Source organism: Thermodesulfatator atlanticus DSM 21156 (genome assembly GCF_000421585.1).
Lineage (GTDB): Bacteria > Desulfobacterota > Thermodesulfobacteria > Thermodesulfobacteriales > Thermodesulfatatoraceae > Thermodesulfatator > Thermodesulfatator atlanticus.
On record NZ_ATXH01000009.1, the window covers coordinates 1 to 56,781 of the forward strand.

General features: G+C 44.6%; 54 protein-coding genes, 2 tRNA genes, 1 pseudogene and 1 riboswitch. Of the genes and pseudogenes, 17 read left to right on the forward strand and 40 right to left on the reverse strand.

Annotated elements, in window-relative coordinates; all coding sequences use genetic code 11:
- Window positions 1–545: 545 nt before the first annotated feature.
- The 13 genes from H528_RS0104900 to H528_RS0104960 form a co-directional block, all read right to left on the reverse strand.
- The gene (locus tag H528_RS0104900; protein WP_157608132.1) at window positions 546–890 is read right to left on the reverse strand and encodes a hypothetical protein; all 345 of its coding nucleotides are present in this window, start codon (window positions 888–890) and stop codon (window positions 546–548) included.
- Window positions 891–1,242: 352 nt separating this feature from the next.
- Entirely contained in the window at window positions 1,243–1,938 is a 696-nt protein-coding gene (locus tag H528_RS0104905; protein ID WP_022853224.1) for an energy-coupling factor ABC transporter ATP-binding protein, read from the reverse strand.
- A gap of 31 nt (window positions 1,939–1,969) precedes the next feature.
- Window positions 1,970–2,692: a cobalt ECF transporter T component CbiQ gene (cbiQ, locus tag H528_RS0104910; RefSeq protein WP_022853225.1), complete on the reverse strand. Its 723-nt coding sequence runs from the start codon at window positions 2,690–2,692 to the stop codon at window positions 1,970–1,972.
- The gene (locus tag H528_RS13995) at window positions 2,689–3,267 is read right to left on the reverse strand and encodes a hypothetical protein (RefSeq protein ID WP_022853226.1); all 579 of its coding nucleotides are present in this window, start codon (window positions 3,265–3,267) and stop codon (window positions 2,689–2,691) included. Before H528_RS13995 ends, cbiQ begins: the two co-directional genes overlap by 4 nt.
- A gap of 2 nt (window positions 3,268–3,269) precedes the next feature.
- Entirely contained in the window at window positions 3,270–3,896 is a 627-nt protein-coding gene (gene cbiM, locus H528_RS0104920; RefSeq protein ID WP_022853227.1) for a cobalt transporter CbiM, read from the reverse strand.
- On the reverse strand, window positions 3,896–4,714 hold the full coding sequence (locus H528_RS0104925; protein WP_022853228.1) for a DUF4198 domain-containing protein: 819 nt from the start codon (window positions 4,712–4,714) through the stop codon (window positions 3,896–3,898). The genes cbiM and H528_RS0104925 overlap by 1 nt, the downstream gene beginning before the upstream one ends.
- 99 nt (window positions 4,715–4,813) lie before the next feature.
- Window positions 4,814–6,574 carry a RiPP maturation radical SAM C-methyltransferase gene (locus H528_RS0104930; RefSeq protein WP_084677647.1) on the reverse strand — a complete coding sequence of 587 codons (1,761 nt, stop codon included), beginning with the start codon at window positions 6,572–6,574 and terminating at the stop codon, window positions 4,814–4,816.
- Between the two features lie 36 nt (window positions 6,575–6,610).
- Window positions 6,611–7,111: a 5-(carboxyamino)imidazole ribonucleotide mutase gene (purE, locus tag H528_RS0104935; RefSeq protein WP_084677651.1), complete on the reverse strand. Its 501-nt coding sequence runs from the start codon at window positions 7,109–7,111 to the stop codon at window positions 6,611–6,613.
- Between the two features lie 28 nt (window positions 7,112–7,139).
- Entirely contained in the window at window positions 7,140–8,270 is a 1,131-nt protein-coding gene (gene purK / locus H528_RS0104940) for a 5-(carboxyamino)imidazole ribonucleotide synthase (RefSeq protein WP_022853231.1), read from the reverse strand.
- A 170-nt stretch (window positions 8,271–8,440) separates the two neighbouring features.
- Window positions 8,441–10,321: an ASKHA domain-containing protein gene (locus tag H528_RS0104945; RefSeq protein WP_022853232.1), complete on the reverse strand. Its 1,881-nt coding sequence runs from the start codon at window positions 10,319–10,321 to the stop codon at window positions 8,441–8,443.
- Between the two features lie 9 nt (window positions 10,322–10,330).
- Window positions 10,331–11,227: a dihydropteroate synthase gene (locus H528_RS0104950; protein ID WP_022853233.1), complete on the reverse strand. Its 897-nt coding sequence runs from the start codon at window positions 11,225–11,227 to the stop codon at window positions 10,331–10,333.
- 92 nt (window positions 11,228–11,319) lie between these two features.
- Window positions 11,320–11,524, reverse strand: a riboswitch (cobalamin riboswitch).
- A 568-nt stretch (window positions 11,525–12,092) separates the two neighbouring features.
- Complete coding sequence (fbp, locus tag H528_RS0104955) at window positions 12,093–13,238, reverse strand: fructose-1,6-bisphosphate aldolase/phosphatase (RefSeq protein WP_022853234.1); 1,146 nt, start codon at window positions 13,236–13,238, stop codon at window positions 12,093–12,095.
- A gap of 113 nt (window positions 13,239–13,351) precedes the next feature.
- A tRNA-Leu gene (locus H528_RS0104960) sits at window positions 13,352–13,439 on the reverse strand.
- Between the two features lie 89 nt (window positions 13,440–13,528).
- Here H528_RS0104960 and smc point away from each other — a divergent pair.
- A complete protein-coding gene (gene smc / locus H528_RS0104965) occupies window positions 13,529–16,942 on the forward strand; it encodes a chromosome segregation protein SMC (RefSeq protein ID WP_022853235.1) in 3,414 nt (1,137 codons plus the stop codon).
- Here the strand turns inward: smc and H528_RS0104970 are convergent.
- Entirely contained in the window at window positions 16,939–17,310 is a 372-nt protein-coding gene (locus H528_RS0104970; RefSeq protein ID WP_022853236.1) for a hypothetical protein, read from the reverse strand. The two genes, smc and H528_RS0104970, sit on opposite strands and share 4 nt — an antisense overlap.
- 221 nt (window positions 17,311–17,531) lie before the next feature.
- Here H528_RS0104970 and H528_RS0104975 point away from each other — a divergent pair, with 221 nt between their 5' ends.
- Genes H528_RS0104975 through H528_RS12755 form a run of 4 tightly spaced genes read left to right on the forward strand, consistent with a single transcriptional unit; the run spans window position 17,532 to window position 22,314 of the window.
- Complete coding sequence (locus H528_RS0104975; protein WP_022853237.1) at window positions 17,532–18,446, forward strand: TIGR01777 family oxidoreductase; 915 nt, start codon at window positions 17,532–17,534, stop codon at window positions 18,444–18,446.
- A gap of 20 nt (window positions 18,447–18,466) precedes the next feature.
- Window positions 18,467–19,804 (forward strand): ATP-dependent 6-phosphofructokinase, encoded by a 1,338-nt coding sequence (locus H528_RS0104980; RefSeq protein WP_022853238.1) that lies wholly within the window; start codon window positions 18,467–18,469, stop codon window positions 19,802–19,804.
- Window positions 19,805–19,823: 19 nt separating this feature from the next.
- Window positions 19,824–21,221 (forward strand): mannose-1-phosphate guanylyltransferase/mannose-6-phosphate isomerase, encoded by a 1,398-nt coding sequence (locus tag H528_RS0104985; RefSeq protein WP_022853239.1) that lies wholly within the window; start codon window positions 19,824–19,826, stop codon window positions 21,219–21,221.
- A gap of 52 nt (window positions 21,222–21,273) precedes the next feature.
- Window positions 21,274–22,314 carry a permease gene (locus tag H528_RS12755; RefSeq protein ID WP_022853240.1) on the forward strand — a complete coding sequence of 347 codons (1,041 nt, stop codon included), beginning with the start codon at window positions 21,274–21,276 and terminating at the stop codon, window positions 22,312–22,314.
- Here H528_RS12755 and H528_RS12760 read toward each other — a convergent pair.
- From H528_RS12760 to H528_RS0105015, 5 genes are all read right to left on the reverse strand, one after another.
- Entirely contained in the window at window positions 22,311–23,483 is a 1,173-nt protein-coding gene (locus tag H528_RS12760) for an RNA ligase (protein WP_022853241.1), read from the reverse strand. The genes H528_RS12755 and H528_RS12760 overlap by 4 nt on opposite strands.
- Window positions 23,484–23,753: 270 nt before the next feature.
- Complete coding sequence (locus H528_RS0105000) at window positions 23,754–24,059, reverse strand: nucleotidyltransferase family protein (RefSeq protein ID WP_022853242.1); 306 nt, start codon at window positions 24,057–24,059, stop codon at window positions 23,754–23,756.
- A gap of 550 nt (window positions 24,060–24,609) precedes the next feature.
- Entirely contained in the window at window positions 24,610–25,659 is a 1,050-nt protein-coding gene (gene rtcA, locus H528_RS0105005; RefSeq protein WP_157608135.1) for an RNA 3'-terminal phosphate cyclase, read from the reverse strand.
- Window positions 25,644–26,606, reverse strand: coding sequence for an oligopeptide/dipeptide ABC transporter ATP-binding protein (locus H528_RS0105010; RefSeq protein WP_022853244.1), 963 nt, complete (start codon window positions 26,604–26,606; stop codon window positions 25,644–25,646). Before H528_RS0105010 ends, rtcA begins: the two co-directional genes overlap by 16 nt.
- A complete protein-coding gene (locus H528_RS0105015) occupies window positions 26,599–27,552 on the reverse strand; it encodes an ABC transporter ATP-binding protein (RefSeq protein WP_022853245.1) in 954 nt (317 codons plus the stop codon). Before H528_RS0105015 ends, H528_RS0105010 begins: the two co-directional genes overlap by 8 nt.
- A 44-nt stretch (window positions 27,553–27,596) precedes the next feature.
- On the opposite strand from H528_RS0105015, the gene H528_RS0105020 reads away from it, so the two are divergent.
- On the forward strand, window positions 27,597–28,340 hold the full coding sequence (locus H528_RS0105020; RefSeq protein ID WP_022853246.1) for a rhomboid family intramembrane serine protease: 744 nt from the start codon (window positions 27,597–27,599) through the stop codon (window positions 28,338–28,340).
- 11 nt (window positions 28,341–28,351) lie between these two features.
- Window positions 28,352–29,203: an SDH family Clp fold serine proteinase gene (locus H528_RS0105025; protein WP_022853247.1), complete on the forward strand. Its 852-nt coding sequence runs from the start codon at window positions 28,352–28,354 to the stop codon at window positions 29,201–29,203.
- A 74-nt stretch (window positions 29,204–29,277) separates the two neighbouring features.
- On the opposite strand, the gene H528_RS0105030 is transcribed toward H528_RS0105025, so the two are convergent.
- Window positions 29,278–29,766, reverse strand: coding sequence for an FKBP-type peptidyl-prolyl cis-trans isomerase (locus H528_RS0105030; RefSeq protein WP_022853248.1), 489 nt, complete (start codon window positions 29,764–29,766; stop codon window positions 29,278–29,280).
- A 142-nt stretch (window positions 29,767–29,908) separates the two neighbouring features.
- Between H528_RS0105030 and H528_RS0105035 the strand changes: the two genes are divergently transcribed.
- On the forward strand, window positions 29,909–30,979 hold the full coding sequence (locus H528_RS0105035; RefSeq protein ID WP_022853249.1) for a hypothetical protein: 1,071 nt from the start codon (window positions 29,909–29,911) through the stop codon (window positions 30,977–30,979).
- A gap of 372 nt (window positions 30,980–31,351) precedes the next feature.
- Window positions 31,352–32,386: an NAD(P)-dependent oxidoreductase gene (locus H528_RS0105040; protein WP_022853250.1), complete on the forward strand. Its 1,035-nt coding sequence runs from the start codon at window positions 31,352–31,354 to the stop codon at window positions 32,384–32,386.
- 179 nt (window positions 32,387–32,565) lie between these two features.
- Here the strand turns inward: H528_RS0105040 and H528_RS0105045 are convergent, their stop codons facing one another.
- Genes H528_RS0105045 through trmD form a run of 6 tightly spaced genes read right to left on the reverse strand, consistent with a single transcriptional unit; the run spans window position 32,566 to window position 37,032 of the window.
- The gene (locus H528_RS0105045; protein ID WP_022853251.1) at window positions 32,566–34,404 is read right to left on the reverse strand and encodes a DUF6178 family protein; all 1,839 of its coding nucleotides are present in this window, start codon (window positions 34,402–34,404) and stop codon (window positions 32,566–32,568) included.
- Window positions 34,388–34,741 carry a YraN family protein gene (locus tag H528_RS0105050; RefSeq protein WP_028845791.1) on the reverse strand — a complete coding sequence of 118 codons (354 nt, stop codon included), beginning with the start codon at window positions 34,739–34,741 and terminating at the stop codon, window positions 34,388–34,390. The genes H528_RS0105045 and H528_RS0105050 overlap by 17 nt, the downstream gene beginning before the upstream one ends.
- Window positions 34,695–35,363, reverse strand: a complete 669-nt coding sequence (locus H528_RS0105055) for a ribonuclease HII (protein ID WP_022853253.1) — start codon at window positions 35,361–35,363, stop codon at window positions 34,695–34,697. The genes H528_RS0105050 and H528_RS0105055 overlap by 47 nt, the downstream gene beginning before the upstream one ends.
- 1 nt (window position 35,364) lies before the next feature.
- Window positions 35,365–35,712: a 50S ribosomal protein L19 gene (rplS, locus tag H528_RS0105060; RefSeq protein ID WP_022853254.1), complete on the reverse strand. Its 348-nt coding sequence runs from the start codon at window positions 35,710–35,712 to the stop codon at window positions 35,365–35,367.
- A gap of 11 nt (window positions 35,713–35,723) precedes the next feature.
- Window positions 35,724–36,305 (reverse strand): RNA methyltransferase, encoded by a 582-nt coding sequence (locus tag H528_RS0105065; protein ID WP_022853255.1) that lies wholly within the window; start codon window positions 36,303–36,305, stop codon window positions 35,724–35,726.
- Window positions 36,298–37,032 carry a tRNA (guanosine(37)-N1)-methyltransferase TrmD gene (trmD, locus tag H528_RS0105070; RefSeq protein ID WP_028845793.1) on the reverse strand — a complete coding sequence of 245 codons (735 nt, stop codon included), beginning with the start codon at window positions 37,030–37,032 and terminating at the stop codon, window positions 36,298–36,300. Before trmD ends, H528_RS0105065 begins: the two co-directional genes overlap by 8 nt.
- 135 nt (window positions 37,033–37,167) lie before the next feature.
- Between trmD and H528_RS0105075 the strand changes: the two genes are divergently transcribed.
- From H528_RS0105075 to H528_RS0105095, 4 genes are all read left to right on the forward strand, one after another.
- A complete protein-coding gene (locus H528_RS0105075; protein WP_022853257.1) occupies window positions 37,168–38,106 on the forward strand; it encodes a magnesium transporter CorA family protein in 939 nt (312 codons plus the stop codon).
- Between the two features lie 206 nt (window positions 38,107–38,312).
- On the forward strand, window positions 38,313–39,098 hold the full coding sequence (uppP, locus tag H528_RS0105085; protein WP_022853258.1) for an undecaprenyl-diphosphatase UppP: 786 nt from the start codon (window positions 38,313–38,315) through the stop codon (window positions 39,096–39,098).
- Entirely contained in the window at window positions 39,091–40,119 is a 1,029-nt protein-coding gene (locus tag H528_RS0105090) for a S1C family serine protease (protein ID WP_022853259.1), read from the forward strand. The genes uppP and H528_RS0105090 overlap by 8 nt, the downstream gene beginning before the upstream one ends.
- Window positions 40,116–40,826, forward strand: a complete 711-nt coding sequence (locus H528_RS0105095) for a class I SAM-dependent methyltransferase (RefSeq protein WP_022853260.1) — start codon at window positions 40,116–40,118, stop codon at window positions 40,824–40,826. Before H528_RS0105090 ends, H528_RS0105095 begins: the two co-directional genes overlap by 4 nt.
- On the opposite strand, the gene H528_RS0105100 is transcribed toward H528_RS0105095, so the two are convergent.
- On the reverse strand, window positions 40,827–41,726 hold the full coding sequence (locus H528_RS0105100) for a selenium metabolism-associated LysR family transcriptional regulator (RefSeq protein WP_022853261.1): 900 nt from the start codon (window positions 41,724–41,726) through the stop codon (window positions 40,827–40,829).
- Between the two features lie 335 nt (window positions 41,727–42,061).
- Here H528_RS0105100 and H528_RS14875 point away from each other — a divergent pair.
- A pseudogene (locus tag H528_RS14875) lies at window positions 42,062–42,736 on the forward strand (EAL domain-containing protein); the annotation flags it as partial.
- A 44-nt stretch (window positions 42,737–42,780) separates the two neighbouring features.
- On the opposite strand, the gene H528_RS14610 reads toward H528_RS14875, so the two are convergent.
- On the reverse strand, window positions 42,781–42,936 hold the full coding sequence (locus tag H528_RS14610) for a hypothetical protein (protein ID WP_157608139.1): 156 nt from the start codon (window positions 42,934–42,936) through the stop codon (window positions 42,781–42,783).
- 184 nt (window positions 42,937–43,120) lie between these two features.
- Between H528_RS14610 and H528_RS14880 the strand changes: the two genes are divergently transcribed.
- Window positions 43,121–43,927: a GGDEF domain-containing protein gene (locus H528_RS14880; RefSeq protein ID WP_425426187.1), complete on the forward strand. Its 807-nt coding sequence runs from the start codon at window positions 43,121–43,123 to the stop codon at window positions 43,925–43,927.
- Here the strand turns inward: H528_RS14880 and H528_RS0105105 are convergent.
- Both H528_RS0105105 and H528_RS0105110 read right to left on the reverse strand, forming a co-directional pair.
- Window positions 43,884–43,960 (reverse strand) — tRNA-Met (locus tag H528_RS0105105). The genes H528_RS14880 and H528_RS0105105 overlap by 44 nt on opposite strands.
- A gap of 74 nt (window positions 43,961–44,034) precedes the next feature.
- A complete protein-coding gene (locus H528_RS0105110) occupies window positions 44,035–44,430 on the reverse strand; it encodes an arsenate reductase ArsC (protein WP_022853262.1) in 396 nt (131 codons plus the stop codon).
- A gap of 90 nt (window positions 44,431–44,520) precedes the next feature.
- On the opposite strand from H528_RS0105110, the gene H528_RS0105115 reads away from it, so the two are divergent.
- The gene (locus H528_RS0105115) at window positions 44,521–45,570 is read left to right on the forward strand and encodes a glycosyltransferase family 4 protein (RefSeq protein WP_022853263.1); all 1,050 of its coding nucleotides are present in this window, start codon (window positions 44,521–44,523) and stop codon (window positions 45,568–45,570) included.
- On the forward strand, window positions 45,567–47,726 hold the full coding sequence (locus H528_RS0105120) for an amylo-alpha-1,6-glucosidase (protein ID WP_022853264.1): 2,160 nt from the start codon (window positions 45,567–45,569) through the stop codon (window positions 47,724–47,726). Before H528_RS0105115 ends, H528_RS0105120 begins: the two co-directional genes overlap by 4 nt.
- On the opposite strand, the gene lpxB is transcribed toward H528_RS0105120, so the two are convergent.
- The 10 genes from lpxB to H528_RS14835 all read right to left on the reverse strand — a co-directional run bounded on the left by lpxB (window position 47,710) and on the right by H528_RS14835 (window position 56,672).
- On the reverse strand, window positions 47,710–48,876 hold the full coding sequence (lpxB, locus tag H528_RS0105125; protein ID WP_022853265.1) for a lipid-A-disaccharide synthase: 1,167 nt from the start codon (window positions 48,874–48,876) through the stop codon (window positions 47,710–47,712). The genes H528_RS0105120 and lpxB overlap by 17 nt on opposite strands.
- Complete coding sequence (locus tag H528_RS12765) at window positions 48,837–49,826, reverse strand: Gfo/Idh/MocA family protein (RefSeq protein ID WP_022853266.1); 990 nt, start codon at window positions 49,824–49,826, stop codon at window positions 48,837–48,839. The genes lpxB and H528_RS12765 overlap by 40 nt, the downstream gene beginning before the upstream one ends.
- Window positions 49,819–50,619: an LpxI family protein gene (locus H528_RS0105135; RefSeq protein ID WP_022853267.1), complete on the reverse strand. Its 801-nt coding sequence runs from the start codon at window positions 50,617–50,619 to the stop codon at window positions 49,819–49,821. The genes H528_RS12765 and H528_RS0105135 overlap by 8 nt, the downstream gene beginning before the upstream one ends.
- A 15-nt stretch (window positions 50,620–50,634) precedes the next feature.
- The gene (gene lpxA, locus H528_RS0105140) at window positions 50,635–51,426 is read right to left on the reverse strand and encodes an acyl-ACP--UDP-N-acetylglucosamine O-acyltransferase (protein WP_022853268.1); all 792 of its coding nucleotides are present in this window, start codon (window positions 51,424–51,426) and stop codon (window positions 50,635–50,637) included.
- A complete protein-coding gene (fabZ, locus tag H528_RS0105145) occupies window positions 51,426–51,860 on the reverse strand; it encodes a 3-hydroxyacyl-ACP dehydratase FabZ (RefSeq protein WP_022853269.1) in 435 nt (144 codons plus the stop codon). The genes lpxA and fabZ overlap by 1 nt, the downstream gene beginning before the upstream one ends.
- Window positions 51,847–52,881, reverse strand: a complete 1,035-nt coding sequence (gene lpxD / locus H528_RS0105150; protein ID WP_022853270.1) for a UDP-3-O-(3-hydroxymyristoyl)glucosamine N-acyltransferase — start codon at window positions 52,879–52,881, stop codon at window positions 51,847–51,849. The genes fabZ and lpxD overlap by 14 nt, the downstream gene beginning before the upstream one ends.
- A 61-nt stretch (window positions 52,882–52,942) precedes the next feature.
- Entirely contained in the window at window positions 52,943–53,905 is a 963-nt protein-coding gene (locus H528_RS12770; protein WP_022853271.1) for a thiamine biosynthesis protein, read from the reverse strand.
- Entirely contained in the window at window positions 53,902–55,521 is a 1,620-nt protein-coding gene (recN, locus tag H528_RS0105160; RefSeq protein WP_022853272.1) for a DNA repair protein RecN, read from the reverse strand. Before recN ends, H528_RS12770 begins: the two co-directional genes overlap by 4 nt.
- Window positions 55,522–56,544, reverse strand: coding sequence for an aspartate-semialdehyde dehydrogenase (locus tag H528_RS0105165; protein ID WP_022853273.1), 1,023 nt, complete (start codon window positions 56,542–56,544; stop codon window positions 55,522–55,524).
- 11 nt (window positions 56,545–56,555) lie between these two features.
- A complete protein-coding gene (locus H528_RS14835; protein ID WP_342664970.1) occupies window positions 56,556–56,672 on the reverse strand; it encodes a hypothetical protein in 117 nt (38 codons plus the stop codon).
- Between the last annotated feature and the right edge of the window lie 109 nt (window positions 56,673–56,781).

Below are 56,781 nucleotides of genomic sequence, written 5' to 3' on the forward strand. Positions count from 1 at the left end.
AAGTTTCCATTCCTTTTAGTTAGGCTGCAAACCCATCTTTCAAAGATCGCTTTAAAGCTCTTATATCAAGAGATTTCAAGGAAGTCAAATTCCCGGAAAAGGTCTTTTTTGCCGTCGGACCTTCAGTAGTGCAAAAACCCCCAGGGGTCCAACGGCGGTGAAGTATTTCACATAGGTTCAGTAGTTTTTGAGAAAATCCTATTTCTCTCAGGGATACATTGCTATGAAAATTGAAATTGTTCTTAGGGGGACAGGCCTCCTAAGTCTCTTCCCTCGACACAGCTAGCAACGTTCCTATTTTTCGCCACGGAAAATGGAAACGGATCCCCTTACGTTGTATTACCGAGCCCTGCAATTTTGCAAAGGTCTCTTTCATATTTTTCGTTGTGAGCGTTATAACTCGGGTTTGAGTTCATGGATACACGAAAAGGCTGTATCTGTTGATAATAAAGCTTTTGCGGGCATCGCCCAAAATCAGGCGTGAGTACTAGAGCTATACTTCTCGTTTGACCAGCTCTTTGAATTACTTAGATCTCGCGGAAAGTTTAAACTCGTAGGCCTGTGGAAGGTTTATTCCTAACTTCTTGAAAATCCCTTTGACCCGGGGGTTCTATCTCTGTCCACCTGTAGACCTTCTTCTTTTGCTCTTCTCTCCTGTACTCAAGCTCCACTACACCCCGCTTCCTTAAGCTATCTTCTGCCTCCGTCTCAAAATACACACTTGTGGTGTCAAAAAAGATCAAATCCACTATCTCAAAACACCTCTCTTTAAGCTTCTTCTCGAAAAATTCCTTAAGCCCGAAGGAGTTCCAGAGCTTGCGAAGAAAATAAATTCCACCTAAAGACTTAGCCCAATTCAGCTTGAAGGGCACCCCTGAAGCCTCAATCAAGGCCTTTATTTCAGCGGCCTCACTGGCAGGAAGGAGTTTTGAAAGCGCCCGGATCATGTCACGGATACGATCAAGATCCAGGCGGTCTTTGCGGCCGAGGTTGGCAATGACCTTGGGGCGGGAAAATAAACACCCTCCATCCTCTGAAACCCTTGAAAATAAAGGGATGTTCTTTTAGGCAAGGCCTAAATTTGCCTATTAACTGTCAAACTCGGGTAATGATCTCGACAATTTTGCAAAGGTCTTTTTCATATTTTTCATTGTGAGCGTTATAAATCGGCACTCTTATTAGAGAAAAAGAATACCATGCGATGACGTTGTTCGCGTGCTGCCTGTTTTGCGCTCTTGGTGACTATTTGATTAGCCCAGCACCTTCCAAGGTGAGTTCGTCTTGCGTGAGATAAGGCCTTAGGTGGCCATCTTCAAGCCAGTAAATTTCATCCACTATGGCACAGAGAAAATCTAAGTCGTGTGAAACTATTAGCTGGGAAGAGTTAAGCTCCCTCAAGATCCTGATAAGACGTTCAATGTTGCGTGGGTCAAGGTCCCCGGTGGGTTCGTCAAGGAGAAGCACCTCGGGTTCCATGGCAAGCACGGTTCCTAGGGCCACGAGACGTTTTTCACCGCCTGAGAGACGATAAGTAACCCTATCTTCAAAGCCTTCAAGACCAAGAGTTTTCAAAACTTCTGCCACAAGGGCTGGTATCTTTTCACGTGGGACCCCAAGATTTAACGGACCAAAGGCTATGTCTTCTGCAACCGTAGGGCAAAAAAGCTGGTCGTCTGGATCCTGGAAAACTAGCCCCACGTGGCGTCTCAACAGGCGGAAGTCTTTTTCTGTTGCGCAAGGGTGGCCTTTAAAAATTATCTGGCCGCTATCTGGTTTATTTAGGCCAACAATGGTGCGCAAAAGGGTGGTCTTTCCCGCACCGTTTGGCCCCATGATGCCTATCTTGGCCCCTTGGCTAATGCTAAGTGAGAGCCCATCAAAAATAATGCGGTCATTGTATGAGAAGCTTAAGTTTTTTATCTCTAAAATTGGTTGCATGGTTTTAAATCAAAAAAGTTTGGCGGCCAATTTAACCTAAAATAGCCATGAGAGCGAGATAGGTAGCACCTAAAAGCCCCAACATAATGTCCAAGCGCTCTAACTGAAAATGACGGTAAATCGGGAAAGTGCCTTCAAAACCGCGACAGAGCATGGCTTCATAAACACGCTGAGAACGATCATAGCTTCGCACAATAAGACTTCCCACAAGATAAGCAGTGGTGCGATAGGTGAATAGATTGGTGTGCGGATAAAACCCCCTGAGAAGCGCTGCTTCGCGTAAGCGTCGGTATTCTTTTTCAACAACGTTCAGATAGCGAAAAGTGAAAAAAAGAAGCTGAACTAGCTTGGAGGGAAGGTATAAGTGGTGGAGGGCGTGGGCAAGCTCAAACACTGTGGAAGTAGAAAGAAGAGCCATAGTGGTTAAAACGATAAGGTTTGATTTGAGAAAAATCATAAGGGCCAAAAGCGTCCCTTCATGTGAGGCGGAAAAAGGCCCAATCTTGAAAAGAAGCTCTCCTTGAGTGGTAAAGGGAAGAGTTAAGACCACTAGCACAAGAAAAAGATTGACCAGGCCTAAGCGGCGTAAAACGTAGCCTACTGCAAAACCACTCAGGCCCAGGCAGATAACTGAAAAAATTCCTGCCAAGAAAAGAAGCTTAAAACTATTGCTGACCGCCACAATGATGGCAAAGTCAAGAGCAAGAAGCAGTTTAACCCGCGGATCTCTTCGCCTTAAAAAAGATTCTTTCATTTGTTTTTGCGTGCCTGCAAAAGTGCCCAGAGTCCAAATAAACCAAAGATGTAACCTATACCACCGAAAATTTCAGCAAGAGAGGGTTTATCAAGCTTGCGGGCGAGCTCGTTTAGCATCTGGTAAAAGGGAGAGATTTCTTTTTTGACCTCTTCACGGACGATTTTTCTGAGCTCAGCTTCGTTAATAGTGGACGCAGGTATTGCTTGAGGTGTTTGCGGCTGAGTGGAAACGGTTTCCTGAGACGGAGGTTCTTCAGTCGTCCCTTTTAAAGATAGTTTCATTTCTGCCCGATGCCCCATTTCTGCCCAGGCGATAATCTTTACCTGGCTAAGCCCTTTGGGAAGAGGAAGCTCAAAACTTCCTTCCTGGTTGGTCTTGGTTTCAGCCAAAATTTTTTCTTCACCGACAGGGCAAAGGGTGACTCTAGTGCCCTTAGCAGGGGAGCCGTCGTTAAAGTAAACCTCTCCTTTGATAGCATTTCCTTCCACATACGCGAAAACGCTGATCTTATGGGCATAAACATTAGCTGACAAGAGTACTAGAAAAAGCACTCCTAAAATAATTTTTTTCACGATTATTCCTCCTTGAGAAAAATTTCAGGACGGACTTTTTTGAGAAAGCTCACCAGCAAGACGGTAATGATTCCTTCGATGAGCATAACGGGTAGATGGGCTGCAAGAATTAATTTGGCTGAGGTGTAAAAACTTTCACCGGTAAAAACGAGCTCTAATGCCACCAATATGCCACTTATCAAAATGGCCAAGGCCCCGGACAAAAACGCCCCTATACCAACTAGAAGAGGTTTTTGACTCTTTATAAGGGGTCTAAAAAGATATATAAGGGGTCTAAAAAGATAATAGACCACCACACCCCCAAAGGCCATGTTAAAGGTGTTTACCCCAAGGGTTGTTAGACCACCGAATTGGAAAAGAATTGCTTGTAAAAAAAGCGCTACCAGAAGTGCCGGAAAAGTAGCAAGCCCAAGGATTATGCCTACTAGACCGTTTAACACCAGATGGACCGAGCTTGGCCCAAGAGGCACATGAACCAACGAAGCCACAAAAAAAGCCGCAGAAAGAAGCGCCACCTGCGGAATCCTTTCCGGGCTAAGTTTACGCAAACCTAAAAAAGTTCCCACGGTTGTGGCTGCTGCTCCGGCAATCAAGACCGGAGCAGCAAGCACTCCTTCTGAAATATGCATTAACGCACTCCTTCAGGGCGAGGATAGGCCTTAATCCAGATGACGGCATCAAGTTCAACAGGATATTCTTTGCCGCCTTTTTTGATTGTTCCTCCGTCTCCAAGGGCAGAAAATCCCCACCAGCCAGCCCAGGGCACTGTGTAAACAAAAATGCCATTTTCGTCTGTTTTTACCACCTGGGTAACAAAGGGATCTTTGGGCGCATGGGCACGGCCGTCTTTGTTGTAGTATTCGACTTCGACTTCGATATTCGGAGCAGGCTTTCCGTTGATCACCACCAAGCCGCGAAAGGTGTTTCCTTCCCAAAAACCATAAGGCCTGGTAAGCGGGATAATCTCTGCCTTAAGCCCTACGGGTTGATCCCAGCCTTCTTCCGCCCCAAAGGCGTTAACAACTACTTTGGTAATCTGCTTGATGTACTTTTCTTCTGCGGGTTCAAAATATGGCTTGGGAACAACATAGAAGATGTGGTCTCCAGGGCGACGCAGCTGATAAGTTGCCTTCCAGGCCGTGGCGGTGCCTTTTTCTTTTTGAGCTTCAGAATGCCAGGCAGGATAAAAAGGCAGCTTAATGGGCTTAAGAGAACTCATGAGATCTATCTTCTTGCCACGAATCATCACGCCAAAGGCTTCCGGGCGAGCCATTTCCATATTGGGGCCGCCTTCCATAGGATGGGTAAAGCATAAGAAAAGACTAACACTGCGGTTGTCATTTACGCTAACAATATCATCTGAAGGGATTAGGAGCTGGAAGTGAGCCCAGGCAGGCATAGCAAAAACTAAAAGAAGCAAAGAAATAACTGAAAATAGCCTTTTCATTTTAACCTCCTTTGTGCCAAAATTTTTAATTTAGTGCTACGTTAGCTTTTATAATACGCTTTTTGTTAGTGTCAATGAAAGGGTGGGAATTCTTAGTATTTATTCTTTTAGGCGCCGGTGAATGGCCAGGGCAAGATAGCTTTCATTTTCCTGAAATAGAAGCCTTTTTGCCACCAGATCATCCAGAAAGCCTTTTAGTTTTGTTTCAGGTATATTGGGGAACTTTTCTTTCAACTCTTTGAGAGACCTGATGTCCATTAAGAAAAGATAAATGTCCCGCGAAGGGCCTTTTAGTCTGTGATGGAGGACATTGCCGTTAGGCAGAACCTGGCGAATGATAAGAAAACTTTTTCCATCACGATAGCTAAGAAGAGGGCCTTTTTCTTTAGTAAGCTTATGATAAAGCTTTTGCCAGCGTTTTACTTTCTGCCTCACAGGCTGCCACAGGCGCCTTTGAAAGGCCCTGTCGCCTCGATAAGACCATCCAAGAGGGACAAAGTCTTTTAGGATTTTTTCTGGAAAAAAATAGCGATAATAAGGATGTGGCCAGATGGCCTTGATACCGTAATTTTGGTAATTCTTAAAGACATGGCTTTCGTAGCCCAGCCAGAACGAAACCGTAGTAAGCGGCCGATAGGGAAATACAAAATCGAGATTCCGAAGGGTTTCAGCGACTTCTTCTACGCAGCAGCCTGGAAATTCCAAAATAAGGTTTCCCTCAAGGATAAGGCCTGCTTCTTCGCAATGTCTCATAGCTGCTATGTTTTCAATGGCGGTAGTCCCTTTGTTCAGTTTTTTGAGAACTCCCGTGCTCAGGGCTTCTATTCCTATTTGTACCCAGGTAAGACCACCCTGGCGCATAAGATGGTAATCAGTGCGTTTATAAACTGCGCGTAGCTCTGCAAAAAAACGATAGTCGATTTTGTCTTTGGCAAGCTCAGCAAAAAGAAGAAGGGAATCTTTTACTGGCAGACAATTATCCATGAAGGCAAAATCCAAGAGCCCTGCTTGTGCGTGGGCCCTAATTTCTTTTAAAACCTGGGGAAGGGCCTTTTTACGAAAGCCATGCCATTGAAGATTTAGATTGCAAAAGCTGCACTTGAACCACCAACATCCCCGGGACATTTCCAAGGGGATTGTCGGGAAAAAGCGCTTCTCCGCAGGAAGAGACATAACCTCCTTTAGGTAGTCGTCATAGATAGGCGAGGGAAGTTCTTCTGGGTTAAGCTCTAAAAAACCTTCTCCTTCCACGGTGCCGTTTTTGCGAAAGAAAAGACCTTTGTGAGGCTTTGGAGCCCCTTCGATCAAATGTTTGAGCAAGGCTAAAAGAGGTTTTTCTCCTTCGCCGTTTATTATGAAATCAACCTCGGGAAAAAGCCGCAAAATACTTTTTCCTAAGTCTTTCGCGCAGCTTGAGCCGCCAAAGATAACAGGCTTTTCAGGAAAACGCCTTTTAAGCCATTTTGCCCCCCAAAGAGAAGTGCAAAGCTGATTAAGGCATACCGAAAAACCTATGGCGGAAAAAGGCTTCCAATCTATCTCTGCAAAACAGGCTTCAAGGTTGCTTTCCAAAGTGGCTAAATTTTTTTCGAAATCAAAGTTTGGGATTTTTCCTTTGGTCTTTTTTTGACAAAAGTTTTTAATTTCAGGGCACCTTTCAGGAAAAAGAAGTGCTGCTCCCAGGGCTTCTGCTATCCAGAATGTTTCACTTAATTTTTGATACAGGTCGTAGCCAAGGGCTGAGGCCACTTTGAGATAGGGATGAAATGATTTGACTTCTAATTCAGGCCAGTTTTTTTGTAAAAACCCCTTTAGCACCCCTACTTGCACAGAGGGTCTGCTAAAGAGGGGCCACGGCATAGCGATAAGAGCAAAAGATCTTGGGTTCACTTTGGCTTAATAAGATTGCATTTGCGCGAGATAGGCCTTCCAGCCTTCGTATTCTAATTTAGCGGCCTTTTCTTCTACCATTTCTTTCATGTCTTTCATGAATTCTTTTACGCGCTTGCGGATTTCTGGGTACTTGGCGCCGAGCATTTTGGCCGCAAGGATCCCCGCATTTTTAGCGTTGTTTATGGCAACAGTGGCCACAGGCACCCCTGCTGGCATTTGCACAATGGAAAGAAGCGAATCCATCCCGGAAAGAGAACGTGTTTTGACAGGCACTCCAATTACAGGAAGCGCGGTAAGAGAGGCTACCATGCCTGGAAGATGCGCTGCTCCTCCTGCGCCAGCTATGATTATCTCTATGCCGCGTTCTTCGGCTTTTTGGGCATAATCAAACATGCGCTCAGGGGTACGGTGTGCGGAAACAATGCTTATTTCATAAGGTACTTGGAATTTTTCGAGCATTTCCGCGGCGTCTTTCATGACGGGTAAATCTGAGTCACTTCCCATGATGATGGCAACTAGTGGTTTGTCCACGTTACTCCCCCTTTACGTGTAGGATTTCTTTTACTTTCATGGCCTTTTTAACGACTTGGTCAATGTTGCGGTCAACTATATTCACATGCCCCATTTTACGAAAAGGCCTAACTTCCTTTTTGCCATAAAGATGTATGTGCACGCCTTCCAGGGAAAGCGCCTCTTCGAAGCCTTCTATCACAGGCGTTCCCTGGCCTTCGCCCAAAAGGTTTATCATCATGGTGGGGATCAAAAGATCAGTAGCGCCTAGAGGGAGTCCGGCTATGGCCCTGATGTGTTGTTCAAACTGAGAAGTAATACAACCATCAAGGGTAAAATGGCCAGAATTGTGTGGCCTTGGGGCAATCTCGTTTACCAGGATATCGCCCTCTTTACTCAAAAACATTTCCACGGCAAAAATTCCAACAGCACCTTCTCCTAAGGCCTCAATCACCTGAAAAGCTATTTCCTGGGCCTTTGCGGCCAAAGATTCATCTATGCGTGCGGGGCAAAGGACTTCATCGCAGATATTAGCACGAACGTCAAATAGCATTTCCACTACGGGATAAACTTTTATCTCGCCTTGCGGAGATCTTGCCACCAAAACGGCAATTTCTTTTTCAATGGCGATGGCTTCTTCTACGTAGAAATTCTCTTTAAAAGCGTCTTTTAGATCTTCTTCGCTCTTAATGACCAGGACTCCCTGGCCGTCGTATCCCCCGTGTCTCAATTTTTGTACAAAGGGATACCCCAACAGTTTGGCCGCCTGAGTTAAGTCTTCTTGGTTTAAGAATCGGGGTATGGGAATCCCGGCTTCTTTGAGTAACATTTTCTGTTTGAGTTTGTCCTGGATGATATCGAGAATCTTGGGAGACGGCCTTATTACAACACCTTGCTGTTCGAGTTCATTAAGCTTTTGCGTATTTACGTGTTCAATATCAAAGGTTATCACATCTACTTTTTCCGCGAGGAGAGCTATTTTCTCAGGGTCTTTAAAGCTTCCGATTATTTGCTTGGCTCCTACTTGAGCCGCGGGGCATGCTGGGGTGGGATCAAGGACTAAAAAATCAAAACCAAGTCTTTTGGTCTCAAGGACCATCATACGTGCAAGTTGTCCCCCACCGAGTATTCCAATTGTTTTAATATTTTTCATGTAGCTCCTTTTATTTTTCCCAAGTTGGTAACAATTTCGGATTCTTGCCTAAACTTTATACAACCTTCTTAAAAAAACCAAAAGAGAACTTTGAAAGATCGTCGGTATCAGCGTTGTAAGCACCACCGCACTTACAAAACAGGCCAGGGTGTTCTCCCTGGCCTGTTTAGCTATTCTTTTTGCAAAAGTTCTTTGACGCTTGGGAAAAGGTCGAGATTGGTATGAGGCAAAAACAGAGCTGAAACGTAGTAGTCCATGTAACCAGGATGGGCAGAAAGCTCAAAGTGGGTCATCATCTGGGCAACTTGTTCCATCTCCGCTAGAGCCTCCTGAGAAAGGGCTGCCATGCGGGCCCCAAGAAGCGAGCTGTTGCCCACAAAATAAAAGTTTTCCCTGGGAAGGTCCGGCAAAAGCCCGATAATAATAGCCTGCTCAAGATCAAGAAAACTGCCAAAGTTTCCCGCAAGAATAACCCGCTCAACCATGCCTATTTCAAGGCCAACGGACTCAAGAAGCGTTTGGTACCCTGAAAACATGGCCCCTTTGGCGCGGATGAGATTATCAATATCTGCTTCGGTAAAAACAATGTCTTCGCCTGTGGCAGACTCTTCTGCCCAAACAAGCACGTATTCATAGCCTTCGCGGCCTTCTCTTATGCGCGGGTTGTCAAGGTCGCGACGGTATTTGCCAGACTGGTCAATAATGCCTTCGATAAAAAGGCTTGCCAGAAGCGAAATAATACCCGAGCCGCAAATCCCTTTTGGCTTTTTATTGCCAATAGTAAGGATCATGGGCTCAAGGGTCTCTGGATCAATGTGCACGGCCTCTATGGCCCCGGTGGTTGCGCGCATGCCGTGCTTAATCCCCCCGCCCTCAAAGGCAGGCCCAGCAGAACACGCTGCGCAGGCTAGAAAGTCCTGGTTCCCCACCACGATTTCGCCATTGGTGCCGATATCGATAAAAAGCGTTAAAGGGCTCTCCTTGGCCATGCCTGTGGCCACCACCCCTGCGGTAATGTCTCCACCCACGTAGCTTGCCACGCACGGAGCAAGGGTTGTAATGGTCTGGTCTCCGGCTGGAAGGCCAAGCTCTTTAGCAGGAACCACGGGAAATTTGGCAGCTACCGGCACATAAGGGCTTTCGCGCAAGAATCGTGGCTCAAGCATGAGCAGAAAATGGCTCATAACTGTGTTGCCTGCAAAGGAATAATGGGCAATTTCTTCGGGCTTAACCCCGTGTTTACCGCAAAGTTCCTGAGAAAGCTTGGCAATGCATTCCACCACCCGCTCATGAAGTATCTTTAATCCGTCTTTTTTACGGGCAAATTCAATGCGGCTGATTACGTCTTCACCATAGCTGATTTGTGGGTTGTAATCTGAAGTAGAGCCAATAACGTTTCCTGAATTCAAATCAACCAGTTCTGCGCAAATCGTGGTGGTGCCTATGTCAACGGCTATGGCGAAATGACGCGAGGTGGTATCACCTGGCACAACATCAAGGAGTCGTGGCGTATTTTTTTTGAAAACGCAAGCGGTGACATCAAAGTTTTTTTCACGAAGAACGTAAGGCAGCTTTCTTAGGAGCTTCCAGTTTATGTCTATTTCTTCTGCAGAGAGTTCTTTGAGAATTCCTGTTTCAAGTCGAGCCAGATCAGGCATATTGTTTTCAATGCTTGGGGGCTCAAGAGAAAGATGAATCTTTTGCATTACAGGGGATATGCTCACTTTGGCAGGCCCGCGAGCTTCAAGCCAGGAACTTGCCACTTTCTTTGCCGGGCGCAAAAGGGCTCTTCGGTCAACCTCACTTTCAACTGGTACGCGAATTACCAAATCGCTTTTGGGAATTAACGTGCAGGCCTTATACCCGCCTTCGGGGAGAGGCTCCCCTTCCACCTCTCCTCCTTCTAAAAACACACGGCATTTGCCGCAGACTCCTGCGCCACCACAGGAAGCGTTAATATGAATACCCGCCTTCATGGCTGCGCGGATAACAGTTTCACCTTCAGGGATTTCAACTGTTACCCCCGCAGGAAGAAACGTAATCTTTGGCATGCTTACCTCCTAAAGCTCAAGCCAGGATTCAGAAAAGATGGTCTTTCCTGTGAGCACACGAGTGGTTTTGTAAATTTCGAGCTCTTTAGGAGAAAGCGAAGCCGGGTCTGGCTCATCTCCGTCCATGATGTCATGGACAAGTTTTACCCACTCAGGGTGTTTTCCTTTGGCAATTTCAACGAGCTCTTTGTCATATACGTTCAAAATAGCCGAGTAAATGTTGTATTTCATGAGCATCATGAGATAAACCCGGTCAAGATAGCCCCTCAGGTGATGGGGCACCCCGTTTGATACGTTTGAAAGGCCAACCGTGCTTTTACATCCCGGCGCAATATCTGGCAGCATGGCCAGAAAATTGAGCCCTTCAAGTATCTGATCAGCTCCCAGGGTAATGGGTGTGCCAATGGGGTCCACCCAGATTTTTTCATTAGGAATACCTGCTTCATTCATGGCCATGATAAGGTCCACAGCCATAGCTGCCCGCTCATTGGCATCGCGGGGCATACCCTCTGGCCCCCAGAGAAGAGCGATCACGTCGCAACCCACTTCCGCAGCAAAAGGGATGAGCTTTTCCATGCGTTCAGGTTGGGCTGAGATGGAATTCATCAGCATGCCAGCAGGATTTTTCGAGGCCTTAATCCCGGCAATCAAGGCGTCAGGGTTAGTGGTATCAAGGGAAAGAGGAGTATCAACCACTTCTTCTACGACTTTTACGATCCAGGCAGCAAGGTCCGGACCGTCTTTTTTGGCCGGGCCTATGTTTAGGTCAAGATAATCTGCCCCAAGCTCTGTTTCTTCCTTGGCCATTTCCTGGATGGGAACGGGATTGCGCTCCTTCATAGCAGCGCCTGTTCTTTTGCCCATAATGTTAATGGATTCTGCAATGCAAACGACTTTTTGAGACATAAAACCCTCCTTAAAAGTATTTTTTGGGAGGGCATTCGAGGAGGCACAAAGGGAAGAAATCCCCTTTGCAGGGCCTTAAGCCTCGAAGCCCTACAAAACTCAAACCCTGGGCCGGTCTCCCGGCTTCCAGATCATCCTACTTGCCGCGCCTTCCCAGGGCCTGCTGTGGGCCCCAGTGGCTTGTCCCCAAGGGTGGGTAGCGGCTTTCGTCCCCGGTTACGGTTGCGGGCCAGCGCCGGACTTCCACCGGACTTCCCGATTATCTCCAATAGGAGCACCCAGGGCCCTGTTGTTCAACTTAATTTTTACTGAAAACCATTTTAAGTCAATACGATTTGTTAACGGTCATAAGCGATTGCCACAACAAAACATGAAAAAGCGCTGCGGGGACCGGCCAGGGACCTGCTCTTTTTCTCAAGCCCCGTTGTGGGGATCCGTTCCTATTTTTCTTTCCGAAAAATGGGAACGGATCCTGAACTCCGAAAGCACAAAACAGATGGCACTTGAACATGTCATTGCAATCGAGGCGAGGCAATCTAGCTCCCTCACTGTGCTCGGTAGAGAGATCGCTTCGTCGGCCTTAACAGCCCTCCTCGCGCTGACATTTTAGCGGTTATTGCTAGGGCCTCTTTTTCTGTCATTGCGAGGGAGCGTAAGCGACCAAAGCAATCTCATGGGATCACTTCGGCGTACGAATCGCACGCCTTGTGATGATGGTGTAGCCGGGATCGCGCGGGAGTACAAGCCTCGCGAAGATGCTTTGTGGGATAAATTTGCTACCAATAATATTGTCAAAGGCACTCGCAATGCATGATAAGGGGGTTGGGAGTGACGGAAAAAGAAAAGGGGGCCAAGCCCCCTTCCTTTATTCGTGGATTTCGCCGGTGCCTGTTCCAGGAGCCTTGGCTTCAGGCTCACCAATGTCAACAAAGCGATCCTTAAGTTTCTCAAGGACTTTGGGAAGGGTGGTGTATTCCATTTCTTCAGGCGGAAGACGGTGTGGTTCAAAAATACCCTGGCGACGAAGCTGATTAGCAAGAATTGCGCAGCGATTACGAGCATCATCAAAGGCAGGATCATCAAAAAGATCATTAGGACCTACCAGTTTTCCATTACACAACTGATAACCAGCAGCAACAACACGAGGAGGACCATCGAAACGAGTGGGTTTGGCCTCTTTAAAGGAGACTGGCATAAGAGGGCCTGTGTGTGAACCGCGCATCCAACCTTCTACTAGCCAAGGTCTTGCAAAAGGCTCAAGGGCTTCACCCACTGCGGGAAAGCCACTTTGACAACGAACGATCAATACGGGATCGTCTTTACCTACGTAACGCCCAGCCATTAAAGAAAGTTTTTGGGTTGAAGCCACCGCAGCGATTTCTTGGTCTCTATTGCGGTAAACAGCCCTTACGACATAGCGGCTCGTAGCTCCGATGAACACCAAGAGGTCATAAAGCTCTCTCGGGGTTTCTAGCTTTACTGCTTTGCCGGAATAAACATCCATTACTTCAAAGGTAAAGCCATCATGCATGGAAGGGTCGATTACCAAACCGGCAGTGTTCATGGGATCAGCAAACATTTCATAAAGAGCTAGGTTCCAGGCACTTGGAGAAGTTTTATCCGCAAAATATACGATGATTGGTTCGCTTTTCCTTTCTTCAAATTCCATTTCAGCTACACCAGGGCCCATGCCTTTTACGTTTCCAGAAAAGGCATCAGCAAGGAGATCCTGGCCTGCTCCATAAAGTTTGAGACTTTTTGCAACTTCTGTCCCTGCAACAAAGGCATCCCAGGCGAGTTTGTGGACCTCTTCGTTATCTTTGCCTTTGGTATGGGTCATTACTATGGCAATGTCATCACCACAGGTAATAACAGAAGCATCGATCAAGATTCCTTTGGAAACAGCCTCTGCGACGTATTCTTTTACCTTTGCTACTACGTCAGGGTGTGTAGAGGAATGTCCTACATAGCCGCCAATATCGGCCTTAATCACTGAAAGAGTGAGCTTCATATTGCCCTCCTTTGGTATAGTTTTTCTGGGAAACCCCTCGCCTATTTAATACCAATTTTTATTAAGAAAAAGAAGAAATTTTTGAAAACAATGTGGAAGGCAAAGAAAAGAGATGGTGCCGAGGGCGGGAGTCGAACCCGCACGGGGGTGAACCCCAGTGGATTTTGAGTCCACCGCGTCTGCCAGTTCCGCCACCTCGGCGTGCTCTAATCAATTACCACGAAGCCTTGGTTCTTGCAACGTGCAAGGCATCTTGTCGCTTATTAGATTTCCGTTAAATTTTCCTTGCCATGCAAATAAAACGGTTAGAAATTTTTGGCTTTAAATCCTTCCCGCGCAAGATTTCTATCAGCTTCCCCCCTGGGATCTCAGCCATTGTGGGGCCAAATGGCTCAGGGAAAAGCAACCTGGTAGATGCCTTAAGGTGGATCCTTGGAGAACAAAACCCACGCCTTTTACGTGTGCGGGAAATGTCAGATCTCATATATGCTGGTGAAAACGGCTTTCGTCCGGAATTTGCCGAAGTAAGGCTTGTCCTTGATAATGAAAAAAAAGACGGTCCTAAAGAGCTTGCTAACCTTTCTGAGATTTCTGTGGTGCGGCGGCTTTATCGCGACGGTGAAAGCGAATTCTTCCTTAATAATAAACCCTGCCGCCTGAAAGACATTGTCTATCTTTTTATTGATAGCGGTGTTTACGCTCGGGGATACGGCATCATAGACCAGGGCCAGGTAAGTCAATTTATCGACCAATCTCCTAAAGAAAGGCGCAAACACCTTGAACAACTGGCTGGGATTAGCCGCTACAAAATCCGCCGTGATGAAACAGAAAAACAAATAACAAAAACCCTGGAAAACTTAAGACGTATAAAAGATATTTTGAGCGAAGTAGAGGGAAGATTAGAAGAACTCAGTAAACAAGCCGCTGAAGCTAAAAAATATCTTTCTTTGCAGGAAGAGCTGAGAAATCTCGAAATACATAAGTTAAACCAGGAATATAAAAAACAAACAGAAAAGAAAGAAAAAATTCTCGAAAAAAGAAAACAATTAGAAGTAAAGGTTAAATCATTAAAAAAAGAGATTGAACAGCTTGAACCAGAAATCCTAGAATGTGAAGGCAAAATAGGAATCCTTGAGGAAGAACTGCAAAACTTAGAAAAGAAATTAAGAGACTTAGAAGAACAGCACCAGGTAAAAAGAAAAGAAATAAACGTTTTGTTTAGAGAAGAATCGAACTTTGCCAAAGAAATTTCGCAAATAGAAGGGAAGATTTCGGCAAATAAGGAAAGACAACAAAAAATCAGGTTAAGAATATCTGGAATTAAAAAAGAAATAGACGAGATCAAAAAAAATCTCCCAGAAAAGGAAAAAACATATTTTTTCTTAAAAGAAGAAAATAAAACAATTACTGAAAATATAAAAAACGAAGAAAGAGAATTAAAAGAGCTAGAAGAAGCAACAAGAGCGCTGCAAATAAAACTTGATCAAATTAGTAGTGAAATAGAAAGATTGGACAGGGAGCTGGCCTTAGTTACAAAAGAAAAAGAGAAATTCATAAAAGAAGTTGAAGAGCTAAATAATAAAAAAACTATTATAGTACAAAGACTTGAAAATCTAGCAAAAGAAAAAGAAAATTATGAAAAAAAGATAAAAGCAATAGAAGACGAATTGAAAGAAAAGGTTAAAATAGAAGAAAATACTGAAAACGATATAAGAATCATTGAAGAAGAACTTCATGAGCTGTATTTGAGAAGAAAAGAGCTTGAAAGGGAAGTTTCATGGTTATCTTCTTTTATAAGTCAATCCACCAAAGGAATAACAGAAGTTTTAAGCAAAAACAAAATAAAATTTGAACTGGCACTAAATCAAGTAGACCTAACTGAAGAAGAGGAAAAGATTATTGATCACGTATATCAAGACCTAACAAAAGCTATTATCTTAAAGAATAGAAAAGACTTGCCGAAAGCGATTGAGGTTTTGTCAAATACAAATAAAAAAGCGGTGCTTTTTATTGGAAATGACATTAACAGCGTCCTTAAAGAAAAAACTAAAAATATTCAAATTGTTAAAAGCCTGGAAGAAGCAAACATTGAAGAAGAAAAGAAATATCTGATTCCAGAAAAAAATATATTAGTTACCCCTGATGGTTTTGTCTTTGTTTCTTCATCAAAAAGCGAAGAGTTACTAAAAAAGAAAAAAAGGCTTGAAACATTAGTGAAAGAAAAAGAGCAAATACTGCTCAAGATAAAAGAAAAAGAAAGCAAAAACAAAATCTTAAAAGAAAGGCAGGAAAAGCTCAAAAAAGAAATAAGTCAACTAGCTGCTCAAAAAGAAGAATCTGTTAAAAAAATTAAAAACTACACTAAAGAAATGCAGCAAAATCAAATAAACCTAGAAAAAATCGAAAACAATTTAGAAATATTGCAAAAAAATATCTTCTTCCTGGAAGAAAAAATAAATAGTATCAAGAATGAAATCGAAGAAAAAGCTAGCAAAAAAGAACCACTAAAAAAAGAATTTAAAACGTTCGAAGAAAAACTGTTTGAACTGAAGGAAAAATATGAAAGAGAAAAACGACATAAGCTAGAAATAAGTAAAAAACTAAGAGAGATAGAAATAGAACTCATAAGAAAAAAAGAAAAAAAAGAAACTCTTACAAAAGAACTTCAAAAGCAAATCGAAGAAGAAAGCATTTTAGCGCAACAAATAGAGAAATTTGTTTACAAAAAAGATAAAATAAACACTAATTGGCAGCAAATTAAGAAGAAAATTAAAGAGCTAAAAAGTATTCTTAATAGCCAACAAGAAGAAATAAATTCGATTAAAGGAGTAATCGAAGAAAAGAAAAAGAAATTAGACCATTTAAGAAAAAGAGAAAAAGAACTAAGAAATATTGTTTATGAAAAAACCAAAGAGCTAGAAAATGAAGAAAAAGCTCTAAACAGGATATCAGTTGATTTGGCTCAGACTGAGCTCACTTTGGCGCATTTAGCCGAACAAGCTTACCAAAATTTTAAAATCTTCCTTCCTTTAAATGAGGAAAACGAAGAAAAGATACGCATTAAAGACATAAATAAAAGAATATTGGAAGTAAAAGAAGAATTAGACAAGTTTGGGCTGATAAATCTTGCAGCTATCGAAGAATTAGAAAAAACAAAAGAAAGAAAAAACTTCTTGATTTCTCAAAAAGAGGACCTGGAAAAGGCGTTGGATGACTTAAAGGCAGCGGTAAAACAAATTAACCAAACCTGCCGCAAACGTCTGAAACGAGCCCTTGCCGCTGCCAATGAAAAACTTGCTCAGATTTTTCCGGTACTTTTCCCTGAAGCATCGGCAGAGTTGCGTTTTACTGAATCAGAAGACCCACTTGAGGCCGGACTTGATCTTATCGTCAAGCTCCCCGGGAAGCCGATCCGCCATCTGGCTATGCTTTCAGGTGGGGAAAAAGCCCTTACCGCCCTTGCTGTTCTTTGTGCCTTTTATCTGGTCAAACCAGGGCCTTTTTGTGTCTTAGACGAGGTAGATGCCCCGCTAGATGAAGCCAATACCGAAAAATTCGTTAATCTTTTACGAGAACTTACCAAACACTCCCAAGTGATCTTGGTAACCCATAACAAACGCGTCATGGAAAACGCAGATCTCCTCATAGGGGTAACGATGGAAGAAAAGGGCATATCGAAAATTGTAAGCGTAAGCCTCAATTAGCACCCATAGTCATTCAGGAAATAGCCATGGCGCTCAAAACTCTCACGTAGACGGATTTTTTTTGCTGGTTCAAGGGCATAGTATTTTTGCAAAAATTTCACTGCCGAAGCTCCTTCACCACAGGCTGCTTCAAATAGGTCTCTAGTTTCTTTTTCGTCTAAATGGGCTTCTTCAAGTATTTGCTTAAGCTCTTTTTTTCCACAAAGGCGTTTTTCTATAACGGAAGAACCGACATTTTTTTGGCCAATTATTACCCACGGGCAGTCTAGCTCACCACTGCCATCCTTTCCGTAATACAAATAAAACCCCTTTCCGCTACAACTCACAAAAAAAACTGAAGAAACAATAAGCAGCAACAAAATCTTCATTTAATACACCCTCCTTTTCATAGAACTTTAGTATGAATAAAGGTCAAAAGCAATCTCTGAGTTAACAAATCCGGAAAGCAAATTTCCTTTGCAAAAAATGGGAGAGGACTCCTTGCAGTTGGGCTTACAATTTTAGATCTCAGCAGTTTTGCAAAGTTTCGAAATTTTATAACTTGTCTTTTTAAACAGTTTTGATGTTTAATTAGGCCAGGAGGTGAATATTGGAAGTTTTCATTGCAGGTGGAACCGGATTTGTAGGGCCATATCTTGCGCGCGCCTTATTAGAAAGGGGCTTTAAAGTTAAGGTTTTGGTAAGGCGTCCTGAAAAAGCCTTGGTAGTTCCCCAGGGAGTTTCTCTTTCTTATGGTAATCCCACTGTTGCAGGAGATTGGCTTCATGATTGTGCTAAAGCAGACGTTGTTATCAATCTTGTAGGCACCAATATTTTTGCTCGCTGGACTAAAGCTTATAAAGAACTCATTCGGGAAAGCCGCTTAAGCGCTACCAAAAACATAGTTTCGGTACTTTCCAAAGGGCAAACTTTATTGAACGCTTCTGCAGTGGGATACTATGGCGCAGATCGCGGGGAAGAAGAAATCACCGAGGAAAGCGCTCCTGGAAAAGACTTTTTAGCAAAGGTATGCCAGGAATGGGAAGAAATGGCTTTTTCAGCCACTCAAAAAGGCGTTCGCGTCTGCACCTTGCGTTTTGGGATAATACTTGGCCAAAAAGGTGGGGCCTTATCAAAAATGCTGCTCCCCTTTAAATTGGGCTTAGGTGGACCCATTGGAAAAGGCAACCAGTGGTTTCCTTGGATACATATCGAAGACGTAGCCCGTGGAAGCATTTTTCTCATAAAAGATAAAAAACTATCTGGGCCTTTTAATTTCGTTGCGCCTCAAATAGTAAGAAACAAGGAATTTGCCAAAACCCTTGCCCGGGTGCTTAAGCGTCCTGCTGTTATGTCGGTCCCCCCAAAGATGCTTGAGATGATTTTTGGAGAACTTGCAATGCTTCTCACAGGAGGAGTTAAAGCTCGGCCTAAAAGGCTTCTTGATGCAGGATACAAATTTTCGTTTCCTGAACTTTACCCTGCTTTACAGGACCTTTTAAAGAAAAAGCTTTTCAGGCGATAAGAACTAAAGGGGGTAGAAATATGGAATGTCAATTTGAAATGTTAGAGGAAATGATAGAAGACGACACAGAGTTTACGATAGAAACACTTGGGCCCTGTAAGGTTGACAATCCCCTTAAAAAAGAACCGATATGCTACGTCACAGATGATATGAAAGTGGCCCTCAAAATTTCAGAGGGCTATCTTAAAAAATGCCTGGAAGAGGGAAAACTTCCGCCAACAGTAGAGCTTGCCGGACCAAGGCCTAAAATCTATTTTGATCCCGCTAAAACCAGAGCCGCTATAGTAACCTGCGGAGGGCTTTGCCCAGGAATTAACGACGTAATTCGCTCTATTGTGTTGACCCTTTATTTTTCCTATGGCGTAAGACACATTTTCGGCATTCGTTATGGCTTACAGGGCTTTATCCCTAAATACGGCCACGATGTGATGTATCTTACCCCTGACGTAGTGTCCAACATCCACGAACTAGGCGGGACTATCTTAGGCACTTCGCGGGGGCATCAGCCCATTGACGAGATTGTTGATGCCCTTGAGCGGCTAAACGTACAAATACTTTTCATGATTGGTGGAGACGGTACTTTCAGGGCGGCAAGTCTCATCAAAGAAGAAATAGACCGGCGCGGTCTTAAAATAGCCGTAGTTGCTGTGCCCAAAACCATCGACAACGACATTTACCTCACGTCTAAAACATTTGGCTTTGATACTGCGGTAGAAATGGCCTGTCAGGCCATAAGATGTGCCCACACCGAGGCCATTGCCGTGCCAAACGGAGTAGGCCTTGTGAAAGTGATGGGACGCTATGCTGGATTTATTGCTGCTGCGGCTACCCTTGCGCGCAAAGAAGTTAATTTCTGTCTGATTCCAGAAGATGACTTTGACCTTGAGCCCCCAAACGGTCTTCTCTCCGCGCTAGAGGCGCGCCTTGAAGCCCGCAAACATGCGGTCATCGTGGTAGCTGAAGGTGCCGGGCAAAAATATGTCCGCCCTGATCCACCAGAATACGACGCCTCAGGCAATCTAAAGCTAGGGGATATAGGCAAATTCTTAAAAGATAAAATCAAAGAACACTTCACCCAAAAAGGTCAGGAGATTTATATCCGGTATATTGATCCCAGCTATATTGTCCGTAGTGTACCTGCCATTGTAGATGATCGTATTTATTGTGGCTTTTTGGGGCAATATGCCACCCATGCAGCCATGGCAGGGAAAACCGGTTTGATGGTAAGCTACTTAAACGACCGTTATATCCATGTTCCCCTTTCTGCTGCAGTTAAAAAACGCAAACAAGTAGACCTCAGAAGCCGTTTCTGGCAATCTGTGCTGGAGTCCACCGGACAACCACCTCTTAAAAACTAAAAGAAAAGGCGGAGGAGAAATGAAGGCTATTATCCTTGCTGGAGGATCAGGTACAAGGCTTTGGCCGCTTTCCCGTAAAGACTATCCCAAACAATTTCTCAAGCTAAATGGCGAACGCTCCCTTTTACGACAAACCTTTGACCGCTTGCTTACCTTTTTAAGACCAGAAGACATTCTTATCCTTACCTGTGAGGACTATAAATTTCACGTAAAAGAACACCTTTCAGACACAAACGGCTATCATCTCCTCTGTGAGCCTTTGGGGCGCAATACCGGCCCTGCGATTGCCTATGGTTTCAAATACGCCTGTGAAGTATTGGGGTTTGACCCGCAAGAGGCGTTTTTGATTTGCCCCTCTGACCACCTCATCGAACCAGTAGAGACTTTTGCAAGCACAGTTCAAGCCGCAGAAAAAATCGCCCAAGAAAACTACCTAGTTACTTTTGGCATCTCTCCAAAACGCCCAGAGACAGGTTATGGCTATATCAAGCAAGGGGAGCCGCTTTGCAAAAACAAAGAGTGTTTCGCTTATAAAGTAGCCCGTTTTACCGAAAAACCAGACCTAGAGACCGCAAAATCTTATCTTGCTGAAGGTGGTTATTACTGGAATGCCGGTATTTTTCTCTTCACCCCAGAAACCTTCGCAAAAGAACTTTCTAAATGCGCCCCTGATATTTACGGGCTTTACGAAAAAGGCTTTGCCGCCATGGGCAAAGAATTCGCCCAAATGCCGGATATCTCCATTGACTACGCGCTCATGGAAAAATCAACTCAGGTAGCGGTTGTTCCACTTGACGTTTACTGGAACGACATCGGCTCCTGGGACGCCTTATTTGACGTGCTTCAAAAAGACGAACACGGAAACGCCAAAACAGGTCGCGTGATTAGCATTGAGACCCAAAATAGCATGATCCTTGGGCAAAAACGCCTCATAGCTACCATTGGGATTGAAGACCATTTGGTTGTAGAAACCCCTGACGCCATTTTGATAGTGAAGCGGGGAGACGCCCAAAAGGTTAGCCAGCTTGTAAAAAGCTTACGAGAAGAAGGCTACCCTGAGGCTCTAGAACACGTTACCACCTATCGTCCCTGGGGAAGTTACACCGTTCTAGAAGCAGGACCGCGCTACAAAATAAAGCGTATTGTGGTCAAACCAGGCGAACGCCTAAGTCTTCAGATGCATTATCACCGCTCTGAACACTGGGTAGTGGTGAGAGGTACGGCTAAAGTTCAAATAGGCGATGAAGAAATGTTTTTGCACGAAAACGAATCGATATTCGTGCCCAAATCCACCAAACATCGCCTGGAAAACCCGGGAAAAATCCCTTTGGAAATTATCGAAGTCCAGAACGGAGAATACCTTGGCGAAGATGATATCGTAAGATTCGACGACATTTACGGACGCTCTAAAAAGTAAAAACACTTTATCGCCAGTTTCTTTTCCTAATAGTTTGGTATAGAATAAATGTATGACCATAACGGAATTTGTGGCAACTTTTGCCACTAATTTTTTCCATATCCTGGCAAGTATTGCCCCTTATTTTCTGGTTGGGCTTTTAATAGCAGGTCTTATAAAGGCGCTCATTCCTCAGGAAAAACTGGCCACCCATCTGGGGGCAAGCAAAGTCTCAGCCATCTTTAAGGCTGCTGCCTTAGGGGTTCCCCTTCCTCTGTGTTCGTGTAGTGTTTTGCCCGTGGCACTTTCATTAGCACGTCACGGTGCCGGGCTTCCGGCCACGGTGGCCTTTTTGGTAGCCACCCCACAAACGAGCATTGACGCCCTTTTTATTACTTTTGGGCTTTTTGGCTTGCCCTTTGCCGTAAGCTACGCCCTTGCGGCCTTAACCGCAGGCATTGCCGCGGGATTCATTAGCTTTTTGGTGATAAGAGACAAAAAGATTTCATTGGTCCCTGAAGACTTATCTCCTTGTTGCGCCCAAAATCGTTCAAGTCCTCTAAGAGAAGCCCTTCATTACAGTTTTGGGGACCTGATGGCAGAGCTTGCCAGACCGCTGGCCATAGGCCTTATTCTGGCAGCGCTTTTGGTTACCATTCTGCCTCCAGGGTACCTTGGGCAAAAAGTTAGCCCTGGATTTTGGCAATACCTGGCGATGCTGCTTACCGGTGTCCCCCTTTACATGTGTTCTACGGGTTCTCTGCCTTTGGCCTATTCTTTTTATTTGCAAGGATTTTCGCCAGGAAGTCTCCTGGTTTTTCTAATGAGCGGGCCAGCAACCAATGTCGCTTCCTTGGTTATCATTCGAAAGATTTTCGGCACAAAGACCTTTGCTGTTTACGCCTTATCTCTTATTGGGTTTTCTATCATCGCAGGCATAATACTTGATTTTTTGTGGCAAGAGGGAAGCTTTGTCTTCAAGCCTCCGGTGGATAGGGGCGCACATTTATCAGTTTTAAACGTCCTGGCAGCAGCTGTTTTGGGAACGCTAATTATCATGCATTTGCTGAAGTCTTATTTCAGGCGCGCCAAAACCTGTACGTGTAAAAGCTAGTCTATCTGAGCAAGGCCTTGGAGTTTCCCCGCCCAAAAAGAAGTTGCTCTGGGGTAAATCTTTGCAAATTCAACATGCAAATAGCCATCTTTCCATTCTTCCCTGCGAATTTCTATACGCACCTGGGCGGTACGGAAATGGGCCAAAAGGGCATGTAGGGCTTCTTTATGTTTGAGCCTGACCCTGAAGACTTCTTCTACCGGCTCACCCTGCGATACACCATCAAGGAGCTTTTTTATTTCGCCAAAAAGGGCACTTCCAAGCTCTTTGGAAAAGGCTTCGTCAAAGGGCTGGCCAAGCTCCCAACGAGTAATGGCTATACGCACCAGCCGATGCACAATGTAGCTGGCATCAAGCTCACCAATGTAAGGAAAGGCCACGCGCAGGTCGGACACATTTGACGCTGAAGTAACGTATTTGATAACCCGGCCGTAGCGCAAAGACGCAGGCTTAATAACTATCCCTTCCCTTCCTTCTTCATCGTAGTGCAAAATGAGTTTTTTAAGGGAAGAAATATCATCAGGTTGATAGGGCCCGTTAATCTCTGGTGTTCTGAATTCATAAGCTTGCAAAAGCTTATACTTTTCTTCAGGAGGCAAAAAAGTCTCTTTTTCAAGGTCAAACAAATCAAACACAAAGAATAAAACGTCTTCTTTTACGTAAGGCGGCCATTCTGAGACAAAAGGATTTTCCGGGCCTGCTACCTCACAACACACCACCAGCTGCGGATACTTTTCAAAAAATTCCGGAAGCCTTGGCAAAAAATCCAGATAGCGATCCGTAGCAAATGGGCATACGTAGCCCCTTCGGGTAAAGGCCTTTATCTCGCCAAATACTTTGGCCAACCTGACGTTATAGCCTTCGATTTTTTCTTCCGCATAAAAGGGCCCACGTAGGTAGCGGGGAATGCCTGTTTCAAGTACAAATACCCTGGGGATACTAGGAAAGCCCGGCATAAAAAAGTGTGGCCCTACTACTGTGCCAGCGAGAAAACCGCGGAACTCACGCTTGAAACGAAACGCGGGTTTTTTAAGACCCTCTATGAAAAGGAGCTTTCCCTGCTCGTGGGCCTTTGCCAAGTCTTCAAAGGGAACTTTGCGCAACCTGCGATTGGCCTTATAAACTTCTTCAAGTAGCTTTTTTTGCCTTTCCAGCTCTTCAACCAGCATAATTCATTTTAACCCGTGTTTTAATTTTTATTCTACTTATTTGTGAATCAGGTTAAAGGATACCCTCTGTCCATCTTATATATCAATTTATTTGGCTGTTCTTAAGGTCTGGGATCCGTTCCCATTTGTCGAAACGAAAAATAGGAATGATTCTTCTTGTCTTAACAAGACTGATCTCGGTTATTTTTGCAAAGGTGTCGATTTATTGAGAATCTTCTATAAGAAATTCGCACTCTTGCAAAATATGTCTGAGATATGGTTCTACTTTTTTCACGTTACCACCTCAACTTTTCTTATGTGGGGTTTTATGAAGGGACTTATGCTTTTTTCTGTTAAAAGGTCAACCTTTACGCCAAGAAGTTCACTCAGTTCTTCCTCAATTTTTACAAGCTCAATAAGAGTAGGTGTTTCATAAAATTGCACAACTAGATCCAGATCACTTTTTTCTGTTTGTTTGCCTTCAACATAAGAACCAAAAATTTTCAATTTCTTTATGCGATATCTATTTTTCAATTCTTTTTTATGCTGTGAAAGGATTTGAATGAGTTCATTTAGTGTTTTTGAATTTTTTTTCATCTTATCCTCATCTTCTCATTTTTTGGGCCGGTATAATAAAGCTATTTTATTATTGTCGGGGTTATGAAATTTTACCGAGGTGTGCATGAGGCGCCAAATTTTACGGGTAAGTGGATCGCGGCCCTGGTGTGCGGGAATAGCAGTCCAGGTGCCAATGCAGGGGATTTTCGGCGATTTATTAGCGGATGATGTTCAATGTGCATTCTTTGGGGACAGTTTGTTCCCAATAATTGCGTTGCCATACCTGTGCGTCCGGTCTTTCCCATAGGTCGCTGATGTGGCGGGTGACAGCGGATTTGAATGAACCCTAGCACGGCCCCTAACGACCCAATGCGGCGCCACGCAGGACATTTTTTGGTAGGGGCAACGCATGCGTCGCCCCTACATGGTTTACAATTCAAATAATACCACGTACATGGCTAGACATCAGCACGGATGCGTCCAATCCCACACGGGAGAAGTGGTCTGTGGTTTCCCCAAGATGCCTGGCATGATTTCCATTAACTTAATTTCCCCTTTCTGAGGTGTCCGGATTTTTAGGTGGCCGTAATTAAACCGTTCCCAAAAAAGAAACAATCCCTGGGGTATCAAGGTCTCCCCTTACTTCTGGAGAAAAGTCAGGGATAAAATGTTTGATCACCCACAAGTTTGTAAAAAAATGTCTGGTTAATCTTGAAGTATCAAAGCAAAAAGGCATCCTGGTGATAGCAAGGGGCAAAAGGAGCTGGTCTGCCAGGTAGGGGTCAACTGCTTTTTGCGTCTTATAAAACTCGAAAAAAGCAAAAACTGCCTCTTCGGCCACTTTTTCCGCAGGCTTTCCCTTTTTACCTAGGGAAAAAAATCCTGCCCGCTTTGCCCCTTCAGAAATGGCCACAAAAACAACTGTCCCCGGGCTCTTGGCCCAGGCTTTTTCAAGTTTTACTTCGGGCTCAAATCCCTTTTCGGCTAATATTTCCGAGGCTGCCTTAGCCTGTCTCGTGCGAATATGGGAAGGCAAATCTTCGGTTACCACAGAAAGAACTTTTACTTTTTTCGTTTTATACGGGCCGCATAATTCAAAAGGTTCGCTGATTTCTTTTTGAGGGGCAATTTTTACGCTTACTTCTCCGCCTCCTGCAGGGTAAAAACCATATCTTCTCAGCTCAAAGGCAAAAGAAAATCCAAGCTGTTCAAGAATGGGAGCATAGACTTCTGCAAGATAGTGATAACAAGGGGCGTAAGGCACATGGGTGCCACCTTTTAAAAGGAGCTTAGAGGCCCCGGCACACGCCAGCGCAAGGCCTACGGTTTGAAAGACCAATGCCGTGGCCCCGGCTGTCCCAATATCAAAATGATAGGAACCAGGTTTTACCTTTTTCGGATGAAAGGAAAGATAAAGAGAACCTACCCGTGCGCCTTCTACTTCTGCGCCTGAGATTTTCTGGGCAGCCTTAACGCAGGTAAGGTGTTGAGGGCGAAGGCCTGGTTTTGGTCTTTTGGCGCGGATATTAACCAGCTCAAAAGACTTTTGAGTAAGCATAGAAAGCGTAAGCGCGGTACGGAGGATCTGGCCCCCACCTTCACCATATGAGCCGTCTATTCTTATCATCTCCTGAAACACGCTATTAGGTGCCCTTGCGAAACTTCTCTTAATGCTGGGGTCTCTTCTTTACAGGAAGATAATGCTTCCTGACAACGATGGAAGAACGGACAGCCCTTTTCTACTTTGGTGGGATCAAGGGGCTCCCCTTGAATAAGACGTCTTTGCTTACGAAGCGTAGGATCAGGCTCAGGCACCGCTTCAAGTAGCATTTCAGTATAAGGATGATGCGGAAGGGCATAAAAATTCGTAACCGGTGAGACTTCTACCACCCGGCCAAGATACATAACCGCCACCCGATGACTTAAGAAAAGCACCAGGGGAAGATCATGAGAGATAAAAAAGTAAGTAAGGCACCTTTCTTGTTTTAGTTTTAAGAGCAACTCGAGCATTTGTGCCTGTACAGAAACATCAAGGGCAGAGGTGGGTTCATCAAGAATCAAAAGTTCAGGCGAAAGGATAAGGGCCCTTGCAAGGGCTATGCGCTGACGCTGACCGCCGCTAAACTGATGGGGATAACGTTTCATGTCTTCCTCGCTAAGCCTTACCAGCGCAAGCATCTGAGCAACCCTTTCTCGAAGGGCTTTTTTCTCAGTGCAAAGTTTGTGGATGACCAAAGGCTCTGCAAGCAGATCAAAAATCTTTTTACGGGGGTTTAGCGAAGAATAAGGATCCTGAAAGACAATCTGGACCTTGCGCCTTATCTGGCGGCGCTCTTTTTCTGAAAGAGAAGAAAGGATTTTCCCCTCAAAAAGGACCTCGCCTTTTTCCGGAAGTTCAAGCCCCAAAGCAAGCCTTGCCAGGGTGCTTTTGCCACAGCCAGACTCTCCAAGCACCCCTAAGATTTCTTCGCGCCCTACCGCAAGGTTCACCTCTCGCACCGCATAAAAGGCCCTTTTCGGTGCGAAAAAGCCCCGCCTTAAATGATAAATCTTCGAGACGTTTCTAAACGTAAGGATCTCAGACATAAAAACACCTTACCAAATGGCCATCTCCGCTGGCTCTTAAAGAAGGTTCTTCTTCAAAACAGCGTTTTTGTGCGATGGGGCAGCGCTCAGAAAACTTACATCCCTTGGGTCTTGCGCCAGGCGGGGGAACATGGCCGGAAAGTGCCTTAAGGCTTTTTTTGCCAGGCTGAGGCAACGCTTCAAGTAAAGCCTTGGTGTAAGGGTGTAGTGGATTTTTAAAAAGCTCCACGCAACTTGCTTGCTCAACTAAGCGCCCTGCATACATAACCGCCACCCTATCAGCTAATTCAGCCACCACTCCGAGATCGTGTGAGATAAGAAGAATGGCAAGGTCGCGGGTTTCGCGAAGTTTGCGCAAAAGCTCAAGGATCTGAGCCTGGATAGTGACATCAAGGGCGGTGGTTGGTTCATCTGCAATGAGAAGGGAAGGGTTTCCCGCAAGGGCCATGGCAATCATTACCCGCTGGCGCATACCCCCTGAAAGTTCGTGAGGATAAGACTTAAGGCGCTCTTTTGGCGCAGGAATTCCAACTTCTGCCAAAAGCGAAGCTGCTTGCTCCAGGGCTTTTTTAAAAGAAATTTTTTGGTGCAAAACAAGGACCTCTGCCACCTGGTAACCCACGGTAAAGACGGGGTTAAGGCTAACCATAGGGTCTTGAAAAATCATGGCAATACGCCCGCCACGAATAGCCCGCATTTCCTCTTGAGAAAGCTCAAAGAGATTCTTGCCTTGGAAAAAGAGCTTCCCCCTGGCCTCAACACCTGAAGGCAAAAGGCGCATTATAGCAAGGCCGGTAAGGCTTTTGCCACAGCCTGATTCACCCACCAAGGCCAGGATTTCTCCTGAAGCAACATCAAAGGACAAATTTTCCACAATGGGAGTTCTTGACTTAGCCAAAAAGATGTTTAGGTCTTTTGCCTCTAATAATTTCATCTTGACAAGCATAACATCAAACCCATTTTTCAGGCAGCAGAAAAAGGAGGTTAAAGATGTTTCCCATACAGGACGATGCCCCCCGTCGTGGGGTGCCGGTGGCCACTTACATTTTGATAGCTATCAATGTTTTGGTATTTCTTCTTGAGGTTTCGCTGCCAAGGGGTTTGGTAGAGCAGATTATTTATTATCTTGGAGTGGTCCCGGCCCGGTACACCCATCCCATGGGAGCTGAACTTTTCCCCGGACTTAAATACCTTGCCTTTGTCACGTGTCTTTTCTTGCATGGGAGCTGGATTCACCTCATTGGAAACATGTGGACACTCTGGATTTTTGGAGACAATGTAGAAGACCGCATGGGAAGCCTTCGTTTTGTAATTTTTTATTTTCTGTGTGGATTTTGTGCCAGCCTTTTTCATATTTACATGCATCCTGATTCGACCATCCCAACCATTGGTGCCTCAGGAGCTATCTCCGGGGTGCTTGGAGCTTATTATGCGCTCTTCCCCTTGGCAAGGATCGTGGTCATGATTCCCATCTTCATTTTTCCGTTCTTCTTTGAAATTCCTGCGGTTTTATACCTGGCGTGGTGGTTTTTTATACAGGTCTTTTCAGGCACCCTTTCCGTGGTGCAAGGACAAATCGTGGGGGGAGTGGCCTGGTGGGCTCACGCCGGCGGTTTCTTAGCAGGCCTTTTTTTCCACCGCCTGTTTTGCAAACGTGGTTTGCGCCCGTGTTTTGCTGATGAACGTACTCCATGGGGAGTACTTGCTTTTTATGACCAAAAAACAAATCGATAGGAGGTAAAAAAATGAGTGGTTTTGACATTTTCTGGTTGTTTTTCATCTTAATGACGCTTCAGCCTCTTATGAGGCAGCGTTTTCTTGAAGCCGCAAGGCAACGCATGATTGAAAAAATCGAGAAGAAACGCAATTCCAGGGTTATTCTGCTGGTGCATCGTCAGGAGACCATGAGCTTTTTTGGATTTCCGGTGATGCGCTACATTGACATCAACGACTCTGAACAGGTAATCCGTGCCATTCACATGACAGACCCAGATGTCCCTATTGACATTATCCTTCACACCCCGGGAGGCTTGGTGCTTGCGGCCCTTCAAATCGCTAAGGCCTTGAAACGCCATAAGGCCAAAACCACGGCCTTTGTGCCTCACTATGCCATGAGCGGAGGGACCCTTATAGCTCTCGCCGCAGATGAGATTGTCATGGACGAACACGCGGTGCTCGGGCCTGTTGACCCGCAGCTCGGCCAGTATCCAGCAGCTTCTATCGTCAAAGTAGCCAAGGAAAAACCTATTGATAAAGTTGACGACCAGACCTTGATTTTGGCAGACGTTTCAGAAAAGGCCCTTAGACAAATGAAAGAGCAGTTAAAAGAACTGCTTTCTGGTAAGTATCCTGATAGCAAGATAGAAGAATTGGCTGAAATCATGTCTCAGGGCCGCTGGACGCACGATTATCCTATTACTTTTGAAGAGGCCAAAAAGCTGGGGCTTCCTGTGCGCACGGACATGCCCGTAGAAATCTATCAACTCATGAATCTCTTTCCGCAACCCCTCAGACAGCAGCCCTCGGTGATGTATGATCCCTCACCGCGTCGCACCAGCGGACGAGAAAACCTAGGCTTTGGAAAGAACTTAGCTTAGAAATAAAAAAGCCCCGCTTAAGCGGGGCTTTTTTTATTTTTTTTAGGACAACCTGCCCTAGGTTTTTAGCAGCTTCAACCACTGCCGCAATTGCGCATATCGCATGCGGCAAAATCCATGGCCGTTGCTTCGCGGACTTCGTCGATCTTGATCTTCATGATTACATTGTGCCCAGCAGCAGGATGGTTGAAATCAGCAATGACCTTGCCGTTTTTCTTTTCAAGCACAAGAAACATAAGCTGACGCCCGGTAGGGGTAACTTCCTGGTAATACTCCCCTTCTTTTACCTGGTCGGGATTCTTGAGCTGATCAAGTGAGATTTCTTGCACAAGGCTTTTGTCATAAGGGCCATATGCTTGCTCAGGGGGAATAGTTACCGTAAGTTCGTCGCCTTCTTTAGCTCCGGTGATGGCCTGTTCGATAAGGGGCATCAGGGGATCACGACCATAGAGAAAGCTAACACGCATGGGCCTTGAAAACCAAGGCGGAGTTTCTTTGCCCTCGATTTCAAGCTGATAACTCAAGGTTATCACCTTGTTGGGCATTACTTTCTTGTCGTCCATAATCATTCCTCCAAAAGAAATATTCGTAATTAAAGAAGTATACAAAAAAACTAAGCTTTGGTCAAAAAATTTTTCTGAAAATTTTAATCAAATATTTTTCTTGCCGAAAAGTAAATAAAAAAATCAGGCCAAGGAGGGCACTATGGTAAATGGAATTAACCAGGATGTAAAGCTCGCGTATCAAGTACAAAACCAAACTAAAACCCAAACCCAAGAGAAAAACCAAATAAGTACTAAGCCACAAAATCGCATTCAGAGCCAGGACCCCGCTACCTCTCCACTTCAAACTCAAACGCAAGTAAAAAATCAAATCCAAGACCAAGTCACGATTCAAAACAAAATTTTGCAACAAAGTCAGTTCCAAACAGAGCAAAAAGTTGCTGAAAAACTGCCTAAGCCCCCTGCTGTTAGTGACACAGGCGACATAGCCACTTCCGAGCTAAACGGTCTTTTTCGGGTGTTTTTGGGAGATATAAACCGCATTTTCCACAAGGCTTTAAGCCTGCTCAAAGGTGACAAATCTATCCAACGGACCTTGCACGCGGCAGAGAGTTTACTTTCTCCTTCTTTGAATAAAGGTCCAAGGTCAATTTTGCGGGAATTTAATTTAGATCTAAATATTTCTGATTCAAACACCCTGGATTTTAGCCTAAACATTGAAGGAACATCGGTTTGGAAAGGACAGGCTAAAAGTGTATCCCTTAGCCTTGAAATTCATTTAGAACAGGTAGAAACAACCTCGCAGACTACTGATACCAGCGAGATCCTCGCCGAGGAAGTTTTAAACGAAGAGGCCGCTACCCAAGAGATACCTGCTGATACAATCGAAGAAGGGGTTGAACCTGAACAGACCACAGAAGTCGCAACTTCAGAGGCTCCTAGCGAAGAAATAGCATCTGAAGATGACACTTCTTCTGCCCTTAAGCCCATCACTAAAAATATCGTTGACACGGGACGCTATTTTGTCTCAGCCCTTGACCAGTTCACCTTTGACATTTACGACAAGAAAAACGGCATGTGCACCCGTTTTTGTGCTATGTCAGCCGGGGCTCCAAAAAAACCACATACCTTTAGACTTCAAATAGCTTTATTAGACGCAACCCAGGTGCGTTTTTCTTACAACAAGGAAAACAATGAAACTTCCCTTGAGGTCAACAGGTTTCAATATACCTACTCCCTCCTAGGAGCAAGAGAGCTTAAAGAGGCCGCGTAAAACAAAAAGGCAGGCCCTTTGTGGCCTGCCTTCTCTCATAGATTCGTTCCCATGTCCCAGAAACTCAACTTGGGGTTCAAAATAGCGCAGGGGGAGGGAGCTTCGCTCGCCTTTTAGCCTGCAACTTAATATAAAGATAGAGACCTTTGCAAAATTTTCGGGATCAGTGTTGTCAGCACCACTGCAAGGGATCCTCGAACAAGCCTTAAGGGAAAGTAGTTTGCAAAGGTCTCAAAGATAAACAGAACGGGATCCTGTTTGAAATACAAAAGCGAAGTTTGACAATTTTTACAAAAATTTAGCAAGGGGTTCTTTTTCTTTCCTGCTGTTCTTATCTTATGGCTAGTGAATTTTTTATCAATGGGGGCCTACATGAAGATTGCATTTTTTGAAATTGAAGGTTGGGAAAAAGAAATAGTCGAAAAAGAACTTAAAAGTCATGAAGTTTTTTATACTAAAGAGGCTTTAGTTCCTGAAAACGCAGAAAAATACCAGGATTTTGAGATAGTCTCTGTTTTTGTGCACAGCATCCTTCGCAAAGAAACACTGGCCAAATTCAAAAATTTGAAGATGATAGCAACGCGCTCAGCAGGTTATGACCATATCGACATAGATTTCTGCAAACAAAATAAAATAGCTGTTTACAGGGTCCCTGATTACGGAGCCCATGTAATCGCGGAACATGCCCTGGCCTTGCTTCTAACAGCAGTAAAAAATATCCCTCAGGCCATCGAAAAAACACGAAAAGGTATTTTTAACTACCAGGGACTGAGGGGTTACGAACTAAAAGACAAGACTATTGGAATCGTGGGCACAGGGAGAATCGGCAAACACATGATAACTTTCTCCAAGGCCTTGGGAATGAACGTAGTAGCTTATGATGCGTATCCAGACGAAGATTTCGCTAAAAAATACGAATTTGACTACATAGACCTTGAAAAGCTTTTATCAGTGAGTGATATCATCAGTTTACATGTTCCTTTACTTCCCTCTACTTACCACCTTATAAACAGAAAAAATCTCTCTTTGCTCAAAAAGGGCGTAATCATCATAAATACCGCCCGTGGCGAAATTATTGAAACAGAAGCTTTAATAGAAGGGCTAGAAAAAGGCATTATCTCGTTTGCTTGCTTGGACGTAATTGAAAAAGAAAGGGAATTTGCCAAGTTCCAGAAAACCCTAAGGGCCGGAGAAGTTTTGCCTGATAGTACCGAATACAAAACCTTTTTGTTAAACTACTACCTTTTTACACACCCGAGGGTATTTGTGACTCCGCATAATGCTTTCAATACCCACGAAGCAGTCAGGCGAATTGTCCAGATTAGTGTGGAGAATATCCTGAATTTCTTAAAAGGCGACCGAACAACGCTGTTTGTTAATATTGTTGAGACCTTTGCAAAACACTAGATCCGTTCCCGTTTTTCGTTCCGAAAAATGGGAACGGTCCCTGGGAACAGCGTTGCTCCCAATGATATCTCATACTTGAGCGGAAGGCAGAGAGCCTGCCCTCAGCTTGACCAGGTGACAGGCCCCCGGCCTGTCACCTAAAGGGCCATCCTTACACGGACATAAACAATGCGCGGCGACTATTTGGCTAATTCAATGAGCATGCACTGGACATAACGTGGCTCAGGAATATTCTCTTTGTCAGCAAAGGCGAATTCTTCCTCCGCCCTGAAGAAGCAAAAATTAAGAAAACTGCGCAGGTGGTCTTCTTCAAGAGGTGCAACTTCTTTAGCCAATCGCTTAAAATTTTCAAATACATCTTCTTTCACTTTTTCTTTGATAACACTTCGCTCACCGGTGCCTTTTTTAGTTAGCAACTTTTCGATAACGCTAGGCCACAAGCTTTCAGGGACTGCTTCAAACTTAAAAGATTCGTTAACCAGCCAGTTCGCAAGGGCCGTTAAAATAAGGGTGCTCCATCTTATATCGCCTGGCTCAATGAGGTTGGTCTTTTTAAGGGCGATTTCTGCAAGCCACACCGGTGGCACACCAAAGGCCTGCTGGATGAGCGGCGCCCAATAAGCAATCTCGGAAAGCACCCGCCGCACCCTTTCGATTTCAGCAAGAGAGCGGAAAGGCCTGAATTCTTCGGCAGTTCCGGTTTTTTCCGGCAGAAAAAGCATGATGCGGTTTGCTTCGTTTGCAGTAACACCCTTGAGATAAGAGGCATAGGGTTCGTCCAGGTGGCGGAATATACGAGGATCAACGTTCTCTTGGGTGATTATTTCGTGGGCATAGCGTCTTAAATCACTAATGAGTTTTTGAGCCACCCGAAAAATATCTTCCAGAAAATAAGTCTCAAGAATGTGTTTGGCTTCGGTGGGATTTTTCCGCGAAAGATACTCAAGGCCAATGTTTAAATAGCCGGCTACTTTATCAAAAACCCCTCGAGCTTCTTCGATATCGTCAATATTGCCAATGTCCACGATGAGGACCTTGTTAACCAGCCAAGCAAGTTCTCGCTTAAGGCGGTCAATCTGCCGCCAATCGGTGATTCCTGAGAGCACTTTGGTAAAGAACTCAACGCCTTCGGTATGGATAGCTGGCAAAAACGCAGGTGGTGGGGTTTCTTCTGTCTCCTGAGCGGGAAGATAAAGAGGGTCTATCTGGCGCATGCGGTCCGGGGTCTGCGGGGCATAGACATCAAGAGATTCGTAGTAATCAGGCACTCCCCAATCTGCAAGCCTAGCCCTGCGCCACCGGTAGGCCATTTCTTCTACTTCTCCAGGAAGCTCCCAGATAATGGATTCCATAAGGTCACGATAACGTGCCGGATCAATTTCCATGAGGATCTCAACCAAGCGTCGGGTGAGTGGTTCGAACTTATCAAGCCTGAAGTTTATAAAATACATGTCATCAAGGGTATAAGGTGGAAGCCAGTCCCGGGCCTCGGTTAAATCCACGCCATCAGGGCGTTTATAAACTTCTGTAAGGCGTTTCATCAGGGTAGTCAGAAAATCAAAATCCACCTGTTTGAGCCAGCGGGCCACTACATCTTCACTGGCCTCAAACATTAGGGTAAGCCAGGCAAGCACTCGTTCTAAAACGAGTCTGTCCTTATGCCAGCAGTCCAGGTCAAAGAGAAACTGGAGCTGTGTCGGACTTGCCATGGAAAGAAGGGTTACCGCTTCCTCGGGGCTTAGGGCCTTTACGGTCCAGAAAAACTCCTGAGGGGGAAGGGCTTTTACCAGACGATCAGCCTGTTTGGAAAGAATAATTAACCTTTCGCGAACTTCCCACGGAGCCTGAAGGATTAGGCTTAGTTGTTCGCGAAGGGTTAAGCTTTGCATTATTTCTTCGGCTTTTTGGGAAGGAGCAGCAATAATTTCACGCCAGTCAGGCAGTTTAGCTTCAACCCAAAGTGGTTTTCTCTTGGCCTTTAAAGCGGTTTCTTCGCGTTTTTTACGTTTGGTAGTCATCTTCAATCACCCCTTGGTAATGTCTAAGTTGGGGCTTTTCCCCGGAAAAATCAACGGCTATTAAGTCAAAGCGCAAAACTTGAGCTTTGGGTTTTTCCTTTTGTAGGTAAAGCTTGGCAAGGGAGAGTATTTTTTTCTTTTTGGCAGGCGTTAGGGCCTCTTCCGGGCTTCCCTTGCGGAGACTACGGCGCGCTTTCACCTCAACAAAGACCAGCGTTTTACCCTTTTTGACCACAAGATCCAGCTCTCCAAAGCGGGTACGCCAGTTTTTGGCGCAAACATGGTAGCCTTTAAGGCGAAAGTACCATACGGCCAGCTTTTCCGCGAAAGAACCCAAGACTTTCGGGTCTTTCGGTTTCTGCCAGCGGCCGAAAAGAGAGACGATGGAGGGGACAAGGGCCATGTGTTTTTAAGGCCTCCAGGTGTTTTCTGGTGGCATAGCCTTTGTGTTTCTCAAAGCTATACTCAGGATAAAGCTTTGCAGCTTCAGCCATAATAGCATCACGGGTAACTTTGGCTACAATGGAAGCCGCAGCTATTGAACGACAAAGGGCATCGCCGTCAATAATTGCTTTTTGAAGCCCTGCCCATGGAGTAGTGAATTTACCATCCACAAGGGCTAGCTCTGGCCTTGGGGAAAGCGCTTCAAGGGCTTGCGCCATAGCCTGTAGGCTTGCCTTCAAAATGCCAATTTGGTCAATAACTTCGTTTTCAATACGGGCCACTGCCCAGGAAACAGCCTCTTTAGTGATGATCTGATAGAGTTCTTCTCTTTTTTCAGGGGTAAGACATTTGGAATCAGCCAAGTGAGGGTGATCAAAATCAAGGGGCAAAATAACCGCTGCGGCCACTACGGGGCCAGCCAAGGCCCCGCGGCCGACTTCATCAACCCCGGCAATGTAGCGGTAACGCCCTAAAAACTGTCTTTCTCTTTCCCAACGAGAAGGTTTACCAAACAACCTAACGGCGCTCCTTAATCCTTGCAGCTTTACCAGTACGTCCACGAAGATAGTAAAGACGAGCACGACGCACTTTACCGCGCTTGACTACTTCTATCTTTTCTAAACGGGGTGAATGAAGCGGAAAAGTTCTCTCAACACCGATGCCGTAAGAGACCTTGCGTACGGTAAAGGTGGCACCTGTGCCAGAGCCACGTTTTCTGATAACAACTCCCTGAAAGACCTGGGTTCTTTCTTTGTCCTCGCCTTCCACAATACGGAAATAGACTTTTACCGTATCTCCAGGGCGAAATTCAGGTAAATCTTTCCGCATAAATTCGCTTTCGATTTCTCTGATTACCGGAAGCATGACTTTCCTCCTTAAATCCTTTTCCACCAGCTTTCGCCAAGTAGGCGATCTAAAATAATAGCAGCTGCTGCGCGTACAGAAAGATGATTATAATTATTTCCTCTTCCGCGAATAGGTTCAAGCACGTAGGGGCAAGCTTCTATTAACTTAGGCGCAAGCCCCCAGGCCGTGCCTAAAAGGAGAAGTATTACTTCTCCGCTCCATACCAATTCGCGTGCGCGCGCAAAGCTAATATTAGCATATTTTTCACGGGCATCTGTGCCTAAAAGCAAAGGCACCCGTCCTTCTTTTCTTGCTATTTCGTCAAGCGCCACTTTGAGCGCTGGGACCACTTTTAAAATCTTCAAAGCGTCCTCGCGATCGGGGTTATATACCCTACCATAGCCATTCTGCCAATACTCGATGAGTTCTTTTACCAGTTCGCGCTGCTCCCTGAGGGGCTGGACTATGTAATAGGCCTTTGCTCCGTAGGTACGGCAAATCCTTGAAATATCATGAATATCAAGATTGGTAACAGATGACGCAATTATTTTACCTTCTTTGTTGATCACGGGATAATGCACTAAGGCTACGTAAACACGGGGTTCAGGCATCTTCTTTCCATCCCAGTTTTTTGAGAAATTCTTTGTCTTCAGGGGTAAGCTCGGCAGCCTTAAGCAGATCAGGCCTTCTTTTGAAGGTGACTTCAAGTGATTTTTGACGCCGCCATTTTTCTATCTTGGCGTGGTCACCTGAGAGCAAAACCTGAGGGACCTCATAGCCCATAAAATTTCGTGGCCTGGTATATTGGGGATATTTAAGGAGCCCTTGGCTAAAGGTCTCTTTTTCCACGGAGTCGCGTTTGCCAACCACCCCTGGCACCAGGCGTGCAACTGCTTCGACAATTACCAGAGCTGCTACCTCCCCGCCGAAGACCACGTAATCACCAATAGAAATTTCGTCGTGAATAAAGTGTTCACGGATTCTTTCGTCAATGCCTTCGTAGCGTCCACAGATAAGAACCAGATGCTTTTTTTCGTAAAGCTCGCGGACAATCTTTTGGTTGAGAAGGCGCCCTTGAGGGGAAAGATAGACGATATAAGGGTTTCCTTCTCTTTTTGTTTTTTCAATGGCTCGAAAAAGGGGCTCGGGCTTAAAGACCATGCCCTCTCCGCCCCCAAAGGGGCGGTCATCAACCATTTTGTGTTTGTCAAAAGCAAAATCACGCAAGTTTAGGAAATTAATGGAAATAAGACCTTTTTCTTGGGCTTTTTTGAGAGCTCCTACTTTTAGCGGACTTTCAAAGTATTCTGGAAAAATCGTGATGATATCAAAGCGCATTTTCTCTTTTGTTTCTTTTGAAACTGAGTTGCTCATTTTTTCATTTCGTGGTAAACGGCAAAGGAAAATTTTAAGCCATTATACAGGATTAAATTTTTTTAAAAACGGTACTCAAGTGAACGAAGAAGGTCGATCTTGCTACGGATTTATCGCACGGAAAAAGGCGTTTTGTCCCTTGCGCCGCAAATTGAGCGGCATTGCTGGGTCTGTCTCACCTCTCCCACCGAAGAAGAACTCCAGTATGTCCAAGAAACCCTAAAGATTCTCCCTGAGTTTTTGCGCTATCCACTTGACGAAGAAGAAACCCCCCGTATCGAACTCGAAGAAGACCAACTCTTGATTATTTTGCGGGTGCCAGATCCGCGGCATGAAGAAGGTTACGTGCGCTATGAGACCATCCCTATTGGCATAATTGTTACCGATGAGGTCATCATAACTATCTGCCTGAAAGATAATCCCGTATTCGAAGATTTCTTGATGGCAGTAAACAGGGTGAAAAATTTTACCCTTGAACGCCCGGTACTATTTCTTTTTCATCTCTTTTTTTCCATTGCCACCCTTTATCTTCGTTATCTCCGCTTGATAGACAGGCTCATTAACGAATACGAGCAAGAGCTTTACCGCTCTATGCGCAACAAAGAGCTTCTTAAGCTGCTCAATATCGAAAAAAGCTTGGTCTATTTCAACACGGCCTTAAGGGCCAATGATATTGTCTTAAGTCGCCTGCAGTCTGGTCGTTTCTTAAGGCTTACCGAAGACGATCTTGAGCTTTTAGAAGATGTTCAGATTGAAAACCGCCAGGCCATTGACATGGCCAAGATCTTTAGCGACATCTTGACAGGCACCATGGATGCCTATGCTTCGGTGATTTCCAACAACCTCAACGTGGTGATGAAATTTTTGACCTCGGTCACTATTGTGCTCATGCTGCCTAATCTTGTGGCAAGTATTTACGGCATGAATATCGAGCTTCCTCTTCAGCATTCACCCCATGCCTTTTTCATCCTGATGGGCCTTTCTTTTATCCTGTCTGGAATTGTAGTGGCTTTATTCATCAAAAAGAAACTTTTCTGAGTTCCCTTATTACTGGTTTTTTTAATCTTAGGCGAGACTTTTGCGAAACATTTTTTTTCAAAACCCGTTCAGCAACCGTTCCCATTTTTCGGGTTGACTTAGAACACCGATCTCTGCCCTTTTACACAGGGCTTTAAGCCTGTTCTAACATCCTTATCAGAAACTTCTGGTTGCTAAAGGCGAGGGCTTATTTTAAATTGCCTTCCATGACTTATACCGATGCTATCCTATTAGGAGTCCTTCAGGGGATTACGGAATTTTTGCCCATCTCAAGCTCAGGGCATCTCATCCTTGCGGAAAAATTTTTCCAGGTAAAAGGCCAGAGCCTTACCTTTGACGTATTCCTACATTTAGGGACGCTTCTGGCAGTGCTTTTGTATTTCTGGCGTGATTGGCTAAGGATCATCTCCTTTGGCCGTGCCCCTGGCCAGAATCCCAAACTTCTCTTTTATCTTATTTTTGCTACCATTCCCGGGGCTTTAGCAGGGGTTATGCTTGAAGACTTGGTGGCTACGGTTTTTCGTTCGCCATTAAGGGTAGCTATTATGCTGATGATAATGTCAATTCCCATGGTGGTGGCAGAGATTTTTGCCCGAAAAGAAAAAAGTATCGACGAGCTTACTTTGCCAAAGGCCCTTGCTATTGGATGCGCCCAGGCCATTGCAGTCATCCCAGGGACCTCTCGAAGTGGCATTACCATGTCAGCCGGGCTTTTAGTAGGGCTTAAGCGCGAAGAAGCAGCACGTTTTTCCTTTTTGCTCTCAGCTCCTATCATTGCCGGGGCAGGGCTTTTTGAAAGTTTAAAAGTGCTCAAAGCTGGCGAAGGATTCTCTTTGGTTTATCTCTGTGGTTTTGTGGCTTCGTTTGTCTCAGGTATTTTGGTCATCGCATGGCTTCTTCGCTTTTTGCGCAATCACACCTTTTATCCCTTTGTGGCTTATCGTATACTTTTGGCAGCCCTAATCTTTTGGTGGGTTTTTTTAAATGCTTAAAAAGACATTTGTGGTTTTTTTTCTCTTTTTTCTGGTTTCATCCGCAGTTGCTAAAGAAAGATCTCAAAATCTTTTCACAAAACTCAATAAAAAAATCGTCACCGTTATCGCTGCTCCTGTTGAAACTGACTTTTTACGTAGTGACACCCTGCCTGCTGGGGTAGCAAGTGGGGTTTTGGTGTCTTCTCAGGGGCATGTATTAGTGCCTGCCTTTTTGGTTCAGGGAGCGCGTTGGATTGACGTTGTCTTTTATGATGGGACTTTCCTAGGCGGAAAACTCCTTGGGGTGGACCGCTTAAGCGGGCTTGCGCTTTTGAAAGTCAAGTTACCCAAAAAAATACTGCCTGTTTCTTTGGCACGCCAAGACGTTTATCTTGGTCAAGATCTCTTTTTGGTAACCAGGCCTCGCTTCAAGTTGTGCATGCGTAAGACCACGGTCATTGAGGCCCCGGCAAGCGTGAAATTCTCCTTTGGGACTTTGGCAAGCTTTTATGCCACAGATCTCAATATTTCCTTTTGCGGATCAGGCCCGGTATTCAATGAGCAGGGAGAGCTTGTTGGTTTTGCCCTTAATTTACCAAATTTTAAATTTTCAAGCGGGCAAAAGCTAGTCCCCTCTCATCTGATGCGCCTGGTAATATCAGATCTTATGGAAAAAGAGCGGGTAGTTTGGCCCTGGCTGGGTATTGAAGGGCTTTCTCTTAATCCTTCTCTCGTGAAATTGCTTGATTTGCCATTTAGCCAAGGCCTTTTGATCACAAAGGTGCTACCAGGAAGTCCAGCCCGCAAAGTGGGCTTAAGAGGCGCTCGCAAAAAGGTGTCGTTAGGAAACGTAATTTATCCCTTGGGTGGAGACATTATTATTTCTATTGACGGCCAAAGGGTAACTTCTCAGGCTAAACTTGAAAAAATCATTTTTGCCAAATCCCCAGGAGATCTGGTAACAATAAAATATTGGCGTGGTAAAAAGATGCACAAGTTAGATCTTTATCTTGGAAGGAGGAGCTTTCTTAGGCCATGATAAAAATTCCTGAAAATATTAAACCCCTTTATGAGAAGCTTAGCGAAAAATATAGCCTTGAGGTTGAACCGCTAAATATTCGCGGAAAAGTTATAAACATTGTCAAACCTGCCAATATCGAGGAACTAATCCCTGAAGATCCTTTTGAAAAAGTAGAAAACTTCCCCTTTTGGATAAAAATTTGGGAAGCTGCCATTGTTCTAGCCGATTTTATGGCCACCATAAAACCTGTTAACAGGGTCCTTGAAATCGGAGCGGGGTTAGGGGTGGTAGGTCTAACAGCCGCAGCCTTTGGTCACAAAGAAGTCGTTATAACCGATTACGAAGATGAATGTCTGGATTTTTTGAGACTTAACGCTGCTCTTAACAATTTGGCTAATGTAAAGGTTGAAAAACTTGATTGGCGCAAGCCCAAAGATCTAGGCTCCTTTGACATTATTGTTGGAGCAGAAGTTGTTTTTAGCGGCCGCTTTTTTGAGTCCCTTTATCAGCTATTCCATAAATACCTTGTTCCTGGGGGAGTAGTTTATCTTGCCCATGATAAAGAACGCATGCGCACCCTTGCCCCTTTTCTTTATCTCGCAGAAAAAGAATTTGAACAGGCAGTTAGCCAGCGCAAATTACGCGCAGACGATGAGGTTTACGAGATCGTTATCTCGCGTCTTATCCCGCGTAAAGGCACTATGGAAACCAATAGCTCTGCCTGATCATTTTTCTTCCTGGGTTTTATTTTCACAAAAAGCTAAAAAGGCCCTGGAAGCGGGCGATAACTCCCTTTCTTTATGGTGAATCAGGTAGAAATTTCTTTTTATGGCTAATTTTTCCACAGGTATTTCTGCAAGTTCGCCCTTGGTTAATTCGCTTTCAACGGCCCTTTTAGAAAGAAAAGAATAACCAAGGCCTGCTTTAATAGCCTGTTTTACCGCCTCCGTGGAACCCATCTGAACCACGATATTCAGCTTTTCTGGAGAAATTCTATGTTTTTTAAGAGCCTTTAGCACCGTAGCCCATGTTCCTGAGCCTGGTTCTCTTCCTATAAGGGGAAGATCAAGAAGTTCTTTAAGCGTTAGAGGGGAAGAGGGTTCGTTTTGAGGAAGACCAACTAGGATAATTTCATCAGGAAAAATAGGCTTAAAGGCAATATTGCTAGGGCCATCTTTAGCTCCCACCATGCCAATTTCTATTTTTCCATTAAGCAAATCATTTATGATCTGGGCGGTATCTCCCACCTTAAGGAAAATAGATATTTCCGGATGCTCTTTTTGGAACTCAGCCAAAATAAACGGCAGGATGTATTGGCCAGGTATGGTGCTTCCGCCTACTTCGATCCGTCCAGTGCGCACACCTTTAAAATCACTTATTTCTTTTTCCATCTGGCGGTAAAGTTCAAGAATTTTGCGGGCCCATTCATATAGAAAAAGCCCTGCTCTCGTAGGGTTTACTTCACGTGTGCTACGGTCAAACAGTCTTAAACCAAAGTATTCTTCAAGGGATTTGATATGACCTGAGACCGTGGGTTGAGAGAGATTAATCCTTGCGGCAGTCTCTGAAAAGCTTTTGGTTTCAACCAACACGACAAAGGCTTCGAGTTTGCGTGGATCTACCAATTTGCCCTCCCGCTTTTCCAGATTTTAAGACTTTTCCATATATCAAAATTCAAGATTTGAAAAGACAAAAATTCACTCATAAAAAATGTCAATACTATGCTAGACCGTTGCAAAATCGTCCAGATCAGTATTGCAAGTACAAGCGCCAGGGATCCGTTCCTGTTTTTCTTTCCGAAAAATGGGAACGAATCCCAGAACGGGCCTTTAAGAAAAGTTGTTTTACAAAGGTCTCCTAATAAGTTCTGCAGAATTTGTCACAGATTTGTAAATAAATATTTTTAACTCCGTTTTTGTAGCAGTCGATTTAGATTAGTAGTCCTTCAAAGGAGTTGTAAATGGACGATATTTTTGACCATCTCATAACTTATTATCAACCTATCTTTTCCTTAAAGAAAAAAGAAATTATTGGTTATGAGGCCTTATCTCGCTTTAAAATAAATCAAAAAATCATTTCTTTCCCAGAGTTTTTGTATTGCCATTGTGACAATATTTCTCTTGCAGATCTAGACTGGATATGTCGTAAGAAAGCTATTTTAAATTTTCCAGTTTCAGACAAACTACTTTTTATAAATATTTCAGCTGATTGTATCGCTAAAAGCAATAAATTTAAACTAGGCCTAACCGAAAAATATCTTAAAGAAAAGGCAATGAGTTGTTCTCATGTAGTCTTGGAGATAACAGAAGCAGAAAAGATTAGAGATATCTTTTCTCTTTTAGAAATTTTAGAATACTATAAAAAGAAAGGATTTAACCTTGCATTGGATGATTTCGGCACGGGCTACAATACCATCAATATGTTACTTGATTTAGCTGAATATATTGATTATATCAAACTTCCTATTCAAATTGTCCAAAGTATTTCTAAAAGTTTTGTCAAGTATGAACTTGTAAAAACTTTTCGCGAAATTGCTCATAGTTTAGGAATTAAAGTAGTATGTGAAGGCGTTGAAAATAAAGACGATTTAAAAACTTTATTCGAATTAGGTATAGATTATGTTCAAGGATTTTATCTAGAAAAACCTTTTCCTTTTTATCAGTTTTCTGAAATAAATTTCTATTCTATTAAAGACAAAGTTGTTGATAGTTGTCCCTGCTCTTTTAATCTCTTAGATAGTATAAAAACCTGGCTATCTCCGCTAAAATCTCTTTCTCTGTTGCCAACAGATAAAATAGGCGATTTGCTAAAAATCATTGATAAAAACTTTGCCAATGATCGCTTTCTCCTTTTAAGGATTGGTGGTTCTGAATATATTTTAAATCTTTGGGAATTTTTAAGAGTTAGAGGAGATTTTATTAAGTTCAATCTTATCTGGTTAAGAGATGTCGATTGGCTATTAAATAATTCTTCCCAAATTTCTAAAAATTTAATTGTGAAAGTCACGGATCTTTCTGAAGTGATAGATATTTGTGAGCTTACCAGTGTTTTGGAGATAGCTCTTTTATTTGAGAGAAAAAATATAGACTGTCTTTTTATAAAAGATAAAGGTATCTTAGCCTATTATCTTTTAAAAGAAAATGTCTTTGAAAAACTTTACAAAGAAGTTTATAAGTCCCGCATTCACGTAAATCCGCTTACTGGCCTTCCTGCCAATCTCGTTATTGAACAAACAATCGATAAATTGCTATCTAAGAACTCTCCCTTTTTTGTAGGGTATCTAGATATTGACAATTTTAAGTCATTTAATGATGCTTATGGCTTTATTGCAGGGGATAATTTAATCAAAAGAACTGCTTTTTTCTTAAACAGAACCCTGCAAGAAACCTATCATCATGATGCCTTCGTTGGGCATATAGGAGGAGATGATTTTGTATTTATTGTTAAAACTACTGATGAAATCACTTTAAAGTATACCTTATTAAAACTTCTTTCCCTTTTAGAGGAAAATAGCATGATTTTTTATGACAGCACTTCTGTAAAACGAGGCTATTTTATAGCACGGGATAGGAACGGTAACCTTCAAAAATTTCCTTTAGCTTCATTTTCAATAGTAGTTGTGCGAGGAGACAACAAAGCAACTGTACATGAAATTTCTAAGGCTGCTGCTAGATTGAAAAAGAAGGCCAAGGAAGTCTATGGTTCTGCAATTCTTTTTGAAATAGAAAGAAAGGGAAAAACAACGATTGAGAGGGTATATCCACTTGAAAAAAAAGAAAAACTGGTTGCGGGGGGCGGATTTGAACCGCCGACCTTCGGGTTATGAGCCCGACGAGCTACCAGGCTGCTCCACCCCGCGTCAGTCGCTATAAAAGATAACCGGCTAAAAATTTTTGTCAATATCTTGTAAAAATTGGCCTAAAAAAGGCCTGCTTAGGCTTTTGCCAGGATTTCTGGCAAAGCCTCTTTTATCATGTCTCTTACCCGTCGGAATGCTTCCAAATCGCTGCTTTTGGCCGGATCCGGGAAGGGATAGTGAATAGTCTTTTTAGCCTTGGCAAAATGGGGGCAATTTTCAGCGGCACTGTCGCAAAGCGTTACCACCAAGTCAAATTCTTGGCCCATAAACTCGTCGAGATGCTTGCTCCTAAGTTGATCGGTATTTATGCCAATTTCTTCGAGAACCTGGCGGGCTAGAGGGTTTACGCCCCTTGGCCTTATCCCCGCTGAAAAGGCTTTGAATTCTTCTGGATAAAAAAAGTTTGTTAAAGCTTCAGCCATCTGGGAGCGACATGCATTTTCGGTACAGAGAAAAAGTACTCTTTTCATGCTCTTGAACGCCAAAAAAGCGAATTTATTTTTTGTCTTGGCAAATCCTAATCCCTTATAAATCGATTTTCCACTCTCTGGAGGGAGGAAATGAGGATTGCCCAAGTATCACCTTTACATGAAAGCGTGCCTCCCAAATTATACGGTGGCACCGAAAGGGTAGTGCATTATTTGACTGAAGAGCTTGTGAAAATGGGCCATGAGGTAACGCTTTTTGCGTCTGGCGATTCTGAAACCTCTGCCAAGCTTATTCCCTGCACAGAAAGATCTCTTCGTCTGGATCCACAGGTAAAAGATACTCTGGCTCATCATATCATCATGCTTGAAAAAGTAGCCAAACTTGCCAAAAACTTTGACATTATTCATTTCCATATTGACTACATCCATTTTCCATTAATGCGGCGCCTGGGAGTCCCTTACGTAACTACTCTTCATGGTCGACTCGATATTCCAGATTTAAAACCCCTTTTTGAGGAGTTCTCAGATGCACCGGTTATTTCCATTTCCAACGCTCAGCGTACACCTTTGCCCCATGCTCGTTGGGTAGCCACGGTTTACCACGGACTTCCAGAAAATCTCTATCAGTTTCATCCCAAGGGAGGAAACTATCTAGCCTTTCTTGGAAGAATATCTCCTGAAAAGCGCCCTGACCGGGCTATCCAAATTGCCGAACGCGTAGGGATGAAGCTCCTCATTGCTGCTAAAGTTGATCAAGCAGACCGTGCTTATTATGAATCTGTAATCAAACCACTCCTTAAAAGTCCCTGGGTTGAATTTATCGGAGAGATAAACGATCGCGAAAAAGACGAATTTTTAGGAAATGCCTACGCCCTTGTCTTCCCGATTGACTGGCCAGAGCCTTTTGGCCTGGTGATGATAGAATCCATGGCCTGTGGTACCCCGGTAATTGCCTGGCGTTGTGGTTCTGTGCCTGAAGTAATCGAAGACGGTGTCTCTGGGTTCATCGTAGAAAGCATGGACGAGGCGGTGGCTGCGGTTGAAAAAGTAGCAACGCTTAATAGACTCAACTGCCGCAAGGCTTTTGAAAGACGTTTTACTGCCAAAGTCATGGCCCAAAATTATCTCAACGTTTACGAAAAAGTCCTTCAGGCTGAAAGGACTTTGCTTAAGGTGGCATGAAAGAATGCATAACTAAACCAAAACCGCAAAAATTTTATATTTTGGCTACTTCTCCGGGCCTCCCCAAAGAGGCCCTTACTTTAAAACATGGGGATTCTTTCGCCCTTTTTGATCCCTACGGAGATATTCGCCAGGAAGGCTTGGGAGAACAGGGAATATACCACTGTGGCACACGCTTTCTTTCGAGGCTTGAGCTTCACTTTTGTCATGCAAGGCCTTTTTTGCTCAACTCCTCTACCACCCGCGACAATCTTATGGTGGTAAGTGACCTTACCAATCCGGACTTAATGCTTGAGGGAGAAGAATTCCTGCCCCGAGGAAGCGTTCATATTTTGCGGCAAAAATTTCTTTACCAAGGAGTATGTTACGAAGCGATACGTGTGGCTAACTTTTCTCCTTGCAAAATCCACCTGCCTTTGAGCATTTTCTTTGACGCGGATTTTATCGATATTTTCGAGATAAGGGGAACCAGGCGGCGCAAAAGAGGGAAATTTTTCACGCAGGAGATAAAAGACGAGCAAGTAGTTTTTAAGTATCTGGGCCTTGATGGGAAATTAAGAAAAACAAAGATTGTCTTTGATCCGGCTCCAGCAGAATTAAAACCCGATTATGCCCTTTTTTATCTTGAGCTTGCACCCAAAGAAAAAAAGAATCTATTTCTGGTAATTGCCTGTCTCATGGAAGACGAAGAAGATATTTTGCCTTTTACCAAGGCCTATCTGGCAAACAGACAGGAGTTAAAAAGGCTTTACCGTGAGTCCTGTCGGGTAAGCACCACTCATGAACATTTCAATGCCTGGCTTAAAAGATCAGCAAGCGACATTTTCATGATGCTCACGCACACCCCTTATGGGCTTTATCCCTATGCCGGGATCCCTTGGTTTAATACCTTTTTTGGGCGCGACGGCATTATCACTGCCCTTGAATGCCTCTGGCTAAATCCAGACATTGCAAGGGGGGTTCTAAAATTTTTAGCTGCAACCCAGGCTCAAGAACTTGACCCTGATGCCGATGCTGAACCAGGAAAGATTATTCATGAGATGCGTTTTGGAGAGATGGCAGCCACAGGTGAAATTCCATTTGGAAGGTATTACGGCACTATTGACGCCACACCGCTTTTTATTGTACTTGCGGGAGAATATTTTGAACGCACCCGGGACCTGGCTTTTATTAAAGATATCTGGCCCAATCTTGAAGCTGCCTACCTGTGGATGAAACAATACGGCGACCTGGATAACGATGCTTTTCTAGAATACCAGGCATTAGAAGAAGGTTTAGTAAACAAAGGCTGGAAGGATTCACACGACAGCGTATTTCACGCTGATGGCACTATGGCCAAACACCCTATAGCGCTGGTGGAAGTGCAGGCCTATGCCTACCTTGCCTACCTTAGCCTGGCGAAACTGGCCAGACTTCTCGGAAACCCTCGCTTTGCTTCTCAGCTGGAAGAAGAGGCCCTTGTTTTGAAAAAAAACTTTTTGAGAGCCTTTTGGGATGAAGAATTAAACACCTTTGTTTTGGCCTTGGACGGCGATAAAAGGCCCTGTCGGGTATGCACTTCCAATGCTGGCCACGTTCTTTTCGGAGACTTGGCAGAAGAAAGACAGGCCTTTTTGACAGTGGAAAAACTTTTTAGCAAAGAAATGTTTTCAGGCTGGGGTATTCGCACCCTTTCCTCTAAAGAAGTTTTATACAACCCGGTTTCTTATCATAACGGTTCTGTCTGGCCCCATGATAATGCCATTATTGCTCTTGGCCTTGCTCGTTACGGCCTTAAGCACTTTATCAATAAGATGCTTGGGGCCTTCAGTGAAGCAAGCCTTTATTTCCCGTATCACCGGATGCCTGAGCTTTTTTGCGGTTTTAGTCGACGCCCAGATCAAGGGCCTATTCCCTATCCTGTGGCGTGTAATCCACAAGCCTGGGCTGCCGGGGCCGTTTTCATGATGCTTTCCGCTGCCCTTGGGCTTAAGTTCACCGAAAGAGGACTCTGTTTTTGCCGACCTTCTTTGCCTAAGTTTTTGAGACAGGTGAGAATACGCAACTTGCTTGTTAACGGGTATCACATCGACTTTGACGTGATAAATCATGATACCGACGTGACCATCAATATTTTGCGCAAACCCAAGGGGATAGAGATTATGGTCTTGAAATAAGAAACTTTGCCTGAGGAAGAAGGCCTGCCGCAAGTTCCGCTGCCCGCCAAGAGGCACCTCCCGGGCCCAAGGTTTCTTTTATTTGAGAAAGCCCTTTTCGCACCTTATCTGCATAGTTTTTGTCTTCCAGGAACTTGAGCAACGCCTCAGCAAGATTATCAGGGGTTGCTTTTTCTTGAAGCAGTTCAGGGACTACTTCTTTTCCTGCCAAGAGATTGGGAAGACTGGCATAGGGTACCTTAACAAGCCTTTTGGCTAGAAGATAACTTAGTTTTCCCATTTTATAGGCCACTACCATGGGGACTCCCACAATCGTTGCTTCGAGGGTTACTGTGCCTGAAGCTACCATTATGGCCTCTGATTGGGCCATAACTTCGTACTGGTATCCCTTAACAACTTTAACGGCAGGGTTTTTTATTTTGGGGATTAGATCATCATCAATGCCTTCTGCCTTGACAATTACTCCTTGTATTCCTGGACGGCGATATTTTATTTTTTCAAAAGCTTCCAGAAATAGCGGCAGAAGAGTTCTTATTTCCCTTGGTCTGCTTCCAGGGAAGATCCCAATTAAAGGTTTGGCAAGATTAAGCCCTGCCAGGCGAAAGAAGGTTTTTCTATTCAGCGCAGGCCTTACCACGTCAATCAGAGGATGACCAACGAAATGGACCTCATAGCCGAATTTTTGGTAAAAATCCACTTCAAAGGGAAGCACTACCGCCATGCGATCCACTACTTTTTTGATGAGTTTCACGCGTCTTGTGCGCCAGGCCCAGATTTGAGGGCTGATGTAGTAAAAGACCGGGATCCCAAAGCGCTTAGCCATACGGGCAAGCCGCAAGTTGAACTCGGGAAAATCTATCAATACCAAAAGAGCCGGGGGATTTTTGCTAAAGTGTTCTTTAATGCGGCGGAAAATAGCGATAATTTTGCGAACCTCTTGCCAAGAAGGGAGTCCCATGATGGCCAGGCTCTCTGCGGGATAAAGGCATTGAAGCCCGGCAGCTCTAAGTTTGGGCCCTCCAATTCCTACGGCATGAAGATGCGGGACAATTTCGCGCAAGGCTCTCAGGAAAGAAGCCCCGTGGAGATCCCCTGAGGCCTCTCCTGCCACTAAGAAGACATGCAGTGTCGTATCAGGTCCGGCAGACAAGATCCTTCTCTCGCGAGAAAATGTGCTTTTTGCTTTTCGATTTCTTTCTTGATCCGAAAGGCAAGCTCAAGGGCTTCAAAGCCATCTTCGCCACTGACAGGAGGATGTTTTCCCGTTTTAACGGCTTCGATAAAAGCACAAATTTCTTCAAACAACGGGTCAGGATTGGGAAATTTTTCAGGATCAGGGAGCTGGCCATTGTTAGTCTTAGAAAGCTCAACATAGGTGAAAGTGCTCTCTAGGGTATCAGCTGCAAGATAAGCCCCTTCCTGATAAACCCTAAAAGAACGGGCAGGTTTTAAGGCTATACGGCTTGCCGTCAGATTGGCCACCATGCCGTTTTTAAAATGAATCCTGACGCTGGCGAGATCTATTTTGTCTGTGATAACCGGTGCCCCTGCGGCTTGAAGTTCTTTTATTTCGTCACCTACAATAGTGAGCATGAGATCGATATCGTGGATCATAAGATCAAGGATGACATCTACATCAAGACAACGTGCGGAGTATTTTGATACCCTATGGGCTTCAATAAAACGGGGATTTTTCACCTTAGATAAGAGTTTTTTAATGGCTGGGTTAAAGCGTTCAATATGGCCCACCTGAAGAATAAGCCCTAGTTCTTTGGCAAGTGAAACAAGCTTGCGGGCTTCTTCTGGCGTGCTTGCCAGGGGTTTTTCCACAAAAACATGGCAACCTGCATAAAGAGCCGCCTTCGCAACTTCAAAGTGATAAACCGTAGGAACAACTATTGAGACCGCATCAACCAAGGGTAGTACTTCCTGATAGTCATAAAATGCCTTGGTATTACATTCTTTGGCTACCGCATTGGCACGCTCTCGCAGTACGTCCACTACTCCCACTAACTCGGCTTCAGGCAGTTTGGCCAATTTTTGAGCGTGAAAGCGGCCAAGATGGCCCACCCCTATCACTGCAATGCGCACTTTACTCATATCGAACTCCCACCACCACTATACCGTTCTTATCAGCTAAAGACAAAGCCTCTTCCCGATTAAAAAAAAGCGAACGGTGTGCTTCAAGGGCCAACACCTTGGCACGCGCGGCTATCATTTCTTTGATGGTATCTAACCCTGCTGAAGGCAGATCAAAACGGGGATCCTGCGTGGGCTTGAATACTTTGACTACTACGGTGTCTTTAAGTAGCTTTCCGGCCCTTGCTATGGTAGCGTCTGTGCCTTCAAGGGCCTCAACCGCAACAACCATGCGGTCTTTCACTACTACGCATTGGCCTATATCGAGCTCTCCAATGGCCTTTGCAATGGAAAAACCGTAAATAATGTCTTCAAGCTGCTTTTTATTGGGTTTTTTTCTGGTCAAGATCCCTGCTGGTGTAAGCAACTCAGGCAGGTACTTGGTAGGGGAGATGACCTTTGCACCGGTTTTTTCTATTTCTTCCGCTGCAAGGCGCAAAATATCGTCGTCGTTTCTGGTGCGCAGTTTGCGCCAGAGCAGTATTGTTTTGAGGTCTGGTTTGGCTTCTGAAATCACTTTGCTTTTACGAATGCGCCCGGCAAAGGCTACTTCCTGAGCGTCATTTTCCTTAAGAACCTTAAGGAGTTTCCCAAATTTGGTAAGGGGCAGTACGTAATATTTGTCTGCAAATTGTGCCAGGCTGTGGTTGGCATGGCCATTAAAAGTTACCACTAGCAAAGGTTTTCCGGCTTCCTTTACGGCTTTGGCAAATAGTAAAGGATATTGTCCTTCTCCAGCAATAAGGGCTATCATTTTGTGTTAAGCTTTTTATTCTCCTAAGGCTTTACGTATAGCGCCGCGTTTTGAGTCTTCTTTGAGAAAAGCTACAAATTTTTGCACTATATCGTCTTCAGGGAAACTTTCTTCAATTCTCGCAAGGGCTTCTTTTAACGTTCCTTCGCGCAGGTAAATTTTAAGGGCTTTGCTAAGCTTGCGAATAGCGTCTGAAGAAAGCTTTGCCCGCCTAAGCCCCACCAAATTGAGCCCGACAATCTTTGCTGGACTGCCAAAAACCCTCACAAAAGGCGGGACGTCTTTGTCCACCCCGCTTAAGCCGGCAACAAAAGAAAGCTCTCCTAGCCGACAGAACTGATGCACAGCAGAGTTTCCACCGATAACCACCCCTTTTCCAATTTTTACATGACCACCCAGGTTCACGGTGTTGGTGAGGATTACTTCATCGGCAAGCACACAATCATGGCCCACGTGGGCATAAGCCATAATAAAGCACCTGTTGCCAATGCGGGTAAGGCCTTGATCAAGGGTGGTGCCCCGGTGGATAGAAGCATATTCCCGTATGATATTTTCGTCGCCTATTTCTACACGGGTACCACGCCCCTGGCAGGCAAGATGCTGAGGGGCAGCTCCAATAGTGACAAAAGGGCCAATTTGATTTTTTTTGCCAATTGTTGTCCCTTCGTAGATGATGGCGTAGGGGCCGACAGAAGTGCCATCGCCAATAATGACGTTTTTTTCAATTATGGCGCCAGGGCCAATAGTTACGTCTTCTCCCAATTCTGCTGAAGGGTCAACTATTGCTTGCGGATGAATCTCTGCCATTAGCGCACCGCCGCTATTACTTCTGCTTCGCAAACAAGTTTATCGCCAACAAAGGCTTTGCCACTAGTGCGATGGATATTTCGCTTTGATTTGATACCTTCTATCACCATGCGCACCGTGTCTCCCGGATAAACAGGGGCACGAAACCTTGCCTTTTCTATCCCGGCAAAGAAAAATAGCCTGTCCTGGTATTCTGGTTTCATTTTTTTAAAGAAGATAATGCCGACCTGCGCAAGGGCCTCTACTAAAATCACCCCAGGCACTACCGGCTCACCGGGGAAATGTCCCTGGAAGAACTGCTCATTCCAGGTAAAACACTTTATAGCTTCAATCATCGGTACTTCGGGATCAAGTTTTACAACCCTGTCCACAAAAAGAAACGGAAACCTATGTGGCAAAAGCTCAAGGATCTCCTTATGATCAATCGTTATCATGGACTTTCTCCTCAAGTTCTTTTAATCTTGCTCTAAGTTCGCGGATTTCTTTTATCAGATCCGGAAGCTTTTCGTAAGCAGCCACACAGCGCCGCCATTTGGCGATTTCCATGGCTGGGGCTCCTGCTACGGCTTTGCCTGGTGGTACTTCTTTGGCAATGCCTGCTTTGGCCGCGACAATGGCTCTTTCCCCGACATGGTTGGATACCCCTGCCTGGCCACCCATCATTACAAAATCGCCGATTCTCACGCTTCCTGTGATGCCCACCTGCCCTGCAAAAACGCAAGCCTTACCAATACGCACGTTATGGGCAATCTGAACCAGGTTGTCTATCTTGCTTCCGGCACCAATGCTGGTCACCCCAAAAGTGGCACGATCGACAGTGGTGTTGGCGCCGATTTCAACTTCTTCGCCAATTTCAACCCTGCCAAAATGCGGAATCTTTAAATGCTTTCCTTCTTCCTGGGCATAGCCAAAACCATCAGCGCCAATTACTGCTCCGGCATGTACGATGGCGTTATTAGCAATTTTGGTGCGGGGGTAAATAACCGCGTTGGGATAAATGACTGTGCCTTCTCCGATTTCAGCCCCCTGACCTACGTAAACACCGGGATAAAGAATAGCCCCTGCTTTTATCTTGGCCCCCCGAGCCACATAAACAAAGGGATATATGCTCGCTTCTTCGTGGATTTCAGCTCCTTCTTCGATAAAGGCCAGAGAACTTACGCCTTTGGGATGCTCTGGTTCTTCATAAAAAAGCCAAGCAACTTTGGCCAGTGCTGCCCGAACGTTGGGTACCACCAAGAAACTTTTTCCGCTAAGTCTTTGAAGAAGATTCGGAGGGATGATAAGGGCCTTTGCCTTTGATTTTTGTGCTGCTTCTACAAACCTTCCTGTCTCCACAAAAGAAAGGTCAGTTTCCTCTGCAAGGTCAAGGGCAGTTACGCCTGAAACTTCTAAATCTTCGCCTTCTAATTTTGCACCTATTAAACTGGCAAGTTCACTTAGTTTCTTTTTCAATTGCGTGCCCCTTTTGTTTTTTTGTCATCATACAATCCCTAGAAGAACTGGCCAATTCTTCTTAAACCAGAATAATATTTTCTTCTCCGTTTGAAATTATTCGTACCGCGACATTTTCATTTTTGCGGGCTTTTGGTGCGTATTTTTTTACTAACTTGGCTCCTTCTAAAAGATCGTCTTTGCAAAGTATTAAAAAGATCCCAGTTGGGCCAGGGAAATCGCGCAGTTTAAGTATGGTGTCACCGGGTTCACTAAGTGTTTTAATGCGCTCGTTTTCTTCGGCATCACGCCCTAAAACAAGCCAACTTCCGTGAGGCAGCTCAAAATGCCTGCCAAAGGTGAGTAGCTCTGCTTCTTTGGGAGTTACCTCTTCTTCTTTTTCGAAAAAACGTTTAATTCGCGGCGCAAGGGATGGATCTGTTAAAAGGCACCCCCCAGCAGGAGAAGGAATTTTTTTTAGGCCCAATTCTTTAGCAAGGGCGAGCTGGCGTTTGCGCCCACGACCTGCAATATCAAGTAGTTTTGACCTATCAACAAGCCCTTCACGCTCCGGCTTGGTTTCTTTTAGTTTCAAGGCACAAAGAGGCCTAAGCAAAATATCTTCCACCTGGGCTTGTTTTTCAATGTGGCGTAAAATATTGCGCAACTGACTCATAGGACGTTGTCCAACCACTTCACCGGTTGCCAAAAACTGAGCAGAAACGTGAGGAAGCATCTTTTTGGCATGTTTTAGCATAAGGATCTTGCAATCAATACACGGATTGAACTGTGAACCGTAACCGTGTGGCGGCTTCTTTAACATTGCCAAGTATTCTTTGGTTATGTCCTTTATTATGCCACGGTGAAATCCAAATTCCTCACGGACATAAGTGTCAAATTCTTTTTCTTTTCCTTTCCATTTCCAGCCAAAAAAAGGAGTGATAAAACGCACGGCGTAAACTTCGATACCTTGTAAGGCAAGGATTTTGCCGGCCAAAATGCTATCAAGGCCCTCTGAGAAAAGTAAAAGCGCGCGGGCCTTCATCTTGCAAGAAGCCTCCTAGCCAGCTCAAGGGCGTTTGGCTCACCAAGCATCCGGGCAATTTCTTTAGTTCTTTCCTGGAAATTAAGTTCTTTTATACGGGTTGTTGCTTTTTCGCCTTCTATCTTTTTCTCTACCACAAAATGCTGGTCAGCAAGGGCAGCAAGCTGGGGCAAATGAGTAACGCAAATAACTTGCTGAGCCCGGGCCAGTTCTTTTAAGAGCGTGCCAAGCTTATGAGCCACCATCCCGCCAACTCCAGCGTCAATCTCGTCAAACACAAGGGTCTCTGTAGCCTCTTTTTGGGAGACCGCCGCTTTAATAGCCAGAAAGAAGCGGGAAAGCTCACCCCCTGAGGCCACTTCCCTAAGAGGTCTCAAAGGACTTTGGGGATTTGTCTTCACCAGAAAATCTACCAAATCGATGCCGCTTTTTGATAGTTCCTCTCGGGAAAAATGAATACGAAATCTTGCCCCTTCAAGGGCCAGGTCTTTCAAATAAGAGTTTATTTTGTGAGAAAGAAGCTCGGCTTTTTCTTTTCGTTTTAGGGAAAGCTCTTCTGCCAGGGCTTCTGCTTTGCTGCGTGCGTTTTCTGTTTTTTCTTCAAGCTCTTTCAATTGGTCTTCGCCAGTGGTTAACCGGGCAAGTTCTTTTTTTATTTGTTCGTAATGGGCTAAGACATCTTGAAGGGTAGGGCCATATTTTCTCTTCAGGCGTTTCAATTGATAAAGCCTTTCTTCAAGGGCTTCAAGTTCTCCTTCTTCGGTAGCAAGGTTCCTCAGATAAGAAGTAAGTTCACCCGCAAGGTCTTCTGACTCAAAAACAAGGCTTTCAAGCCTTTTCGCCAAAGGTTCAAGCTCCCTGCTAAACTCAATGGCCTGACTCAGGCTCTTCCTTGCCTGGGAAAAAGCGGCGTATCCGGTTTCAAGTTGGCTGCGTGCATCCTTTACCAGGGATTCCAGGCGGGCAAGATTCTTGAGCACAAAAAGCCTTTCTTCGATTTCTTCGTCTTCTCCTGGTTGAGGGGCTACGTTTTCGATTTCTTTTAGCTGAAAATTTAGAAAGTCTTCTTCTTTTAAAGCGCTACTTATTTTCTCCCGCAGGTGATTTAATGCGTGAGCCAGGTCCTGGTATTCTTTAAAGGCCTTTTGGTACTTTTCCCGCAGGTCAAGAAGCCCGCCAAAGGCATCAAGCAGAAAGAGCCTGGTTTCTGCGGCGTTTATGCTTTGGTACTCGTGCTGTCCGGCAATAATAACCTTGCCCGCTAAAATTTGCCCAAGCATCTGCAGGGTAATAGGTGAGCCGTTTAAGTAAATGCGTGACCTCTCTTTCGTAATAACACGCCTTATGATGATTTCGTCTTCAGGCTCAAGACCTAATTCTTCAAGCTTTGCCGCGGTCTCAGGAGAGTTTTCCCACACGGCTTCGATTATGGCTTGTTTGGCTCCAGGCCTTATGACCTGGGGGCCTCCTCGGGCCCCTGAGGCCAATTTCAGACTTTTTACCAAAAGAGACTTCCCTGCGCCGGTCTCCCCGGTAAATACAACAAAGCCCGGCTCAAATTTGAGTCGGGCTTCTTCGATTAAGACATAGTCTTTTAGTCTTAACTCAAGCAGCATTTAAAGGTATTTTTCTGCAAGAATTTCTGCGATTTGGACGGCGTTGGTAGCAGCTCCTTTGCGCAAGTTATCCGCCACCACCCATAAGTTCAGGCCGTTTTCAATGGATTCGTCTTCACGAATACGACCCACAAAAACTTCGTCGCGTCCGGCAATTTCTATTTGAAGGGGATACTTTTTGTTCTCAGGGTCATCTATCACCACGATGCCAGGGAAGTTTGCCAGAAGTTCACGAGCCTTTTGCGCAGTGATTTTTTCTTTAGTTTCCACGTTTACGGCCTCGGCATGTCCGTAAAATACAGGTACACGCACCGTGGTAGCTGTAACGGCGATAGTTTCGTCTTCCATAATTTTTTTGGTCTCATTTACCATTTTCATTTCTTCTTTGGTGTAGCCATTTTCAAGGAAGACGTCTATGTGGGGCAAGCAATTAAAGGCAATCTGATGTGGAAAGACTTTGGGCTCTGGCATATTTTCTCCCTGACACCAGGCCCTGGTCTGATCCATGAGCTCCTGAATGGCCTTTTGCCCTGCCCCTGAAACAGCCTGGTAAGTAGAAACAACCACCCGTTTTATGGGACTTTCGTCATAAAGGGGCTTAAGTGCTACCACCATTTGGATGGTGGAACAGTTGGGATTGGCGATGATGCCTTTTCTTTTGTATCCAGCCACCGCATGGGGGTTTACCTCAGGAACCACAAGGGGGACTTCAGGGTCCATGCGCCAGGCGCTTGAGTTATCCACCACCACCGCACCATCAGCAGCAAATTTAGGGGCAAACTCAAGGCTTCGTGAGGCCCCAGCGGAAAAAAGGGCAATGTCTATGCCGGCAAAGGATTTTTGTTCAGAAAGCACTTCAACTGTTATGTCTTCGCCTTTGAAAGGGATTTTTACGCCTCGGGAGCGTTCAGAGGCAAAAAGGCGCAATTCCTTTACGGGAAAATCTCTTTCTTCAAGCACTTGAATCATCATTCTTCCTACCGCTCCTGTGGCACCTACTACCGCAACGGTAAATTCTTTCATGATAAGCCTCCTTAAAGGAATCGGTCACACCTGATATGTGATAACTTTTCTTCTAATTCTTTTGGCAATTCATCCCAATATTCTTTTATCTTATAGACTTCGGCACAGCTCTCACACCTGAGAGCCACCCGGCGTCAAGTAAGCACGAGATAAAGAGAGCCTTTACACTTACGACAAATAAGCCCGGTATTTTCGTTATATCTAAGCATAGTTTGTTCTTAGCGGATTTTTCTCAGA

What these genes read in the sequence shown, in the direction of transcription:
- H528_RS0104905 (WP_022853224.1), bottom strand. Translation starts at nt 1,938, where the DNA reads ATGCAACCAATTTTAGAGATAAAAAACTTAAGCTTCTCATACAATGAC.
- cbiQ (WP_022853225.1), bottom strand. Translation starts at nt 2,692, where the DNA reads ATGAAAGAATCTTTTTTAAGGCGAAGAGATCCGCGGGTTAAACTGCTT.
- cbiM (WP_022853227.1), bottom strand. Translation starts at nt 3,896, where the DNA reads ATGCATATTTCAGAAGGAGTGCTTGCTGCTCCGGTCTTGATTGCCGGA.
- H528_RS0104925 (WP_022853228.1), bottom strand. Translation starts at nt 4,714, where the DNA reads ATGAAAAGGCTATTTTCAGTTATTTCTTTGCTTCTTTTAGTTTTTGCT.
- H528_RS0104930 (WP_084677647.1), bottom strand. Translation starts at nt 6,574, where the DNA reads ATGCCGTGGCCCCTCTTTAGCAGACCCTCTGTGCAAGTAGGGGTGCTA.
- purE (WP_084677651.1), bottom strand. Translation starts at nt 7,111, where the DNA reads ATGGGAAGTGACTCAGATTTACCCGTCATGAAAGACGCCGCGGAAATG.
- purK (WP_022853231.1), bottom strand. Translation starts at nt 8,270, where the DNA reads ATGAAAAATATTAAAACAATTGGAATACTCGGTGGGGGACAACTTGCA.
- H528_RS0104945 (WP_022853232.1), bottom strand. Translation starts at nt 10,321, where the DNA reads ATGCCAAAGATTACGTTTCTTCCTGCGGGGGTAACAGTTGAAATCCCT.
- H528_RS0104950 (WP_022853233.1), bottom strand. Translation starts at nt 11,227, where the DNA reads ATGTCTCAAAAAGTCGTTTGCATTGCAGAATCCATTAACATTATGGGC.
- fbp (WP_022853234.1), bottom strand. Translation starts at nt 13,238, where the DNA reads ATGAAGCTCACTCTTTCAGTGATTAAGGCCGATATTGGCGGCTATGTA.
- smc (WP_022853235.1), top strand. Translation starts at nt 13,529, where the DNA reads ATGCAAATAAAACGGTTAGAAATTTTTGGCTTTAAATCCTTCCCGCGC.
- H528_RS0104970 (WP_022853236.1), bottom strand. Translation starts at nt 17,310, where the DNA reads ATGAAGATTTTGTTGCTGCTTATTGTTTCTTCAGTTTTTTTTGTGAGT.
- H528_RS0104980 (WP_022853238.1), top strand. Translation starts at nt 18,467, where the DNA reads ATGGAATGTCAATTTGAAATGTTAGAGGAAATGATAGAAGACGACACA.
- H528_RS0104985 (WP_022853239.1), top strand. Translation starts at nt 19,824, where the DNA reads ATGAAGGCTATTATCCTTGCTGGAGGATCAGGTACAAGGCTTTGGCCG.
- H528_RS12755 (WP_022853240.1), top strand. Translation starts at nt 21,274, where the DNA reads ATGACCATAACGGAATTTGTGGCAACTTTTGCCACTAATTTTTTCCAT.
- H528_RS12760 (WP_022853241.1), bottom strand. Translation starts at nt 23,483, where the DNA reads ATGCTGGTTGAAGAGCTGGAAAGGCAAAAAAAGCTACTTGAAGAAGTT.
- H528_RS0105000 (WP_022853242.1), bottom strand. Translation starts at nt 24,059, where the DNA reads ATGAAAAAAAATTCAAAAACACTAAATGAACTCATTCAAATCCTTTCA.
- H528_RS0105010 (WP_022853244.1), bottom strand. Translation starts at nt 26,606, where the DNA reads ATGTCTGAGATCCTTACGTTTAGAAACGTCTCGAAGATTTATCATTTA.
- H528_RS0105015 (WP_022853245.1), bottom strand. Translation starts at nt 27,552, where the DNA reads ATGCTTGTCAAGATGAAATTATTAGAGGCAAAAGACCTAAACATCTTT.
- H528_RS0105020 (WP_022853246.1), top strand. Translation starts at nt 27,597, where the DNA reads ATGTTTCCCATACAGGACGATGCCCCCCGTCGTGGGGTGCCGGTGGCC.
- H528_RS0105025 (WP_022853247.1), top strand. Translation starts at nt 28,352, where the DNA reads ATGAGTGGTTTTGACATTTTCTGGTTGTTTTTCATCTTAATGACGCTT.
- H528_RS0105030 (WP_022853248.1), bottom strand. Translation starts at nt 29,766, where the DNA reads ATGGACGACAAGAAAGTAATGCCCAACAAGGTGATAACCTTGAGTTAT.
- H528_RS0105035 (WP_022853249.1), top strand. Translation starts at nt 29,909, where the DNA reads ATGGTAAATGGAATTAACCAGGATGTAAAGCTCGCGTATCAAGTACAA.
- H528_RS0105040 (WP_022853250.1), top strand. Translation starts at nt 31,352, where the DNA reads ATGAAGATTGCATTTTTTGAAATTGAAGGTTGGGAAAAAGAAATAGTC.
- H528_RS0105045 (WP_022853251.1), bottom strand. Translation starts at nt 34,404, where the DNA reads ATGACTACCAAACGTAAAAAACGCGAAGAAACCGCTTTAAAGGCCAAG.
- rplS (WP_022853254.1), bottom strand. Translation starts at nt 35,712, where the DNA reads ATGCTTCCGGTAATCAGAGAAATCGAAAGCGAATTTATGCGGAAAGAT.
- H528_RS0105065 (WP_022853255.1), bottom strand. Translation starts at nt 36,305, where the DNA reads ATGCCTGAACCCCGTGTTTACGTAGCCTTAGTGCATTATCCCGTGATC.
- trmD (WP_028845793.1), bottom strand. Translation starts at nt 37,032, where the DNA reads ATGCGCTTTGATATCATCACGATTTTTCCAGAATACTTTGAAAGTCCG.
- uppP (WP_022853258.1), top strand. Translation starts at nt 38,313, where the DNA reads ATGACTTATACCGATGCTATCCTATTAGGAGTCCTTCAGGGGATTACG.
- H528_RS0105090 (WP_022853259.1), top strand. Translation starts at nt 39,091, where the DNA reads ATGCTTAAAAAGACATTTGTGGTTTTTTTTCTCTTTTTTCTGGTTTCA.
- H528_RS0105095 (WP_022853260.1), top strand. Translation starts at nt 40,116, where the DNA reads ATGATAAAAATTCCTGAAAATATTAAACCCCTTTATGAGAAGCTTAGC.
- H528_RS0105110 (WP_022853262.1), bottom strand. Translation starts at nt 44,430, where the DNA reads ATGAAAAGAGTACTTTTTCTCTGTACCGAAAATGCATGTCGCTCCCAG.
- H528_RS0105115 (WP_022853263.1), top strand. Translation starts at nt 44,521, where the DNA reads ATGAGGATTGCCCAAGTATCACCTTTACATGAAAGCGTGCCTCCCAAA.
- H528_RS0105120 (WP_022853264.1), top strand. Translation starts at nt 45,567, where the DNA reads ATGAAAGAATGCATAACTAAACCAAAACCGCAAAAATTTTATATTTTG.
- H528_RS12765 (WP_022853266.1), bottom strand. Translation starts at nt 49,826, where the DNA reads ATGAGTAAAGTGCGCATTGCAGTGATAGGGGTGGGCCATCTTGGCCGC.
- H528_RS0105135 (WP_022853267.1), bottom strand. Translation starts at nt 50,619, where the DNA reads ATGATAGCCCTTATTGCTGGAGAAGGACAATATCCTTTACTATTTGCC.
- lpxA (WP_022853268.1), bottom strand. Translation starts at nt 51,426, where the DNA reads ATGGCAGAGATTCATCCGCAAGCAATAGTTGACCCTTCAGCAGAATTG.
- fabZ (WP_022853269.1), bottom strand. Translation starts at nt 51,860, where the DNA reads ATGATAACGATTGATCATAAGGAGATCCTTGAGCTTTTGCCACATAGG.
- H528_RS12770 (WP_022853271.1), bottom strand. Translation starts at nt 53,905, where the DNA reads ATGAAGGCCCGCGCGCTTTTACTTTTCTCAGAGGGCCTTGATAGCATT.
- recN (WP_022853272.1), bottom strand. Translation starts at nt 55,521, where the DNA reads ATGCTGCTTGAGTTAAGACTAAAAGACTATGTCTTAATCGAAGAAGCC.
- H528_RS0105165 (WP_022853273.1), bottom strand. Translation starts at nt 56,544, where the DNA reads ATGAAAGAATTTACCGTTGCGGTAGTAGGTGCCACAGGAGCGGTAGGA.